At 72.7% G+C, this 54793-nt stretch carries 54 protein-coding genes and 2 pseudogenes (1 of these 56 cut by a window edge); 22 read left to right on the forward strand and 34 right to left on the reverse strand.

Going from position 1 to position 54793, the window contains the following annotated elements; genetic code table 11:
• The 4 genes and pseudogenes from ABZ471_RS04960 to ABZ471_RS04975 all read right to left on the reverse strand — a co-directional run.
• Positions 1 to 261: pseudogene (locus tag ABZ471_RS04960) on the reverse strand (Toxic cation resistance protein); the annotation flags it as partial.
• Positions 262 to 364: 103 nt separating this feature from the next.
• Positions 365 to 2305, reverse strand: a complete 1941-nt coding sequence (locus tag ABZ471_RS04965; RefSeq protein WP_359062493.1) for an FUSC family protein — start codon at positions 2303 to 2305, stop codon at positions 365 to 367.
• A 38-nt stretch (positions 2306 to 2343) separates the two neighbouring features.
• On the reverse strand, positions 2344 to 3300 hold the full coding sequence (locus ABZ471_RS04970; protein ID WP_359062495.1) for an endonuclease/exonuclease/phosphatase family protein: 957 nt from the start codon (positions 3298 to 3300) through the stop codon (positions 2344 to 2346).
• A 9-nt stretch (positions 3301 to 3309) separates the two neighbouring features.
• Positions 3310 to 4098: an alpha/beta hydrolase gene (locus tag ABZ471_RS04975; RefSeq protein WP_359062497.1), complete on the reverse strand. Its 789-nt coding sequence runs from the start codon at positions 4096 to 4098 to the stop codon at positions 3310 to 3312.
• A gap of 98 nt (positions 4099 to 4196) precedes the next feature.
• Between ABZ471_RS04975 and ABZ471_RS04980 the strand changes: the two genes are divergently transcribed.
• On the forward strand, positions 4197 to 5543 hold the full coding sequence (locus tag ABZ471_RS04980; protein WP_359062499.1) for a PLP-dependent aminotransferase family protein: 1347 nt from the start codon (positions 4197 to 4199) through the stop codon (positions 5541 to 5543).
• Here the strand turns inward: ABZ471_RS04980 and ABZ471_RS04985 are convergent.
• Entirely contained in the window at positions 5443 to 6384 is a 942-nt protein-coding gene (locus ABZ471_RS04985; RefSeq protein WP_359062501.1) for a hypothetical protein, read from the reverse strand. The two genes, ABZ471_RS04980 and ABZ471_RS04985, sit on opposite strands and share 101 nt — an antisense overlap.
• 235 nt (positions 6385 to 6619) lie before the next feature.
• Positions 6620 to 7084, reverse strand: a complete 465-nt coding sequence (locus ABZ471_RS04990) for a hypothetical protein (protein ID WP_359062503.1) — start codon at positions 7082 to 7084, stop codon at positions 6620 to 6622.
• Positions 7085 to 7229: 145 nt separating this feature from the next.
• Between ABZ471_RS04990 and ABZ471_RS04995 the strand changes: the two genes are divergently transcribed.
• Positions 7230 to 8384 carry a PP2C family protein-serine/threonine phosphatase gene (locus tag ABZ471_RS04995; protein WP_359062505.1) on the forward strand — a complete coding sequence of 385 codons (1155 nt, stop codon included), beginning with the start codon at positions 7230 to 7232 and terminating at the stop codon, positions 8382 to 8384.
• 567 nt (positions 8385 to 8951) lie between these two features.
• Entirely contained in the window at positions 8952 to 10010 is a 1059-nt protein-coding gene (locus tag ABZ471_RS05000; RefSeq protein ID WP_359062507.1) for a hypothetical protein, read from the forward strand.
• Between the two features lie 15 nt (positions 10011 to 10025).
• On the opposite strand, the gene ABZ471_RS05005 is transcribed toward ABZ471_RS05000, so the two are convergent.
• The 3 genes from ABZ471_RS05005 to ABZ471_RS05015 form a co-directional block, all read right to left on the reverse strand.
• Positions 10026 to 11996: an Ig-like domain repeat protein gene (locus tag ABZ471_RS05005; protein ID WP_359062509.1), complete on the reverse strand. Its 1971-nt coding sequence runs from the start codon at positions 11994 to 11996 to the stop codon at positions 10026 to 10028.
• Positions 11997 to 12123: 127 nt separating this feature from the next.
• Positions 12124 to 13365, reverse strand: coding sequence for an amidohydrolase (locus ABZ471_RS05010; protein WP_359062511.1), 1242 nt, complete (start codon positions 13363 to 13365; stop codon positions 12124 to 12126).
• A gap of 80 nt (positions 13366 to 13445) precedes the next feature.
• Entirely contained in the window at positions 13446 to 15017 is a 1572-nt protein-coding gene (locus tag ABZ471_RS05015; protein ID WP_359062512.1) for an LCP family protein, read from the reverse strand.
• A 486-nt stretch (positions 15018 to 15503) separates the two neighbouring features.
• Between ABZ471_RS05015 and ABZ471_RS05020 the strand changes: the two genes are divergently transcribed.
• Both ABZ471_RS05020 and ABZ471_RS05025 read left to right on the forward strand, forming a co-directional pair.
• Positions 15504 to 16154 carry a Uma2 family endonuclease gene (locus ABZ471_RS05020; protein WP_359062514.1) on the forward strand — a complete coding sequence of 217 codons (651 nt, stop codon included), beginning with the start codon at positions 15504 to 15506 and terminating at the stop codon, positions 16152 to 16154.
• A 291-nt stretch (positions 16155 to 16445) separates the two neighbouring features.
• Positions 16446 to 17789 carry a helix-turn-helix transcriptional regulator gene (locus ABZ471_RS05025; protein ID WP_359062516.1) on the forward strand — a complete coding sequence of 448 codons (1344 nt, stop codon included), beginning with the start codon at positions 16446 to 16448 and terminating at the stop codon, positions 17787 to 17789.
• A gap of 26 nt (positions 17790 to 17815) precedes the next feature.
• On the opposite strand, the gene ABZ471_RS05030 is transcribed toward ABZ471_RS05025, so the two are convergent.
• From ABZ471_RS05030 to ABZ471_RS05040, 3 genes are read right to left on the reverse strand one after another with little or no spacing between them, the layout of a single operon-like run.
• Positions 17816 to 19405, reverse strand: a complete 1590-nt coding sequence (locus ABZ471_RS05030; RefSeq protein ID WP_359062518.1) for a transglycosylase domain-containing protein — start codon at positions 19403 to 19405, stop codon at positions 17816 to 17818.
• Complete coding sequence (locus ABZ471_RS05035) at positions 19402 to 20076, reverse strand: hypothetical protein (protein ID WP_359062519.1); 675 nt, start codon at positions 20074 to 20076, stop codon at positions 19402 to 19404. The genes ABZ471_RS05030 and ABZ471_RS05035 overlap by 4 nt, the downstream gene beginning before the upstream one ends.
• Entirely contained in the window at positions 20066 to 20545 is a 480-nt protein-coding gene (locus ABZ471_RS05040; RefSeq protein ID WP_359062521.1) for a sigma factor-like helix-turn-helix DNA-binding protein, read from the reverse strand. Before ABZ471_RS05040 ends, ABZ471_RS05035 begins: the two co-directional genes overlap by 11 nt.
• 201 nt (positions 20546 to 20746) lie before the next feature.
• On the opposite strand from ABZ471_RS05040, the gene ABZ471_RS05045 reads away from it, so the two are divergent.
• Positions 20747 to 21250 (forward strand): SigE family RNA polymerase sigma factor, encoded by a 504-nt coding sequence (locus tag ABZ471_RS05045; RefSeq protein ID WP_359062523.1) that lies wholly within the window; start codon positions 20747 to 20749, stop codon positions 21248 to 21250.
• Positions 21240 to 22010, forward strand: a complete 771-nt coding sequence (locus ABZ471_RS05050; protein WP_359062525.1) for a L,D-transpeptidase — start codon at positions 21240 to 21242, stop codon at positions 22008 to 22010. The genes ABZ471_RS05045 and ABZ471_RS05050 overlap by 11 nt, the downstream gene beginning before the upstream one ends.
• Before the next feature lie 67 nt (positions 22011 to 22077).
• Here the strand turns inward: ABZ471_RS05050 and ABZ471_RS05055 are convergent, their stop codons facing one another.
• On the reverse strand, positions 22078 to 22860 hold the full coding sequence (locus ABZ471_RS05055) for a hypothetical protein (protein WP_359062527.1): 783 nt from the start codon (positions 22858 to 22860) through the stop codon (positions 22078 to 22080).
• Positions 22861 to 23251: 391 nt separating this feature from the next.
• On the opposite strand from ABZ471_RS05055, the gene thrS reads away from it, so the two are divergent.
• The 3 genes from thrS (at position 23252) to ABZ471_RS05070 (ending at position 27272) form a co-directional block, all read left to right on the forward strand.
• The gene (gene thrS / locus ABZ471_RS05060) at positions 23252 to 24487 is read left to right on the forward strand and encodes a threonine--tRNA ligase (protein WP_359062529.1); all 1236 of its coding nucleotides are present in this window, start codon (positions 23252 to 23254) and stop codon (positions 24485 to 24487) included.
• Between the two features lie 31 nt (positions 24488 to 24518).
• Positions 24519 to 25487 carry a nucleoside hydrolase gene (locus ABZ471_RS05065; RefSeq protein ID WP_359062531.1) on the forward strand — a complete coding sequence of 323 codons (969 nt, stop codon included), beginning with the start codon at positions 24519 to 24521 and terminating at the stop codon, positions 25485 to 25487.
• Between the two features lie 138 nt (positions 25488 to 25625).
• Entirely contained in the window at positions 25626 to 27272 is a 1647-nt protein-coding gene (locus ABZ471_RS05070; protein WP_359062533.1) for a glycoside hydrolase family 13 protein, read from the forward strand.
• Positions 27273 to 27275: 3 nt separating this feature from the next.
• On the opposite strand, the gene ABZ471_RS05075 is transcribed toward ABZ471_RS05070, so the two are convergent.
• Entirely contained in the window at positions 27276 to 28031 is a 756-nt protein-coding gene (locus ABZ471_RS05075; protein ID WP_359062699.1) for a DUF4142 domain-containing protein, read from the reverse strand.
• 279 nt (positions 28032 to 28310) lie between these two features.
• Between ABZ471_RS05075 and ABZ471_RS05080 the strand changes: the two genes are divergently transcribed.
• From ABZ471_RS05080 to ABZ471_RS05105, 6 genes are all read left to right on the forward strand, one after another.
• Positions 28311 to 28997, forward strand: a complete 687-nt coding sequence (locus ABZ471_RS05080) for a DUF6445 family protein (protein ID WP_359062535.1) — start codon at positions 28311 to 28313, stop codon at positions 28995 to 28997.
• Between the two features lie 219 nt (positions 28998 to 29216).
• Positions 29217 to 30158: an RNA polymerase sigma-70 factor gene (locus tag ABZ471_RS05085; protein ID WP_359062536.1), complete on the forward strand. Its 942-nt coding sequence runs from the start codon at positions 29217 to 29219 to the stop codon at positions 30156 to 30158.
• A gap of 308 nt (positions 30159 to 30466) precedes the next feature.
• Positions 30467 to 30826, forward strand: a complete 360-nt coding sequence (locus ABZ471_RS05090; RefSeq protein WP_359062538.1) for a hypothetical protein — start codon at positions 30467 to 30469, stop codon at positions 30824 to 30826.
• A gap of 138 nt (positions 30827 to 30964) precedes the next feature.
• A complete protein-coding gene (locus ABZ471_RS05095; RefSeq protein WP_359062702.1) occupies positions 30965 to 31633 on the forward strand; it encodes a DUF4328 domain-containing protein in 669 nt (222 codons plus the stop codon).
• Positions 31634 to 31716: 83 nt separating this feature from the next.
• Positions 31717 to 32382 carry an SDR family NAD(P)-dependent oxidoreductase gene (locus ABZ471_RS05100; protein ID WP_359062540.1) on the forward strand — a complete coding sequence of 222 codons (666 nt, stop codon included), beginning with the start codon at positions 31717 to 31719 and terminating at the stop codon, positions 32380 to 32382.
• A gap of 94 nt (positions 32383 to 32476) precedes the next feature.
• Entirely contained in the window at positions 32477 to 33430 is a 954-nt protein-coding gene (locus tag ABZ471_RS05105; protein ID WP_359062542.1) for an MIP/aquaporin family protein, read from the forward strand.
• 59 nt (positions 33431 to 33489) lie between these two features.
• On the opposite strand, the gene ABZ471_RS05110 is transcribed toward ABZ471_RS05105, so the two are convergent.
• From ABZ471_RS05110 to ABZ471_RS05125, 4 genes are all read right to left on the reverse strand, one after another.
• Positions 33490 to 34386 carry an IS982 family transposase gene (locus ABZ471_RS05110; RefSeq protein ID WP_359062544.1) on the reverse strand — a complete coding sequence of 299 codons (897 nt, stop codon included), beginning with the start codon at positions 34384 to 34386 and terminating at the stop codon, positions 33490 to 33492.
• 57 nt (positions 34387 to 34443) lie between these two features.
• Positions 34444 to 34794 (reverse strand): transcriptional regulator, encoded by a 351-nt coding sequence (locus ABZ471_RS05115; protein ID WP_359062546.1) that lies wholly within the window; start codon positions 34792 to 34794, stop codon positions 34444 to 34446.
• The gene (locus ABZ471_RS05120; protein ID WP_359062548.1) at positions 34791 to 35240 is read right to left on the reverse strand and encodes a hypothetical protein; all 450 of its coding nucleotides are present in this window, start codon (positions 35238 to 35240) and stop codon (positions 34791 to 34793) included. Before ABZ471_RS05120 ends, ABZ471_RS05115 begins: the two co-directional genes overlap by 4 nt.
• Positions 35241 to 35359: 119 nt before the next feature.
• Positions 35360 to 36685, reverse strand: coding sequence for a hypothetical protein (locus tag ABZ471_RS05125; protein ID WP_359062550.1), 1326 nt, complete (start codon positions 36683 to 36685; stop codon positions 35360 to 35362).
• A 113-nt stretch (positions 36686 to 36798) separates the two neighbouring features.
• Here ABZ471_RS05125 and ABZ471_RS05130 point away from each other — a divergent pair, with 113 nt between their 5' ends.
• Positions 36799 to 38034 carry a molybdopterin-dependent oxidoreductase gene (locus tag ABZ471_RS05130; protein WP_359062552.1) on the forward strand — a complete coding sequence of 412 codons (1236 nt, stop codon included), beginning with the start codon at positions 36799 to 36801 and terminating at the stop codon, positions 38032 to 38034.
• Positions 38034 to 38492 (forward strand): hypothetical protein, encoded by a 459-nt coding sequence (locus ABZ471_RS05135; RefSeq protein ID WP_359062554.1) that lies wholly within the window; start codon positions 38034 to 38036, stop codon positions 38490 to 38492. Before ABZ471_RS05130 ends, ABZ471_RS05135 begins: the two co-directional genes overlap by 1 nt.
• 49 nt (positions 38493 to 38541) lie before the next feature.
• On the opposite strand, the gene ABZ471_RS05140 is transcribed toward ABZ471_RS05135, so the two are convergent.
• Entirely contained in the window at positions 38542 to 38778 is a 237-nt protein-coding gene (locus tag ABZ471_RS05140) for a hypothetical protein (RefSeq protein ID WP_359062712.1), read from the reverse strand.
• 45 nt (positions 38779 to 38823) lie between these two features.
• Between ABZ471_RS05140 and ABZ471_RS05145 the strand changes: the two are divergent.
• Positions 38824 to 38982 (forward strand): annotated as a pseudogene (locus tag ABZ471_RS05145) (SAM-dependent methyltransferase); the annotation flags it as partial.
• A gap of 31 nt (positions 38983 to 39013) precedes the next feature.
• Here ABZ471_RS05145 and ABZ471_RS05150 read toward each other — a convergent pair.
• Genes ABZ471_RS05150 through ABZ471_RS05160 form a run of 3 tightly spaced genes read right to left on the reverse strand, consistent with a single transcriptional unit; the run spans position 39014 to position 41126 of the window.
• Positions 39014 to 39784, reverse strand: a complete 771-nt coding sequence (locus tag ABZ471_RS05150) for a methyltransferase domain-containing protein (protein WP_359062556.1) — start codon at positions 39782 to 39784, stop codon at positions 39014 to 39016.
• Between the two features lie 8 nt (positions 39785 to 39792).
• Positions 39793 to 40404, reverse strand: a complete 612-nt coding sequence (locus ABZ471_RS05155) for a DUF2064 domain-containing protein (protein WP_359062558.1) — start codon at positions 40402 to 40404, stop codon at positions 39793 to 39795.
• Positions 40401 to 41126 (reverse strand): glycosyltransferase family 2 protein, encoded by a 726-nt coding sequence (locus ABZ471_RS05160; protein WP_359062560.1) that lies wholly within the window; start codon positions 41124 to 41126, stop codon positions 40401 to 40403. The genes ABZ471_RS05155 and ABZ471_RS05160 overlap by 4 nt, the downstream gene beginning before the upstream one ends.
• 105 nt (positions 41127 to 41231) lie before the next feature.
• On the opposite strand from ABZ471_RS05160, the gene ABZ471_RS05165 reads away from it, so the two are divergent.
• Positions 41232 to 42005 carry a response regulator transcription factor gene (locus ABZ471_RS05165; RefSeq protein ID WP_359062562.1) on the forward strand — a complete coding sequence of 258 codons (774 nt, stop codon included), beginning with the start codon at positions 41232 to 41234 and terminating at the stop codon, positions 42003 to 42005.
• 1 nt (position 42006) lies between these two features.
• Positions 42007 to 43119 (forward strand): HAMP domain-containing sensor histidine kinase, encoded by a 1113-nt coding sequence (locus ABZ471_RS05170; RefSeq protein ID WP_359062564.1) that lies wholly within the window; start codon positions 42007 to 42009, stop codon positions 43117 to 43119.
• A 5-nt stretch (positions 43120 to 43124) separates the two neighbouring features.
• On the opposite strand, the gene ABZ471_RS05175 is transcribed toward ABZ471_RS05170, so the two are convergent.
• From ABZ471_RS05175 to ABZ471_RS05195, 5 genes are all read right to left on the reverse strand, one after another.
• Complete coding sequence (locus tag ABZ471_RS05175) at positions 43125 to 43421, reverse strand: hypothetical protein (RefSeq protein WP_359062566.1); 297 nt, start codon at positions 43419 to 43421, stop codon at positions 43125 to 43127.
• A gap of 78 nt (positions 43422 to 43499) precedes the next feature.
• Positions 43500 to 43913, reverse strand: coding sequence for a cytidine deaminase (locus ABZ471_RS05180; protein WP_359062568.1), 414 nt, complete (start codon positions 43911 to 43913; stop codon positions 43500 to 43502).
• A 21-nt stretch (positions 43914 to 43934) separates the two neighbouring features.
• Positions 43935 to 44933: an NAD-dependent epimerase/dehydratase family protein gene (locus ABZ471_RS05185; protein ID WP_359062570.1), complete on the reverse strand. Its 999-nt coding sequence runs from the start codon at positions 44931 to 44933 to the stop codon at positions 43935 to 43937.
• 74 nt (positions 44934 to 45007) lie between these two features.
• Positions 45008 to 46066, reverse strand: a complete 1059-nt coding sequence (locus ABZ471_RS05190; protein WP_359062572.1) for a helix-turn-helix domain-containing protein — start codon at positions 46064 to 46066, stop codon at positions 45008 to 45010.
• A gap of 396 nt (positions 46067 to 46462) precedes the next feature.
• Positions 46463 to 47242 (reverse strand): VOC family protein, encoded by a 780-nt coding sequence (locus tag ABZ471_RS05195; protein WP_359062574.1) that lies wholly within the window; start codon positions 47240 to 47242, stop codon positions 46463 to 46465.
• A gap of 252 nt (positions 47243 to 47494) precedes the next feature.
• On the opposite strand from ABZ471_RS05195, the gene ABZ471_RS05200 reads away from it, so the two are divergent.
• Entirely contained in the window at positions 47495 to 47839 is a 345-nt protein-coding gene (locus tag ABZ471_RS05200; RefSeq protein ID WP_359062576.1) for a MerR family transcriptional regulator, read from the forward strand.
• 33 nt (positions 47840 to 47872) lie between these two features.
• Here ABZ471_RS05200 and ABZ471_RS05205 read toward each other — a convergent pair whose 3' ends face one another.
• The 7 genes from ABZ471_RS05205 to ABZ471_RS05235 all read right to left on the reverse strand — a co-directional run.
• Positions 47873 to 48385, reverse strand: coding sequence for a DUF5994 family protein (locus tag ABZ471_RS05205; protein ID WP_359062578.1), 513 nt, complete (start codon positions 48383 to 48385; stop codon positions 47873 to 47875).
• Between the two features lie 147 nt (positions 48386 to 48532).
• On the reverse strand, positions 48533 to 48805 hold the full coding sequence (locus tag ABZ471_RS05210) for an SCO5918 family protein (protein WP_359062580.1): 273 nt from the start codon (positions 48803 to 48805) through the stop codon (positions 48533 to 48535).
• Between the two features lie 114 nt (positions 48806 to 48919).
• Positions 48920 to 50512: a DEAD/DEAH box helicase gene (locus ABZ471_RS05215; RefSeq protein WP_359062582.1), complete on the reverse strand. Its 1593-nt coding sequence runs from the start codon at positions 50510 to 50512 to the stop codon at positions 48920 to 48922.
• A gap of 186 nt (positions 50513 to 50698) precedes the next feature.
• Positions 50699 to 50902, reverse strand: a complete 204-nt coding sequence (locus ABZ471_RS05220) for a cold-shock protein (protein WP_030736617.1) — start codon at positions 50900 to 50902, stop codon at positions 50699 to 50701.
• A gap of 272 nt (positions 50903 to 51174) precedes the next feature.
• A complete protein-coding gene (locus ABZ471_RS05225; protein ID WP_359062584.1) occupies positions 51175 to 51813 on the reverse strand; it encodes a response regulator transcription factor in 639 nt (212 codons plus the stop codon).
• Positions 51810 to 53009, reverse strand: a complete 1200-nt coding sequence (locus ABZ471_RS05230; protein ID WP_359062587.1) for a sensor histidine kinase — start codon at positions 53007 to 53009, stop codon at positions 51810 to 51812. Before ABZ471_RS05230 ends, ABZ471_RS05225 begins: the two co-directional genes overlap by 4 nt.
• A gap of 5 nt (positions 53010 to 53014) precedes the next feature.
• On the reverse strand, positions 53015 to 54793 hold the 3' portion of the coding sequence (locus ABZ471_RS05235) for an MMPL family transporter (RefSeq protein WP_359062589.1). The gene runs 420 nt beyond the window's last position; 1779 of the gene's 2199 nt are visible here — the last part of the coding sequence; the start codon falls outside the window, past its right edge; the stop codon is at positions 53015 to 53017.

Genomic DNA, 54793 nt, shown 5'->3' on the forward strand with positions numbered 1-54793 from the left:
AGTCGCGACCTCGGTCGCTTCGGCGGGCGTGTTCGGCGTCGGCTCCGTTGCCTGCCTGGGTACCGATACCTGGTCGAAGGCTGCGGAGACCAGGTCGTGTGTCTCGGGGGAGGACGTGCGGGGCTCGGGGACCTGAGGGGATGCCTCGGGGGGAGCCGTGGGAGAAGAATCGGAAAGGCTGCGGTCTGCACCCTCTGCCTCGGCGGTTCGTCCCTTGCGGGAGCGGCCGAATGCGTTCCGCAGGAGAGTGAGAATGCCCATGTGCGCAACCCTTCGCGTGAGTTGGTGTCCGTTTAATCCCTGGCCAGGACGGACACGTAAGGTTAGCGGCCCAGGGTTGCGATTCGGTCGCTGGTGGATACCGTCAGTGCGGCGTCGCGATGGCGCGTGCTGCCGCCACTTCCTGGCGCAGGGGTTCCAGAACACTGCCCGAGGGTCCGGTGAGGTCGGTGCGGACCGCGGTGAGCGTTTCCGTCCCGCGTACGGCCTCCGACAGTTCGCGCAGTTGCAGGGCCACCTGGTGGATCTCGGCGGGTGACGGGGGCGGGGCGCCGTGGCGGACCCGGACCCGGGCCGCCGTCGTGGCGTCGACGATGCGTTCCACCGCGACCACCAGCGGCCACCAGGCCGCGGCGCGGCGGCCGGTGGGCGGTGGTTCGCTCAGCGCCCGCTGGAACTCCGTGCGGATGGCCGAAAGGTCGCGGTAGAGGCGGCGGCGCATGCGGGCGCGGGCGGCCGGTTCGGTGTCCGGGCCGAACGCCGCCTCCACGTACGCCGTCGTGTCGGCCACCGCGTCCGCCAGGCGGTCGCCGACCCGGGTGCGCCAGCTCTCCGGCCAGAGGAGGTACCCGGAGACCAGGGCGATCGCGCAGCCCATGAGGGAGTCCAGGAGGCGGGGCAGCAGGAGGGCCGTGCCCTGGTGGTTCAGGATGTCCGAGAGGAGCAGGATCACCGGGGTGATCGCCGCCGTCTGGTAGCCGTAGCCGCGCGGCGTCAGGGCTGGGATCAGCGGGGCGAGCAGGAGCATCACGGGGACGTCCCACCAGCCCCGGGGCACCTCCGCCAGTACCGCCGCCGCGGCCCCCAGGCCCACCACCGTGCCCAGCGCCCGCAGCAGGGCCCTTGAGAACACCGAGCCGAAGTCGGGCTTGAGGACGAAGGTGATCGTCAGGGCCACCCAGTAGGAGCGGGGGACGGGGACGAGAGAGACCAGGGCCTGTGCGAGGCCGATGCAGACGGCGAGGCGCAGGCCGTAGCGCCAGGAGTTGGCGGAGAGGACGAGGGTGCGGGCCGCTCGGGCCGTGCGGATGCCGAGCGCGGCCGGGCGGCCCAGGCGGTCGTCGATACCGCGTGGGTCGACGTCGGGGGAGGTGACGACCTCGGCGGTGTGGCGCAGGGCGTGGTCGACGGCCCGGGCCGTTTCGGTGGTGGGGGCGGGGAGGGGCGGCAGGGATATGGGGCCCGTGAAGCCGGTCTCGATGGCGTGGGCCAGGTGGCGGAGCGCTTCGGGGACCTCAGGCGGGAGTGGGCGGCCGGCCAGGTGGACGGCGGGTGCCGCCTCGACCACCGGGGTGATCGCGTTCAACTGGGCCAGGAGGCGGGTGAGTTCGCGGCTGTGGCCGTGGTGGCGGGCGCGGTGGGCGAGGACGAGGTCGTAGGCCTGGTTGAGGGACTGGGTGACCTCGTAGCGGGTGGTGACGTAGTGGTCCTGGTCGCCGCAGGCGGCCAGCAGGGCCGCCACCTCGCGGTACGCCGCCGCGACCGAGGCCCGCTCCGGTACCCCCGCCCGCAGCGGCCAGGCGAGCAGCGCCAGGGCGAGGACGAGGAGACCGCCGCCGGCCATCAGGGCCGGGGGCAGCCACCAGGGTCCGGGGAGCGGAAGCCCCGCGCCGATCACGGCGTTCAGGAGCAGCAGCAGTCCCGATACGGAGGCCACCGCGCCGATGGTGGAGATCATCCCGGACAGCAGGGCGACGCCGGTGACGGCCGCGACCGCGTACCACCCCTGGCCGTACACGAGGGAACCCAGGGTGACGCCGACGGCGCCGAAGAGCTGCGGGACCGCGATGTTGAGGATGCGCAGGCGGTAGGCGTCGGCGGTGTCGCTGATGACGCCGGACAGGGCGCCCATGGAGGCGAGCGCGCCGTAGGCCGGCTGTCCGGCCGCGAGCCCGATCGCCAGGGGGAGGGCCATCGCGAATGCGGCCCGGGCCATCGCGGCCCCGTTGAGGGGTGCCCGGTGGGGTTGGAGGTTCCGGACCAGCCAGTCGGGAGGGGTGAGGCCGATCGGGAACTCGCGGGACATGCGCCCATTATGACCGCTTCGCTCCGGCGGGCCCGGGGTCATCTGCGCTGGTGGAGCGTGATGTCGACGACTAGCGCGCGGTGGTCGGTGCCGGCCAGGCGCAGGAAGCGGGCGTCGGTCGCGGAGAAGTCCGGGGAGAGCAGGACGTGGTCGATCTGGGCGCCGATGACGGAGGCGGTGCGGGAGGGCCAGCTGGGGGTGCGGTCGTGGCCGGCGAGGCGGGCGGCGTCGGTCAGGCCGGTGTCGAGGATGCGGCGGAAGGCCGCGTGGTCCTGGGAGGCGTTGAAGTCGCCCGCGAGGATGGTGGGGGTGCGGGGGTCGGCCGCGGCGAAGGTGCGGAGCCGGCCGAGTTCCCGTTTCCAGAGGCCCACCTGCCCGGGGAGCGGGGGCATCGGGTGGGCGAGCTGGACGCGTACGGCGTGGCCGCGTACGTCGGCGACGGCTCCGGGCATGCCCATCGTGCCGGGGACGCCGGCCGTCGCCTTCAGCGGGAAGCGGCTCAGGACGAGGGAGCCCCGGGAGCCGCCCGCGGCCACGGCCTGCCGGTGCGGGTAGGTGGCGGAGAAGTCCCGTTCCAGCATGGCCTGGCAGGTGTACTCGCACTCCTCGACGAAGACGAGGTCCGGGTGGTGGCGGCGGATCTGCGGGACGAGGGCGGGGGTACCGCGCCCGAACTCGACGTTCGAGGTCAGCACGCGCAGGGAGGCGAGGGGCTGCCCGCCGGGCTCGCTCGTCTTCCCGTACGGCTCCAGGTACCAGGCCAGCAGGCCGAGTACGGCGACTCCCCACACCAGCCCCGGCCACCAGCGGGCGAGCAGGGCGCACAGCAGGGCGAGGCCGGTCGGCACGAGCAGCCAGGGCAGGAAGGCGAGCAGCTGCGGCACGGGCGTGATGCCGTCGGTCCCGGCCACCCGGCAGCCGACGATCACGCTGACCCCGGCGAGGAGGAGGGCGGCGGACCAGGAACCGAGTCTGCGTCCAGGGCCATGCGTCACGCCCCGAGATTACGAGCGCGAGTCGACCGCGGTCAGGAATTTCCCCAACACCCCGTTGAACTCCTCCGCCCGCTCCAGGTTCGGCATGTGGGCCGCTCCCCCGACCACGTGCAGCACGGAGTCGGGCAGTGCCGCGTGCATCGCCTCGGCGTCCGCCACCGGCGTGTACGTGTCGTCGGCGCCGACCACGACCAGCGCGGGCACGGTGACCCTGGTCAACAGGGGCCGGTAGTCGGGGCGTTCGGCGCGGCCGCGCAGGGCGGCCGCCGCGCCCTCGGGTGAGGTGGCCGTCATCATGCGGTGGACGTGGGCCTTGACCTCGGGGTCGGCGTACGGGGCGACCATCTTCTCCAGGACCTCGTCGGCGTAGCCGCGCAGGCCCTCGGCGAGCAGCCGGTCGGCCATGGCGCGCCGGCCGTGCCTGCCCTCGGGCGTCTCGGGGTCGGGGAAGGTGTCCGCGAGGACCAGGCCCCGGACGCGGTCGCCGAAGCGGTCGTAGCACTCCATGGCGATCTGGCCGCCCATCGAGAGCCCGGCCAGCACGAAGGAGTCGGCCTCCAGGAAGCCCAGCAGTTCCTCGATGTCCTGGGCGTGGCGGGAGAGCGGGACGGTGCCGGGGGTCACGGGGGAGGCGCCGTAGCCGCGCAGGTCGGGGGCGATCACCCGGCGGCCTGCGGAGAAGGCGGCCAGCTGCGGGGCCCACATCGTGCGGTCGAAGGGGTGTCCGTGGACGAGGACGAGGGGTACCCGGGAGGAGTCTCCGGGGTTTTTGTCCTCGTACGAGAGGAAGGGCGGCATGTGATCGACCCTAGGGGGCCTCAACTTCTCGGTGCAATAAAATCTTTGCTCTCGGTGCAATGCGACGGGCTCGACGTACCGGTACGACAGGGGGACTTGTGGACGACTATCGGCGTATCGCCGACCGGATAGCCGGCGACATCCGGGGCGGCCGGCTCAGGCCGGGGCAACGGCTGCCTCCGCAGCGGGCGTTCGCCCGGCGGCACGGGATCGCGCCCTCGACCGCGGGGCGGGTGTACACCGAACTGGGGCGCCGCGGACTGGTGGTGGGCGAGGTCGGGCGCGGCACGTTCGTCCGGGCCACCGAGCCGGACGCGCAGCCGGGGCGGGCGCTGACCGAGGCGGCGGGCGGGGCGCCCGTGAACCTGGAGCTCAACTACCCGTCCGCGCCGGGGCAGGCGGAGCTGCTGGCCCCCGCTCTGGCTCCGCTGCTGCGGCCGGACGTGCTCTCCGAGGCGCTGCGGCCCGCCCCGGCCGACGGCACCGCGGCGGCGCGGGAAGCGGTCGCCGGACTGCTGGCCGCCGGCGGCCTGCGGCCCGACCCCGAGGGGATCCTGTTCACCGGCAACGCCCGCCAGGCCATCGCGGCCACCCTCGCCTCCCTGGTACGGCCGGGTGGCCGTGTCGGCGTCGAACCACTGACGTATCCGCTGGTCAAGGAGATCGCGGCGCGGCTGGGCAGCACCCTCGTACCGCTCGCGGCCGACGCGCAGGGGGTGCTCCCCGAGGCGCTCGCGGCCGCCCACCGCACCGCTCCCCTGTCCGCGCTCTACCTCCAGCCGACGCTGCACAACCCGACCTCGCTGACCATGGGCACCGCGCGGCGGGCCGAACTGGCCGAGGTCGTCCACAGGCTGGGGACACCGGTCGTGGAGGACCGGATCTGGTCCTTCCTGCACGAGGGTGGCGAACCCCCGCTCGCCGCCCTCGCCCCGGGGCTCGTCCATGTCGTCGACGGGCTGTCCAAGCGGGTCGCGCCGGGACTCACGGTCGGGTTCGCCGCCGTACCGGCCGGGCGGGCCGAGGCAGTGGCCCGGGCCGTCCGGTCCGGGGGCTGGAGCGCGGGCTCCTTCGCGCTGGAGGCGGCTGTGCGGTGGATCGGCGACGGGACCGTGGCGCGGCTGGTGGAGGCCAAGCGGCGGGACGCGGCGCGGCGGCAGCGGCTGGTCGCCGAGGAGCTGGGCGGGTTCGCCGTGCGGTCCGATCCGGCCGCCTACTTCGCCTGGTGGCAGCTGCCCGCGCCCTGGCGGGCGGACACCTTCACCGCCGCCGCGCGGGCGCACGGGATCGCCGTCACACCGGGTACGGCCTTCTGCGTCGATCCGAGCCGCACCCCGGACGCCGTCAGACTCGGGCTCGCGTCGGCTCCGGAGCCGGAGCTGGCGCGGGCACTGCGGACCCTCGCCGGCGTCGCGCGGGCCGGGGCAGCCGCAGGTACCGGGTGAGCCAGGCCGTCAGGGCCACCGCGAGACCGAGGCCCAGCAGCAGCCAGGCGACGGTGCGCAGGGTGCCGGTCAGGGCGTCGTAGATCGCGCCCGCGGCCGGATGGGGCGCGTCGGCGGGCAGGCCCGCGAGGGTGAGGCTGCGGCCGACGGCCAGGGCGAGGCCGAGCAGGGCGCCGCCCAGGGCCGCGCCCAGCGCGGTGGCCACGATCGCGCGGCGGCGGTGGACGGCCAGGGCGATCCCGGCGACGGCGAAGACCATGGCCGCGACGGGGAGCCAGAAGCCGGCGACTTCGAGCACGTGGAATCCCTTCCTCAACTGGGCCACCTCGCGCGCCGGGAGCACGGGCACCGCGGTGTGCTCCACCGGGATGCGCGCGGCCAGCGGCACGTGGTCGTGGGCGAGCTGCTGTTTGACCTGGGCGGTGACGGGCGCGAAGTCGACGGTGACCGGGCGCTCGTACGCCTCCTCGGCGGGGTCCTCCTCGCGCAGGGCGCGCAGGACCGCGTCGTGCGTCACCCGGTTGCCGGTGTCCCAGGCCAGCCGGAAGGCGCGGGTCTGGGTGAAGGAGCGGACCGCGTCGTGCACGAACGGGGCGACCGAGCCGCGCATCGGGCGGACGTCCATCCGCTGGTCCACCTCGCGCAGGATGCCGTCCCCGACGGTCTCCGCGACGGCCTCCCGCACGTCCGGGTCGGAGGCGAGCGGGGCCATCGCGGTGACGTACCGGCCCGTGTCGGTGAGCCCGTACGACGCCCAGGCCGCCAGCGCGCCGAACGGCACGAGGAGACAGGACAGGGCGATCAGTACGGCCGACAGGACGCTCCTGAGGCGTGGGGGCACGTTTCCAGGCAAGGACCCCTGGGCCCGAACGGCGACCGGTACGACTGCGTTCGGGGGAAAGGTCAAGCCGAACGGCCGCGCCGACTGGCGGAGCAGGAGATTCCGCTCTCCGGTGGAGGGCTGACCCGAACGGGTGTTTCCTGGTGCTGGTGAGGTGGGATCACAGGGGAGTGCGTGGGCCCCCGGTCGTTCTCCGGCCGGGGGCCCACGCGCGTGCCGCACGCTCGGCCGATGCTCAGCGGACGCGATGTCCGGCCGCGTCCTCGCGCGTGTAGAACCGGTAGAACAACACCACGAAGGTGACCGCGGCGATCGCCAGCGACATGCCCACGGACCGCAGGATCGAGGCGCCGCTCTGGCTGTACAGGAACCCGAAGGCACAGCCCACGAACGCGGTCCAGGCCAGTGCGTGCACCTCCCGCCGCAGCCGCGGGGCCACCGTCAGCAGGGCGAAGAGCGCCACCGCGAACACGAGGGCCGTGACGAACCCGAACAGCACGTTCCAGCCGGTGATGGGACCACCGGAACGGTTGTTGGCCGCGGCCCAGTAGCCGTAGACCAGCCCCAGCAGGACCGGTACGGCCACCCTGGCGATCCGGTGGGTGCGCGCGTCGAAGATGTCGGGCGTCCGGCCGCGGGTCACGGCCGGACGGGTGGTGGGCCGGGACACTCCGCCGGCCGAGGGTGCCGCATGAGCCATGAGAGCGCTCCTCTCTCTCCTCGCCCCCGCCTTCCAGAGCACACCTGCGGGTACGCCCTGGCAAGTCGGCCGGAAGAGTGCAGCGGGCCCGGATGCGGCCGGTGTGTTCCCGTGCTTCGCTGAAGGACATGGAGGGCTGCCCGCCGTGACCGACCTGGAGTACCGGAAACGGCGGCAGTTGCTGCGGATCCGGGGGCGGAGCATCGCATGGGTGCCGCCCCTGCTGCTGTACCTCGGCATCACGCTGGTGGACCTCAACACCACCGAGCGGTTCCGGATCATCTCCTGGATCGTCCTGGTCCCCGGCATCGCCGCCGCCATCTGCGGGGTGTGGGCGACGGCCGCCTTCGCCGGGCTGTCGGTGGTGACGTACATCGTCGTGGACAGCGCCTGGCCCGACGAGTACCAGGCCGGACTCGCCGACTTCGTCCTGGTCGCCCTCGGCGGCGCCCTCGCCACGCTGGCCTCCGCCGTGCGGGTGCGCCGCGAGCGGCAGATGCTGCACATCCGGGACATCGCCGAGACCACCCGCCGTACCGTGCTGCGCCCGCTGCCGCCGGTCTGGGCGGGCCTGGAGCACGCGGGCGTGTATCTGGCCGCGGATGTGGACGCCCGGGTCGGCGGCGACTTCTACGACATCCAGCCCGGCCCGCACGGCACCCGCGTCCTCGTCGGGGACGTGCAGGGCAAGGGGCTGGGCGCGGTGGAGACGGCGGCCGTGCTGCTCGGCACCTTCCGGGAGGCGGGCTACCACGAGGCGGAGCTGGCGACCGTCGCCGAGCGTCTCGAGGTGCGCATGCGGCGCCACTGCCGGCACACCACCGCCCTCGGCCGGGACGACGGCGACCGCTTCGCCACCGCCGTCCTGCTCGGCTTCCCCGAGGACGACCCGGGCACGGTCGAGATGATCAACTTCGGTCACGAGCCCCCGCTCGCCGTCGGCCCGCACGGGGTCCGCGCCCTGCCGAGCGGCGACGGACTGCCGCTCGGGCTCGGCGACCTCGTGGCCGACGGCCCGACGCTGCACCGGGTGCCGTTCGGGCCCGCGGAGACCCTGCTGCTGGTGACCGACGGGGTGACCGAGGCGCGGGACGCGGCCGGCGGGTTCTACCCGCTGGCCGACGAGGTGACCCGGGCGGTCGCGGCCGACCCGGGCCGGGCCGAGCCGCGGCGGCTGGTACGCCGGGTCCGCGACGGCGTGCTGAGGCACAGCGGCGGCCACCTGGGCGACGACACCACGGTGTTCGCCGTGCGGCGGGCGGCGGGCGAAGGCCCCGTACGGGGACGTCTGCGGTCCTGAGACACGCCTTCGCAGCAGCGGTTACGGTGCTGACGGTAGGGCGATCTACCTCTGATCTTGCGCAGTGCGCCGCTCTTAGGGCGGTGGTGAAGCGCATCTCAAGCCTGCTCAGAACTCGGCCGCGGCCACGGGGCCGCACTGTTCCCTTGCGTCACGGGGCGTTGCTGCCGCTCGATGTACTGCTTCACGACGGTGAGGTTGTGGATGACATGACGACCGGTGCGTACCTCGGGATTCGGATTCCAACGACTCCCGGACGGCACGGCCGACCGGGACACGTGGCTCACCCCGAAGGAGAAAGCCAAGCTGCTGCGCCTGGAACGGGCAGCCGGGAGGACCCGGCCACGTTCGCATGCAAGAAGCCTGACTGCGGCTTCGATGCGAACGCCGACTGGAACGCAGCCAGGAACATCTTGCACCTGTACCGGATCGGCCTCGTGGCGATCCCGGCTGCTGGATGGTGCAGTCGGCAGGCGCGGAAACGCGTCAAGCCCGCCGCCGTAAGGTAGGTGGGAATCTCCTTCCTGAGCTTGCGAAGAAAGGAGAGCACTTCAAAGGGGAGGGACGATGCCCGGAACCGTGCTGCTGCTCGCGGCCTCGCCGGTGGGCAGGGGGCGGCTGGTGGACGCGGCCGGGGTGCTGCCCGTGCTGGCCGCGGTCGCCCCTGCCGTGCTGTCCGGCACCGACACCGCGAACGTCGTCGAACTCGCCGACCCGCTGGAGCCGCAGGCCGTCCTCACCCGGCTGCGCGCCGCCGCGGCCGCGCCCGGACCGCTCACCGTGTACATCACCGGGCAACTCCACCTGGACCGCCGCCAGCACCAGCCCCACCTGGCCCTGGCCCGCACGGCCCCGGCCACCGTCCGCTACACGGCCCTGCCCTGGCACTGGATCCGGGAGGAACTGCGGTTGCGCTCCGCGGGGGCCACGGCCCTCTTCGTCGACCTGCACGCGGACGCGGAGACCTGGCAGTACCTTGCCCGGCAGCCGCTCGACTCGGGCCGCACCAGCGCGGTCTACGGTCGTATCGCACCCCCCTCCGGCCGGCGGGGTCTGGCCGAGCCGTCGTACATGAAGGCGGTGGCGACGCTGTTGCGCAGTGGACACCGGCCGCCGCTGGAGCAGTTGCACCAACAGGCGTTGGCCCGGATCGCGGACGAAGCGGCGACGAACATCCTGCTCACCGCGCGGCCTCCGCAGAGCGGTGATCCCCACGCCGCCCTCAGTGCCGCCGTCCAGGCAGGCCGGCACGGTGAGGCCGACGGGCTGGCCGCCGGGCACGAGCAGGCCGCCGTACGCGCCTGCGGGCCGGCCTCCGACGAGGCGCTGCACTGGGCCGAAGTGCGGGCCGATCTCGCGATGTTCGCGGGGGACGCGGCGCGCAGCTGCCGGGCCTGGCTGAGGGTCGCCGGGGTGCGGCTGGCCGCCGGGCAGGCGCCGGACGCGCCCGCGGTGGAGGCGGCCGTCGACCGGGCCCACCACCAGTGGAGCTGTATCAGGGACACGGCGCGGGCCCGTGAACTCGGGCCCGCGCTCGCGGAGTTGAGGCTACGGGTGCCGGGCCGCCGGCAGGGCGCGCTGGAGAACGTCCAGCGGCACCTGCGGCAGCTCCAGGCAGCTCAGTAGCGGATCAGCAGCGGCTCACCTGGTGAAGGTGAAGTACTTCCAGGCGCCGTGCGTCGTGGAGTTCACGGTGTCACCGGAGGAGCCGTCGATGTACGACGAGCGGACCCGGAACCGCCAGCCGACGTCCTGGCCGTGGTCGCCGGTGATGTTCACCCTGGACACGCCGTCGGTGCCCAGCGCGAAGTACGCGGGGTCGCCGGGGTACCACCTGCCCTGGTAGTACACCTCGAACTCGAACTTCTGCTTGCGGTCCTTGTAGTACGACATCTTCGTCGTGATCAGCGGGTTCTTGGTCTTGTGGAAGAAGTAGTAGGTGTGACCCCACGTGCTCCTCGCCTTGTAGTGGCCGCTGACCGACGTGGAGATGCTCGCCTGGGCGCCGGTCCAGCTGGAGACCGAGCGGGGCTGCCAGCGGGCGTCGCCCGCGAACTTCGCGGTGACCGTGGTGTCCCGCTTCAGGTCGAGGGTGACCGACAGGTTGCCGTGGGAGTCGACCCTGCCGGACTTCACCCGCTTCTTCGGCTGGTCGGAACCGGACGGGTCGGCCCAGATCTCCACCGTGCGGTTCTTGTACGTCGTCCCCAGGTGGGCCGTGAACTTCACGTCCTTGCCGTAGGAGTACACCTTGCCGTTGTTGTTGATCGACAGCGTCGGCTTGGCGCGGGAGACGTCCACGGTGTCGGTGCCAGAGCCCGCCGCGTGGCCGGTGTCGCCCGCGTAGGCCACCTTGTACTTCACCTTGCCGCCGGCCGGCGGGGTGTCGGTGAAGGAGTAGGTGCCGTCGGCCCTGGTGGTCACCGAGGGCAGCGTCTTGCCGTTCGGGGAGTCCAGGTCGGTGCGGGTGACGGTCAGCCTGGTGCCGGCGGGTAGGGCCACCTTGGAGGAGACCTTGCCCTTGACGGTGAGCTTCTTGGCGCGGGCGGCGGTGGCCGGGGCGTCCACGGTGATGGCGGTGGTCGCCCTGGTGGGCCCGTCGAGGACGCGCAGGGTGTAGACGCCGTCGCTGTTGTACGACACCGCGAACAGACGGGAGGCGTCCGGCGCCCAGGCGAGCCCGGAGTCGGCCAGCTCGTCGGCGCCGCTGGTGTGGCCGGTGTTCGGGAAGTCGTACTCCCGCACCGACGTGGTGGCGCCCGGCTTGTAGACGAAGACGTCCGGGTTGTACCAGCCGTCGACGCCGGCCGCGACCGTGCCGTCCCCGGCGACGGCCACCGCGTTCGGGTAGGTGGCGCTGGCGTAGCTGCCGTCCGGCGTCAGGTCGGCGGTCTTGAACACCGGGTGGCTGTACGGGTATCCGCTGGCCACGACGACGTCCTTGCCGTCCGGCGTGACTGCGAGATCCTTCATGTACTCGCCCGCGCCTACGGAGGCGAGCCGGTTCGGCGTGCCGGACGCGACGTCGTACGAGACGACCGTCGCGGAGCTGCTGCCGGTCTGACCGGCCACCAGGACCGCCGAGTTCGGGGCCGCGTCGAGGATCGGCGCGTCGTACCAGCTGCCCTTGGCCTGCTCCAGGGTGATCACGGGCTGTTCGCCCGACAGGTCCACGGAGCCGAGGTCGCCGGAGCCCGACGGGCCGTAGCCGAACCAGATCCGGCCGCCGGCCACCGCGACGCTCTGCGGCTGGTCCCCGACGGCGTAGCGGGCGGACTCGGTGTCGGTCGCGGTGTCGACCGCCACGATCGCGTCGGCGTCACGGACCGCCGCGTACAGCGTGCCCGAGTCGGCCGAGAGCTCCAGGCCGGTGACGCCGGGCAGGCTGGTGATCTGCTTGACGACCGTCCCGCCGAAGTCGGTGACGACGATCTTTCCGTTGCTCGGGTCGCTGACGAAGACCCGCTGGTGGACGGCGTCCACCACGATGTCGCCCGTCTTCTTGACGGGCAGGATCCTGCTGGAGTCGGCGGATGCCGGAGTGGCGGCGAGGGCCGCCGAGCTGAAGAGGACCGCCAGGGTGGTGGCAGCCGTGAGAGTGCGCATACGCACGCTGATTCGAACCCCCCGGAACGAATGAAGGCATGGGCGCCACGTGGCACGGCTGTTGTATGTGTCCCCTGTGAGCCGTGCGTGGCGGACGAGTGAATATGGTGAAGACTAGGTCGCGAAGACTAGGTCATGCCACTGACAAAAAGGCGAGCGCCCCCGACACCAGCGTCCGGACACCCGGGACGACTGTGGACAGGTCGGGAGCAAAGTGGGGGCTGTGGTTGCTCGGCACGGCCGCGAACCTCTCCTCGAAGTCCGTTCCGGGCGCCTTCTCCCACACCTCGGCCGGGGTGGTCGTCACGAACCAGTACGAGTACGGGATCGAGCCGAGCGCCAGCTCCGGGAAGTCCTCGCTGCCCATCGCCGGGCCCGGGTCGAACACCGTGCCCGCGCCGAAGACCTCGCCGTGCACGGCGGCCACCGTGGCATCGGTGTCGGCGTCGTTGACCGTCGCCGGGAAGCTGTCGCCGAGGGTGATCTCGGGCGGGCGCGGGCAGCCGGCGGCCAGGCACTCGCCCTCGGCGACACGGCGGATCGCGGCCAGCATCCGCTCGCGCACCTGGGCGGACTGGGTGCGCAGGTTCAGCGCGATGCGCGCCTCGGACGGGATGATGTTGTGCCGGGTGCCCGCCTCGATACGGCCCACGGTCAGCACCGCCGCCTCGCGCGCGGCCAGTTCCCGGGAGACGACCGTCTGGAGCCGGGTGACCAGATAGGCGGCGGTCACCACGGGGTCCACGGTCGACTCCGGGCGCGAACCGTGGCCGCCCCGGCCGTACACCACGATGTCCACGTCCGTCGACGCCGACATGATCAGGCCCGGCGCGTGCGCGTACAGGCCAGCCGGGCCCGGGGCCGCGTGCTGCCCGAGCAGCACGTCCGGGCGCCCGAAACGCTCGTACAGCCCGTCCGCGACCATCCGGGCCGCGCCCGCCCCGGTCTCCTCGGCCGGCTGGCCCACGACCAGCAGGGTGCCGTGCCAGGTCTCCCGGCCGGCGGCCAGCGCCTCGGCCGCGCCCGTGAGCCAGGTGACGTGCAGGTCGTGCCCGCAGGCGTGCATCACCCCGTCCGTCCCGGAGGCGTACGGCAGTTCGGTCTCCTCCTGCACCGGCAGTGCGTCCATGTCGGCGCGCAGCAGCACCGTCGGTCCGTCGCCGTTGCGCAGTACCCCCGCGACCCCGGTGCCGCCGATCCCCTCGGCCGTCTCGAACCCGGCTTCACCCAGCCGGCCGGCGAGTCTGCCCGCGGTGCGGTGCTCGTGCAGGGACAGCTCGGGGTGACGGTGCAGGTCGCGGTAGAAGTCCTCCAGGTCCGCCTCCGGGAGCCCGGCGGTGAGGTCCAGGGCGGTGCGCGCTGCGGCAGAGGTCACGGGCGCAAGCCTAGGCCTCCGGCGGGGTAGGAGGGAGAGTGCGCCGTGCGCCGGGAGCGCTCTGCCAGGGGTGCCGGGGTCTACCAGGTGAACCCCTTCTGCACCTCCATGCACGCGTCCTCCTTGTTCCCGGGCAGCACAGCGGCCGTGTCGGGTGCCTTGGTCGGGCTCTTCGACTTCGGGTAGGTGTCGCCGGTGCGCCAGTCCGCGCCGACGATCAGGGTGACGCCCGAGACGTCGGTCGACCTGCGCACCTGGCTCAGCGGGATGCCGAGCGCCTCGGCCACCGCCTGGGCGTCGCCTTCCAGGTCGGCGCTGGGAAAGAGGAGTTGGGTCTTCGCCTCGGCGGCCGCCGTGAGGTCCGACGCGGCGCGCGTGAACCCCTTGCCCTGGAGGACCTGGGCGACCGTGCGGGCCCGCTGGGGCGTCGGGGCCTGTCCGTCGGTGCCGGTGCCGTTGCGGACCTGCACGGCGAGGGAGCCGTCGGGGGCGGCGGGGTCCTTGGACTTCTGCTCGGTCCGGTGCTTCGCGGCGCGGCCGTCCAGCGGGGTGTCGTCGCGGACCATCGACAGGAGCTGGTCGGCGTCCTCGGCGGCGGGCACCAGCCGGTTGCGGTTCTGCGACCACTGCACGGTGGGCAGCGTCGTCATCGTGATGCGCTTGGTCGGGACCTTCTGCAGCTGCCCGGTCAGGTCGTACAGCTTCTTGACCGTGCCGAGGCCCTCGTCCACGGTGAGCGCCTTCGTCGCGCTCTCCGCGAGCCTGCGCATCTCGGTGGGATTGCCCAGCGTCGCGTTCTCGCGCAGCTGGCGGACCATCGAGTTCATGTACATGTGCTGGGCGTGGGTGCGCCCGATGTCGGTGCCGTCCTCGAAGCCGTAGCGGGTGCGCAGCCACTGGAGGGCCTGCTTTCCCTTGACGGGCGTGGTGCCCGCCTTCAGCTTCAGGCCCGAGCCGTGCCCGTCGGAGGTGTGCGAGTAGACGTTCTGCTTGACGCACACCGGGACGCCGCCGATGGCGTCCGCCATGTCGACCACGCCGGAGAAGTCGACCATCATGAAGTGGTCGATGTGGATGTCGGTGAGCTTCTCCCAGGTGGCGACGGTGCAGCCCGGGCCGCCGCGGCCCAGCGACTCGTTCGCCATGGACAGCGAGAGCGCGTCGTACACCTTGTTCTTGTCCGGGTCGGTGCACTTGGGGATCGGGATCATCGTGTCGCGGGGGAGGCTGACCACGGACATGTTGCTGCGGTCGGCCGAGACGTGCAGCAGCATCTGCACGTCGGCGAGCGGCGGCCGGCCCACGTCGCCCTTGGACCCGCCGAGCTTCAGGTCCTCCGCGGTGTTCCGGCTGTCCGAGCCGATCAGCAGGATGTTCAGCGGTGTCTGGCCGTCGGCGTTCGGGGTCGCCTCGGGCACGGCGGAGTCGCCGAGGTTCAGCCTGGCCTTCTTGATGTTGGCGTTGAGGTGCTCGTAGTAGAGGTAGCCCGCGCCCGCGGTGCCGCATATGACGACGGCCAGCGTGAGAGCCGTCCAGCGCAGTATCCGGCGCTTGGGGCGCGGTGCGTCCGGTTCGGTGCCGTGGCGTCTGCGTCCGCCGCCCCCGCCGTGCCGCCCCCGGTTCTTCGGCCGCGCCTGCGCGTCCAGCGTCATTCCCCTGCCCTTCCCCCCCGGACGAAGCGCATCTGACCTCGTCGCGGCTGCACCGGATCGCACACATTAACGGCGTGGCCACCCATGCAGGGGTGAGTGGTGAGATATGCCACTCGCGTACAACCTTCTCCGGGGTTGACGAACTGCCCTGATTTCTTTGGCAGTTCCCCTCTGGGCGGCCGGGAACTGCTGACGCCGGTTGTGTGATGGCTGGCACCCCCATGCAGTCGCTCGGTCACACTCGGCGATGAACCGCGTCAGCATGGGGGGCCTCACGGCATGGTCCACATCCGCGCACTCGACCCCGGTGGGCACCTCGCCGTGGCTCCCCGTGCGTGGACTGCCTTCATCCGCGCCTGCAAGTGACTGTGGGCGACGGACGGCGCGGAAACGTAACAGCACGCTCGTTCGAGTGATCGCTCCGGATTCGCCGGGCAGGCTTGCCGTCTACGCTGGGAGAGTCGCGCTGAGCGAGGGAGGTCTGTCATGGCGACGGCGGAGCCGATCATCATGCCGGGGTACCAGGGCGAGGCCATTCATGGTCCTTACGACGACCCTGACGGCGACAGCGACGCGGACAACGGCGCGCCCGACCACACGGGTGCGAGTGTGCAGCAGGTCTTCGAGCTCTTCAGTGCGACGGCCCCGAGGGGCTGGCGCGTGGAGTTGATCGAAGGGGAGATCTGCGCGACGCCACCGACGAACGGGGAGCACGAGGAGATCGTGTCGGAACTCAGTGGGCAGGTCAGGGATCACGGCAAGGGGCTGGGCCGTTACACGGGCATCGGCCTGAACGTGCCTGGCGCCTGCGAGACCGGACACGTCGTCCCCGACCTGGTCATCGCCCCCAAAGGCAGTTTCGACGACCAGGAGGAGTGGCACGAGCCGTCGGGTGTGGTCCTCGTCAGTGAGGTCACCTCGACGAGCACCGCCGACCGCGACCGCGACAGGAAGATCCACGGCTACGCCCGCGCCGGCATCCCGGTCTACCTCCTCATCGATCGAGAGGAAGGCGAAGTCACCGTCCACTCCGAGCCCTCCGGTGACGACTACGGCAAGAGCCCCAAGTACAAGCTGGGCCTCAGCGTCCCCCTCCCCGCCCCCCTGAGCTTCGAGTTGGAAACCGCCGAGTTCTGAAAGGCCCCGCTCGGCCCTAGCCGTGCTGTAGGGGTGCCGTCTGTTGTGTCGGGACCGCCGCCCGCGCCGGGCCGGCGTTCGCTGCCGTGATCAGGGCCGCTACGGCGAGGACGGCCGCGGCCATCCCCCTCAAGTACCGTGCGGTGGGGCGTTCGTAAGGGGGGAAAGTACGACCGAGCACGACGACCTCGCAACAACAGCGACGTGTTAAGCATGCTTAATCCGCCGCTTAACCTAGAGGCTGTCGGAGTCGAACGGCAAGGGGTCACAGGGGAGTTGGGGGTGCCGCGGATGCGGGAACGGGACGAGCCGGAGGTCGTAGGCCGGCGCGTACAGCAGTTGCGCACCGAACAGGGCCTGACCCAGCGCCAGTTGGCGGAGCCGGCGTACACACCCGCCTACATCTCCACCCTGGAGGCGGGCCGGGTCCGCGCCTCCGACGAGGCGCTCCAGCACATCGCGGACCGGCTCGGCGTCGCCTACGAGGAGCTGGCCGTCGGCCGGCCCGCCCGCCTCGCCACCGACCTCCGGCTGCGGCTCACCGAGGCCCAGCGCACCCTCGCCGACGGCAAGGCGGAGGAGGCGGCCGAGCAGTACATCGCGCTGCTCGCGGAGGCCGAGACCCACTCACTCGCCTGCGAGCAGGCCACGGCACTCCTCGGCCTCGGCGAATGCGCCCTGGAGACGGGCGAGCTGACCCAGGCCCGCGACCACTTCGAACGGGCCGAGGAGCGTCTCTCCGGCGAATCCCTGCCCGCCCGCGTCCCGGCCGTCCGCGGCCGCGCGATCGCCCACTACCTCGCCGGCGAACTCCGCTACGCCGTCTACCTCCTGGAATCCACCCTCGACGAACTCAACCGCGGCGGCCTGCACGACCCCGACGCCCTGCTGCTCCTCTACGCCAGCGCCATCGGCCCCTACATGGACATGGGCGCCCACGCCCGCGCCGCCCAGGCCGCCGAGTTCGCCCTGGCCCTGGCCCCGCAGGCCGCCGACCCCGCGCTGATCGCCCGGATGCACCGCTCGGTCGCCCGCACCCTGCTCGCCGAGGGCCGGGTCGCCGAGGCCGACGCCTCCCTCGCCAAGGCGGCCGAGCTGTACCGCCAGCTCCAGCTGCGCACCGAACTCGCCAACTGCCACTGGATGCGCGGCTACGTCTGCGCCCAGAACGGCGACCTGGACCGGGCAGAGGCCGAGCTGCGCCAGGCCCTCACCATGCTCGCCCAGACCCGGGCCGCCCTCTACCGCAGCCAGGCCGCCGTGGAACTCGCCGACGTCCTGCACCGGCGCGGCAAGTCGGCCGAGGCCGCCGACCTCCTCAACGGAGTCCTCGGCGACCTCTCCTCCGAACGCGGCGCCGTCCACGCCGCCGCCGCACACCGCCTCCTCGGCATCATCGCCGAGGACGCCCGCGACACCGAGGCCGCCGAGGAGCACTACGTCCGCGCCCTCAGCCTCCTGGAACGGGCCGGCGCGGCCGGCGACCTGGCCGACCTGTGCCGCCTCCTCGGCGACCTGCTGCGCCGCACCGGCCGCGTGGAAGCGGCTCTGGACGCCTACCGCACGGGCCTCGGCCACCGCACGGCGCCCGGCACCACGACCCTGGGCCCGGCTCCGGCGCAGCCGCCGCTGTGACCTGGAGGAACGTCACCTTTCACCCCTCACCCCTCACCCCGCGTCGGGGTCGCCGACGCGGGCGAGAAGACGTCCGACCGGACCCCTGCCGCCAGATCCGCGGCCGCATCGGGCAGGTGGGCCGACCTGGCCGGGTGGCCCTTGGTGGCCGGATGCTCGGCGAACAGGGCGGTGGTCAGGGCGAGCCGGGGGCTGTACGCCGACTGCCACAGGGTCCGGGCGCCGGGGCCCGTGCCCGCGCCGCCGGTGAACATCTGCAGCGGGCTCGCGGCGGCGTACTTCGCCGCGGTCGCGGCCTCGCCGGGGCTCATGACCCGGTGCCGGTCCGGGTGGGCCGTGTAGACGGTGTGGCCGCCCCGGGTGATCCGCTCCACCATGTAGGGCGTCGCGTACCTGCCCGCCGCCGCCGCCGTCGCGTACGCCGAGGCCACGGTCAGCGGCGTCGGTGCCGCGGTGCCCGGCAGCCCGGTCAGCGGGGCACCGAGCCGCATCCCGGTGAACGGCCGCAGTGCCGTACCGGCCTCCACCGCGCCGGACAGGGCGTCGTTGAAGGGCTGGTGGGCGTAGTCCCTGCCGCCGTACAGGACGCGGACCGCGCCGTCGCCGGGGACCATGGCGATCACGGCCGCGTGCAGTCGGGTTTCCTTCGGCAGGCTCATCGCGCGCTCGCGTACGCGCTCCGAGACCGCGTACTGCGTGCTCAGGTCGAAGGTCGTACGGACCGTGTAGCCGCCGCGCGCCAGCTGGTCCTGCGAGATGCCCAGGTGGCGGGCGGCCTCCACGGCGGCCGCGTCGATCAGGTACTGGCGCTGGCCGTCCGTGTTGCCGGGCGGGTAGAAGCGGAAGGCCGGGAAGGCGGCCGACGCGCGCTGCGCGGACGTGATGCTGCCCGAGGAGCGCATCGCGTCCAGGACCCAGCGCCAGCGCTTCTCCAGTGTCGCGGTGACCTTCGCGTCCGCGCCCGCTCGTTCGTAGTACGTCGGCCGGTTGATGATGGCCGCGAGCGCCGCGCCCTGCGACACCGTGAGGTCCTTGGCGTCCACGCCGAAGTAGTTGCGTGCCGCCGACTGGATGCCCGCCGCGCCCCGGCCGAAGTACACGGTGTTGAGGTAGCCCTCCAGGATCGTGTCCTTGGTGCGGGTGCGGTCCAGCTTGACGGCGATCAGCGCCTCGCGGGCCTTGCGGGTCAGGGACTGCTCGGGGCTCAGCAGGGCGTTCTTCACATACTGCTGGGTGATCGTCGAACCGCCCTGGCGCTCCCCGCCGGACAGCGTGGACACGGCTGCGCGGACGAGCGCGCTGGGCGAGACGCCCGAGTCCGTGCGGAAGGAACGGTTCTCGGCGGCGATCACCGCGTCCTGGACGTGCCGCGGTACCTCGGCGAGGGCCACGTCCTGCCGGTCCACCGGCCCGCGCCGGCCCAGGTACTCCCCCTCCGCGTCCAAAAAGACCGTGCTCTGGCTCACCGTCTCCGGGTGCGGGGCGGGAACGGTCGTCAGCAGGTACGCCACCCACACCGTGCCGACGAGCGCGAGGAACAGCGCGAGCAGCCCCACAAGGACCCGCCTGACCCAGCGGCCCCGGCGGCGGCGCAGATGCACGAGAAGACGCTTCACGAGCCCACCCCGCCCCGCGCCAGGACCTTGCCGTCCGCGTCGTACACCGTGACCCGGGTGTCCAGCAGCATCCGCTTGTCGCGGGTGACGGTGAACCGGGCGGTCGCGTACCAGACGTCCCAGCCGGGGTCGCCCGCCAGCGTGAGCACGGTCCCGGGGAGGCGGCCCGACGGTGTCTCCACCTCGACGCGGGCGGCCGGTCCGCCGCCGTGGTGGACGCCGGACAGCAGCAGCCGCCCGTCCACCCCCTCCAGCCGGAGGGTGACGGCAGGGGTGTCCGAGGAGAGCCCCGCGACCGGCAGGAACTCGCCCCCGCCCTTCGGCGCCGACCAGTGCGCCCCGTCCTTCGTCAGCCACAGCTCCGTCCCGGACAGCGGCCGTACGCGCTCACCGGCCGCCACCACCCGCACGGACCCGGCAGCCACGGACTTTCCGGGTGTCACGGGCCCGGGTCCGGACCGGGCCACCAGCTGCCGGCCGACGTAGCCGAGCGGGCCGAGCACCAGCAGACAGCAGGTGAGCAGCGCCGTGATCCGGCGCCGGCGCCGCCGCGTCCGCCCCTCGCGCTCGATGGCGGCGAGCGGGACGGGCGTGCGGGGCGCGTCGCCGACGGCCGAGGCGAAGGCCTCGTTCAACTCGCCCGTTATCGGCTTCGGTTGGCTACGCCTCATCGGCCACCTGCCCCAGGGCCTTCAACCCCCGTCGCTCGTACGACTTCACCGCGCCGACCGACCAGCCGAGCATCTCGGCGATCTCCAGCCGGCCCAGCTTCTCGCCCAGGCGCAGGACCAGTACCACCCGCTGGCGGGCGGGGAGGGCGGCGAGGGCGCCGGTGAGCGGGGCCTGTGGGGCGGGCACCGCGTGGCGTGGACGCGGTCGGCGGCCGAGGCGGTGGCCGAGGTGGCGGCGTACCAGCAGGCGTCGTACGTAGAAGTCGGTGTCGTTGTCCGGGATGCGCCGCCAGCGGGCGTACGCGTCGGACAGGGCGGTGCGCGCGAGGGCGTCGGCCTCGGCCGGGTCGCCGGTCAGCAGGTGGGCCGTGCGCAGCAGACGTGGCCAGGCGAGGGCGGCGTAGCTGCCGAACTCGGTGGGTCGGCAGGGGCGTTGGACGCGATGACGGGTTCGATGTCGGTGGTTCACGTCGGTGCGCTGCCCGCCTTGGTGCCGGCCACCCCGTGGAGGAGGGCACGGGTGGCGGGACGGCGGCGGCCGGCTCTGGTCGTCATGGGGTTTCCTCTGCGATGTGTTTCGATGTGCGGCGTACGGGATCTGTACGCACCGCGAAGCTGTCCGGGTTGCACGGAGGTTCGGGGAAGTTGGGGTACCGATGGCAGGGGCGGCATGACCGAGGACGAGTTCGACGCGTTCTACGCCGCCGCGTTTCCCCGGCTGACCGGCCAGCTCTACGCCTTCACCGGAGATCACGGTGAGGCGCAGGACGTCGTGCAGGAGGCGTTCGTACGGGCGTGGGACCGGCGGCGCGACTTCCTCGCGGACGGGGCGCCCGAGGCGTGGATCAGGACCGTCGCGATGCGACTGGCCGTCAGCCGGTGGCGCCGCGCCCGGCGGTGGCTGGAACTCGTGCGGCGCAACCCGCCGCCGGAGTTCGTGCCCGGACCCGACCCCGAGCACGCCGCGCTCGTCACCGCGCTGCGCACCCTGCCCGAGGCCCAGCGGATGGCCGTCGTCCTGCACCATCTGTGCGACCTGAGCGTGGAGCAAGTAGCCTCGGAAACCGGGGCCCCGGTGGGGACGGTCAAGGCCCGCCTGTCCCGTGGCCGCACGGCACTGGCCCGGGTGCTGGCCCCCCGCGAGGGGGAGAGGGAGGGCGACCGTGTCCGATGACCGCGGCTACGACGCCGGCCCCGACGGCACCGGACATCCTGCCGAACTGTCCGGTGCGCTGCATACGTTGGCCGAGGATCACCAGGTGGCCCCGCCCGTCCCCGGCGCCGAGATCCGCCGCCTCGCCCTACGGCGAGGCCGCCGCCGGCGTACGGCCGTCGTGATCGCCGGGGTCGCCGCCGCGGCGGCCGTCGCCGTCACGTCGGCCGTCGGCCCTGGCCACGACTCCGACTCCGGCCGCCGCACCACGCCGGCCACCGGCAACAGCCTGCGCCCCGGGCCGGCCACCACCGCGCCCCCCGCCACCGCCGCGCCCCCGGCTCCCACCGCGTCCCCGGCCACCGCCGACGCCGTCGTCGACCTCACCAAGATGACGATGACCGTCGACGGGCGGGCCCTGCCCGTCTCCCCCGGTGTGCCGAAACAGCCCACGCCCACCGGCCGGTTCACTGTCACCGGCAAGTACCAGGTGCGGCCGCTGAAGACCGGGACCGACGTCGGCGGAAGCGGCAGCGGCGGCGTGAAGGAGGTGACGGTTCCGTGGGTGATCGAACTGCTCTCCGTGGACACGCGCCGGGCCAACTTCGTCATCGCCCTCACCTACGCCCCGAAGGCTCCTGGCAACTACGCCACCACCAGCGGCTGGATCGGCCTGCGCGAGGCCGACGCGAAGTGGCTGTACACGCGGTTGGACAAAGGCTCGGTGGTGCTGGTGACGGGGAGGACGCCGATGGTGGGGACCTCCATGACGCGGCCCTAGACGGCGGGCCGTGGACCGGCCGGTCCGGGGCGGGCGGGAACAGGAAGCGGGCGCACGGGCGGGGTGGTCAGACCAGGGCCCGGCCCTGCTTGCGTACGTCCGCCAGGCGCAGCGCGCCGATCTGGACGGCCAGCTGCGTCGCGTCGTTCGGCACGTCGCCGAGGCCGGCGTTGGTGAGGGCGAAGGCGTCCTCGCCGACGCGGACGGCGGCCACGTCCATCGTCAGCACGAACTGCTCGTCGTCGGACGTCGTGGTGGCGAAGGCGAGGCGCAGGCCCTGGCGCACGTCCCCGACCTCCGGCAGCGGGGCCTCGACTACCCGCACGTCCTCGACCAGGCCGTTCTCCGTGGTGGCCGTGAACTCGGCGCACTGGGCCGGCATCGTCCGCAGCCACGCCAGCGCGGCGTCGACGTCCGACGGGCGGCGGGCACCGATCTGGTAGCGGAGCTGGGCGTCGGTGTCGGCGTCGTCGAGGCCGACGGCGACCCGGGCGGGGGCGCCGAGGAGTTCGTCGGCGTAGAGGGCGTCGAGCAGGCGCTGGCACTCCCCGGCCGTGGTGGTCGCCTTCAGCAGGCCGTCCCGCCAGGTGGCCGCCCCGCGCGTCGCTGACCAGGGGGTGCCGAGGTCGGTCTCCGTGATGAGCGCGGCGCGGGCCTGGTCGTCGGTGAGCGTGGACCCGTCGCTCCGGGCCGACGCCTTCGCCGTGGGGGAGGGCGAGTCGATGGTGGGCAGGGGCTGGTGCGCGGTCGGCGGGCGCTCCAGGCCGAGGGCCGCGCAGCCGGTGACGGTGAGGAGGCCGACGGCGAGAGCAGCGAGGGGGCGGACGCGGGGGCGTATCGCAGCGGTCATCGGGGTGCCTCCTGGGCAGGCCGGTGAGGGTGGGCCGGTGAGCGGGCCGGTGGGGGTGCCTGCTCTCACGGCACCATCGGCCGGACCCGCCCACCAGCGCTCCGGGCCGTCCGGGTGAGGGCGGGGGAAGCGTCCGGGTGAGGGGCGGGGAGAGCGTCCGGGTGGGGGCCGGCAGCGTGTCCGGACGGGGGGAAGGGAAACCTGTGGTCCGCCGGGCGCTGCCGCTGTTACGGTCGTCCCATGCAGCGCGCCCAGCAGTGCCCGCAGAGCACGACGACGCCGGAGACCGTCCCGGCGCGCTGACACCTGAGCAGCCGAAAGCCCCGGGGCGAAAGCCCCGGGGTTTCGTCGTGCGCCGGGGTGTTTCGCCTCCCTCACCGAGGAGACCCCGATGAACGAGAAGCTGCCCGACCACCGCCGCCTCGGCCGCGAGCTGGACCTGTTCGACACCGACCCGCTGATGGGCGCGGGCCTGCCCTACTGGCTCCCGGACGGGGCCGTCGTACGGCACACCCTGGAGGAGTACATCCGGGAGGCGGAACGCGCGGCCGGCTACCGGCACGTGTACTCGCCCGTGCTCGGCAAGCGCGAGCTGTACGAGATCTCCGGGCACTGGGACCACTACAGCGAGGACATGTACCCGCCGATGAGGCTGGGCCCCGAGGAGTCCGAGGAGGTCGTGCTGCGCCCCAGCCTCTGCCCCCACCACGCCCTGATCTACCGCTCCCGCTCCCACAGCTATCGCGAACTACCGCTGCGCATCGCCGAGTTGGGCACCATGTACCGTGCCGAACTGTCCGGCGTCCTCGGCGGCCTGACCCGCGTCCGCGCCATCCAGCTCAACGACGCCCACATCTTCTGCACCCTGGAGCAGGCCGTGGACGAGGCCCGGGCGGCGCTGGAGCTGATCGCCCGCGCCTATGCCGACCTGGGCATCGAGGCCGTACGCCACCGTCTCTCGCTGCCCGGCGAGGGCGGAAAGTACGTCGCCGACCCCGGGCTGTGGCAGCGGGCCACCGCGTTGCTGAAGGAGGTCCTCGCCGAGAGCGGCGTGGCCTACGAGGAGGCGGAGGGCGAGGCCGCCTTCTACGGCCCCAAGATCGATGTGCAGATCGCGGACCCGGCCGGCCGCGAGTCCACCCTGTCCACCGTCCAGATCGACTTCCACCAGCCCGCCCGCTTCGACCTGCACTACATCGGCGCCGACGGCGCCAGGCACCGGCCGGTGATGGTGCACCGCAGCATCATCGGCAGTGTGGAGCGGGCCGTGGCGCACCTCATCGAGGCGCACGGCGGGGCCTTCCCGGCCTGGCTGGCCCCCGTGCAGCTGGCCGTGCTGCCGGTCGCGGAGGAGCAGGTGGAGCGGGCGGCGGCGGTGGTCCGGGAGGCGTCCGCGCTGGGCCTGCGCGCCGAACTCGCCGCCCCCGGACAGGGCACCCTGGGCGCCCGCATCCGCGCGGCCCGTCTGGTCCCCTACCAGGCGGTGATCGGCGAGCGGGAGGCCGACGCGGGCCTGGCGGCCGTACGCCTGCGCGACGGCCACCGCCCGGGCCCCCTCCCGGTACCCGAACTGCTGCACCGCATCACCGACCGGGTGGCGGCGCGAGGCGCTGCACTGTGGTCGTGATCTAGGGTCGGTACGACGGAAGGAGTGTGCTGTGACCGATCAGCCCGCCGTGCCCGTGATCATCGACTGTGACACCGGCGTCGACGACGCCCTGGCCCTGCTGTTCGCCGTACGCCACCCGGGCCTGGATCTCAGGGCGGTGACCTGCGTGGCCGGGAACACCGACGTCGACGGGGTGGTCCGCAACACGCTGACCGTGCTGGAGCAGGCGGGCGCCCCGGACATCCCGGTGGCGCGGGGCGCCGCGCGCCCGCTGATCGAGCCGGCCCGCTCGGCCCGGCACGTGCACGGCGCGGACGGCATGGGCGACCTCGGTCTGCCGGCGCCGACCCGCGCCCCCGCCCCCGTGGACGCCGTGACCCTCCTGCACCGGGAGATCCTGGCCTCCCCGCGCCCGGTCACCCTGATCCCGACCGCACCGCTCACCAACATCGCGCTCCTCCTGCGCATCCACCCGGAGGTGACCCGGAACATCGAGCGGATCGTGTTCATGGGCGGCGCGGTCGCCACCGGGAACGCCACGCCGGTCGCGGAGTTCAACGTCTGGCACGACCCGGAGGCGGCGGCGGTCCTGCTCACGGCCGGGGTGCCGATCACCATGTACGGGCTCGACGTGTTCACCCGGGTCGCCGTGCCGGGCGCGGACGTACGACGGCTGCGGGCGAGCACGGAACCGGGCACCCGGCTGGCCGGCGAGCTGCTGGGCCACCGCCCGTCCGCGCCCGAGCCCGACGGCGACGACCCGGCCGGCGGCCTCGGGGACGCCGGTGCCGTGTGCGCGGTCGCGGACCCGGCCGGCCTCACCACCCGCCACCTCCCGGTCGAGGTCTCCCTCGCCCCGGGCCCGACCCGCGGCCAGACGGTCGTCGACCGCCGCCCCCGCCCCGGCGAGTCGGAGATCCACGAGGGCACCCGCGAACAGGCCCTGGTGGACGTGGCGCTGGACGTGGACGTGGACCGCTACGTGAAGCTGTACCTGGAGACGGTGGAACGGTCCTAGGGTCTGTCAGGCGGATCAGGCCGGCTTCAGCCCTCGTGCGCCCACCGTACGGCCGTGCGCCGGGCGAGGGAGGTTCCCTTTCCGGGCAAGGTGGACAGAGTCTGTACGTCGGCGTCGTCGTGTCCGAACGGAGTCCGTATGGCAGACCTCTCCTCCAGGAACCCCGACTGGTGGCGCCAGGCCGTCATCTACCAGGTGTATCCCCGCAGCTTCGCCGACGCCGACGGAGACGGTCTGGGCGACCTGAGGGGGGTCACCGAGCGCCTGAACCACCTCGCCACGCTCGGTGTGGACGCCCTGTGGCTCAGCCCCTTCTACCCCTCCGAACTCGCCGACGGCGGCTACGACGTCGCCGACCACCGGGACGTCGACCCGCGCCTGGGCACCCTGGACGACTTCGACACGATGGTCGCCGAGGCCCACCGGCTCGGTCTGAAGGTCGTCGTCGACATCGTCCCCAACCACACCTCGCACCAGCACCCCTGGTTCCAGGAGGCCCTGCGGGCCGGTCCGGGGTCCGCCGCCCGCGAGCGGTACGTCTTCCGCCCCGGCCGCGGCGGCCACGGCGAACTCCCGCCCACCGACTGGCCGTCGGTCTTCGGCGGCAGCGCCTGGCGCCGCGTCCCCGACGGCGACTGGTACCTGCACCTCTTCGCCCCCGAACAGCCCGACCTGAACTGGGACAACGAGGAGGTCCGCGCCGACTTCCGCACCACCCTGCGCTTCTGGTCCGACCGGGGCGTCGACGGCTTCCGCATCGACGTCGCCCACGCCCTGGCCAAGGACCTGACCGATCCGCTGCGGGACGTCGGCGACCTGGGCGCGACGGGAGAGGAGGCCCTGCAGCGGCTGGAGCCCGGCACGCACCCCTACTGGGACCGCGACGAGGTCCACGAGATCTACCGCGACTGGCGCAAGATCTTCGACGCCTACACCCCGCCCCGCACCGCGGTCGCCGAGGCCTGGGTCCCGGACGCCCGCCGCGCCCTGTACGCCCGCCCGGACGAACTCGGTCAGGCCTTCAACTTCGAGTATCTGCAGGCGGGTTGGGCCGCGGGCGAACTCCGGCAGGTCATCACGGGCTCGCTCGGCACGGCCCGGGCCGCCGGTGCCTCGGCCACCTGGGTGCTCTCCAACCACGACGTCGTCCGCCACGCCTCGCGCCTCGTGCTCCCGCCCGGCACCGACGACAACGCCTGGCTGCTGTCCGGCGGCCGGACCCCGGCGATCGACCGGGCGGCCGGCCTGCGCCGAGCCCGGGCCGCGACCCTGCTGATGCTGGCGCTGCCCGGATCGTCGTACGTCTACCAGGGCGAGGAACTCGGTCTGCCCGAGGTCGCCGACCTGCCCGCCGAGGTGTTGCAGGACCCGATCTGGGAGCAGACCGGCCAGGTCCGCAAGGGCCGTGACGGGTGCCGGGTGCCGCTGCCGTGGACGACGACCGGAGCGTCGTACGGCTTCGGGCCCGGGGCGTCCTGGCTGCCGCAGCCGGCGTCCTTCGCGGCGTACGCCGTCGAGGCCCAGGCCGGTACCGAGGGCTCCACCCTGGAGCTGTACCGCACCGCCCTCAGGCTGCGCCGCAAGCTGCTGGAGGGCGAGACGCTCAGCTGGACGCCGGGCGCACCGGCCGGGGTGCTGGACTTCGTCCGCACCGAGGCCTGGCGGTGCGTCACCAACCTGACCGCGGTGCCGGTGCCGTTGCCGCCGGGCGAGGTGCTGCTCGCCAGCACCCCGCTCCCGGAGGCAAGGGTTCTCCCGCCGGACACCACCGTGTGGCTCGCCTAGGACTTAGCCCACGGTCGGGCTCGGGCTGGGGCTGGTGTTCCCGGTGCCGCCCCCGCTCCCGCCGCCGCCGAGGCCGCTGAGGTCCAGTGGCGTGGAGGTGGCGTTCGGCGGCGGTGTGAGCACCACCTCCGGCTGGCCCGCGGGCGGGGGCGGCGGGGTCACGTCGGAGTCGGGCAGCTTCGGCGGGGTGGTCTGGTTGAAGATGGTCTGGTCGAAGTCGACCAGACCCGTCTTCTCCATCACCGTGATGTGGTCGAGCACGGTGTCGTTGGCCTGGTCGGCCAGGGCCCGCACCAGCGAGTTCTTGGTGGTGGAGCGGATCTTCGCGATCGTGTTGAAGATCGAGCCGTGGGTCATCCGCAGGATGTTGGCGAAGTCGGTGTCGAACTGCTTGCCGCTCTCCGCCTTCAACTGAGTGACGAAGCCCTCCTGCTGCGGGCTCGCCACGTTGGGCAGGGTGACGTTCAGCATGGGTGCGATCTTGCGGCAGCTGGCGTCCAGCGCGGCGTGCCCGTCGACCAGGTGCTTGCTCGCCTCGAGGACCCCCTTCGTGGTCCCCTTCTGCAGCCCGATCTGACCGAGCGGGTACTCCCACAGGCCGGCCGCGCGTACCTTGACCACGAAGTCCCGGTCGCCCTCGGTGAGCGGCCCCCACTGTGTCTGGGCGATGATCCGGGTCGGCGAACTGGAGACGGTGTTCAGCCCGAGCATGCTCGGGTAGGCGAGTGCGCCGAGGGTCAGGGCCATTGCACCGCCCACGAAGAGAGTTCCCGTCGCGTTCCGCGAAAAGCGCACCGTGCCTCCTGCCCGGCCATGGATCCCGCCCGGAGGCGGATCGGACGCACAGCAGTACGGATGCGGACGCGATTTGTGTCGGTGGTTTCGGGTAAAGAATCGGCGACGGTCCGGCCGCGCGGGGTTTCCGGGGTTCCACGGGGCGGCGTCTTGACCGTGGTTGGTCAAAAGATGACTGTTCCACGGAAGAAGTTGACTCTTCGCCGGGAGAAGGCAGAGGAAACGCAGGCCTAGATTCGCCGCATGCCCCCACAGCCACCTCCCCGGGTGCCCGCCGCGCTCCCCGTCCTTCCCTACCGCAAGCCCACCAAGGGCCGCGACTACTGGGTGCTGGACGACGTTCTGCCGGACGTCGACGCCGTACGGGAGCGCTGCCTGGCCAAGGACGACTGGGTCAAGGGCTATCCGTACACCTCGGAGACCTGGCCCGGACTGCGCGCGATGCCCGGCCTGGAACCGGCTGAACTCGGCCGTATCGAGCGGTTGGTGAAGAAGTCGACCGGGGCCGGGGAACTGTGGGTGCAGCAGGCGCCCGGCGGCGGCACCCTCAACCACAACTGCGTACAGGTGGTCGGCGAGGGCGAGAGTGAGCCCCGCCCGCACACCGACTCCCGCGCGCTGTGCCGGTACGCGGCGGTGCTGTACCTCAACCCGCACGTGCCCAAGGACTGCGGCACCAGCTTCTTCCGGCAGTCCCTGCCCGGCGGCCGGCTCGGCGGCAACGTCGTCCAGGCCCCGCACAACAACCTCGTCGAGGCCCTCGGCACCCGCTTCGTCGCTCCCGACGCCTTCGAGGAGGACGTGCGCGTCCCGCACCGGTACAACCGCCTCCTCCTCTACAACGCCAACCTCGTGCACAGTGCGACCGGCTACTTCGGCCGGACACTGGAGGAGAAGCGGATGACGGCGGTCTTCTTCTGGATGGCCTGAAGGTGACGTAGGTCACGTCGGCAGCCTGTCACGTCCACCGGGCCCGTCCTGTCCCATCGACGTCACCGGCACACAGACGCACGACGGCACGAGTGCGCACCGGTGGCCCGACCCCGGGAGTGGACATGTCGCAGCAGCCGAAGGCCGGACGGCGGACGGAGGACGGCCGCGCCGCCGCTGCCGAGGGCAGGGCCGGGCGGGTTCTGGCAGGTTGATCCCATGGAGAGCACGGAGAGGAAGAACGACCGGACCCCCGACCCGGACCCGGAGCCGTACGACCCGGACGCGGAGCCCTGCGACCCGGCCCTGGACCCCTACTTCGAGCACCGGCGTCTGCTGTTCGCGACGGCGTACCGGATGCTGGGCAGTGTGTCGGACGCGGAGGACGTCCTCCAGGACGCCTGGCTCAACTGGAACGCGGCCGACCGCTCGGCGGTCCGCAACCCCCGCGCCTACCTGGTCCGCACGGTCACCAACCTCTCCCTCAGCCGCCTGACGTCGGCCCGCGCGAAACGCGAGCAGTACGTCGGCCCCTGGCTCCCGGAGCCCCTGCTCACCTCCCCCGACGCCGCCGAGGACACGGAGCTGGCGGACAGTGTGTCCACGGCGATGCTGGTGGTCCTGGAGACGCTGGCCCCGGTGGAGCGGGCGGTGTTCGTCCTGCGTGAGGTCTTCGGCTACGCCCACGCGGAGATCGCCGAGATCCTGGACCGCCCCGAACCCACCGTCCGCCAGATCGCCCGCCGCGCCCGCGACCACGTCCAGTCCCGCCGCCCCCGCTACGACACGGACCCGGAGCGGCGGGCGCGGATCACCGCCCAGTTCATCGAGGCGTGCGCGGGCGGCGACCTGAACGCGGTCATGGAACTCCTCGCCCCCGACGTCACCTGCTGGTCGGACGGCGGCGGCAAGGTCACCGCGGCCCGCCGCCCGCTGCACGGCGCCGACCACGTGGCCCGGTGGATCATCGGCGTCCTGAACAAGCCGCAGACGGCCGGCGTCGCCTTCCGGCCGGCCGTCGTCAACGGTGAGTCGGCCGTCCTGTGGACCTTCGCCGGGACCCCGGTGGCCGCCCTGACCTACGACCTGGCGCAGGACGGCATCAAGAACCTGCGCCTGCAGGTGAATCCCGAGAAGCTGAAGGGCCTTTCAGCCAGCTGATCCTCACCGACGCGGTCAAGCAGAAGTTCCGGGTGCGCTCCCGGTACGTGCACAGCACGAAGGACACCACGAACCTGAGCACGTGGGGCGGCTGGCTGTACCTGACGGTCAGAACCTGACCCGCCTCGTCACCGACGGCCCGGACACCTCCAGCGGTGTCCGGGCCGTTCGCATGCAGCGCGCACAGCCGCCCGCCGGACTCCAGCCGCCTGTCAAGCCACGAAATGCAGTGTCATGACGCAAGGCGCCGGCCGCGGCCTACTGGAGGCACCAATCCGTTGCCGCTCTGCCGCTGGAGGAGATGTCCCATGCCTCGCACCTACCGGGACCGCTGGATCGCATGCACGCCCGAGGGTCTTCGGATCCGCGGCTACTACTTCCCCTGGGGGACGAAGCACATCCCCTACGCGAGGATCCGCTCGGTCCGCCGCATCACGATGAGCGTCCTCACGGGAAGGGGGCGCATCTGGGGGACCGCGAACCCGCTGTACTGGGCGCACCTGGATCCGCGACGGCCGGGAAAGAGCATCGGGCTCGTCCTCGACGTCGGCCGGGGCGTGCGTCCGTTCATCACCCCGGACGATCCCGACGCCGTGGAGAGCGTGATCCGTGAGCACACGGGCCTCGGCGCGGCCCGCGAGGCCGACGGGCACGGCCCGATCCTGTGAGACCGGCGCCCGAGCCGGCTCCTTCCCCGCCTCGGGCGCCGGCTGGCGTGTCCCTGGCGAGTGCGGGGCGGGGTGCGTCAGGATGATGCGGTGAACGAACAGATAGCCGAGCCCGCGGCCGGCTCCCGCCCTCTCGCCCTGCGGCCCCTCACGCTGACCGGGCAGTCGGCCGCCGGGGCGCTGTGGCTCGCGGGGCTCGCATGGGTCGTGCGGGCTGTGTGGGACATCAGGCTGGCCGTGGCGGGGGAGCCCGCCTCGGGGCCGCCGGACCGGGGGAACGGGGTGCACCGGCCGCTCAACGGGCTGGAGAACTCGTACCACATCGTCACCTCCCTCGGTGGCGGCGTGGCCTTCCTGTGCGCGCTCCTCTTCCTCTCCTGGCTGTGGCGGGTGCGGGACAACGCACGGGCGTTGTCGGGGCAGGTGCCGAAGTACGCCGGGATCTGGGTCTACCTCGGATGGATCGTGCCCATCGCCAACCTGTGGTTCCCGCGGGGCATCGTCGCCGACGCCTATCGGACCACCGTCCCGGGGCGGAAGCTGCCCGTCTGCGTGAACGTGTGGTGGGGGCTCTGGCTGGTCGGGATGGCCGGCGGCGTGGGCATCGTCTACCGCGACTCCACCGACGAGATCATCGCCCGGGCGTACCACGGGGTGTGGCCGCTGCTCTTCTCCGACGCCGTCGTCATCGGGGCCGCCGTGGCCGGCGCGTTCGTCGTACGGGCCGTCACCGCGGCCCAGGTGGAGCGGATCCGGCAGGGGCAGGGCGTGAGCGCCGGGTTGGTCGGCGCGGGTACGGAGGGCTGAGGCGGCGCCACGGCACCGGCCCGGTCGAGGGTGCGCGGGCGGTGCCGTGTGGGTCCTGGAGTTTCGCGGTAAGGATCCCTCCCATGAGCACCTTTGCCATCGTCGGTGCCGGGCCCGGACTGGGGGCCGCCGTTGCTCGTCGGTTCGGGCGGGAGGGGTACGGTGTCGCCCTCGTCGCGCGGGACAGGGAGCGGCTGCGGATCCTGGTGAGCGAGCTGGTGGACGCGGGTGTCGCCGCGCGCGGGTTCGTCGCCGACGTGCGCCATCCGGAGGAGCTGGTCCGGGCGTTGGACGCGGCGGCCGACACGCTGGGGACCGTCGAGGTGTTGCAGTACAGCCCCGTGCCGCACCGGGACTTCATGCGGCCCGTGCTGGAGACCCGGCACGGGGATCTGCTCGGGCCGATCGAGTTCTCGGTGTACGGGCCGGTCGCGGCGGTGCAGCAGGTGCTGCCGGGCATGCGGGCGCTGGGGCGCGGGACCATTCTGCTCGTCAACGGCGGCACGGCCGCCGTGCCGCACCCGGAGCGGGCCGGGACGTCGATCGCCTTCGCGGCGGAGAGCGCGTACGGGCATCTGCTGCACGACCGGCTTGCGGACGAGGGGATTCATGTCGGGCAGCTGGTGATCCCGGGGGCCATCACGCCCGGGCATGTGCGGAAGGACCCCGCCGTGCTCGCGGACCTGCTGTGGAGGATGCACCGGGACCGGCACGGGTTCCGGCACTACGCCGACGACCTGGACGCCTGACCGGGCGCCCTGGAGATCGGGTCGCCCTGCGTGAAGAGCATTTGTGGGCCAATATGGTGATGTTGGCCGCATTGCTCTCTTCGAGGGGGCCTCAATGGCTGTCGAAATACCTCCGCTCGTCAAGCCGTCCCGGCTGCGGAGCCGGGGCGGTCTGTTGGGCGAATGCCTGGCGGAGTTCCTCGGGACCTTCGTCCTCGTCTCCTTCGGCGCCGGTGTGGTCGCGATGGCGGTCGCGGCGCTGCCCGGCTCGGGCCGTGCCGCCACCCCCACGACGATCTTCCTGGCGGCCGGCGACTGGCTGCTGATCACATGGGGCTGGGGTCTCGCCGTCGTGTTCGGCATCTACGTGGCCGGCGGCGTCAGCGGTGCCCACCTGAATCCGGCGGTGACAGTGGCGATGGCCGTGCGCCGCGGGTTCTCCTGGGCGAAGGTCCTGCCGTACGTGTTCTCGCAGGTGGTCGGCGCGTTCGCGGGAGCGGCGCTGGTCTACCTCGTCTACCACGACGCCATCCACGCCTACGACCAGGCCGCGACGGGACCGAAGGTGAACGGGCGCACGAACGCCACGTTCTCCATCTTCGCCACGTTCCCGGCCGCGTACTTCCACGGCGGCATCTGGGGGCCGCTGATCGACCAGATCGTCGGCACCGCCTTCCTGGTCATGTTCGTCGTCGCCATCGTCGACCTGCGCAACCAGGCGGTGAAGGCCAACCTGGGCCCGCTGATGGTCGGATTCGCGGTCGCCGCCATCGGCATGTCCTACGGCGCCAACGCGGGGTACGCCATCAACCCGGCCCGTGACTTCGGACCGCGGCTGTTCACCTGGGTGGCGGGATGGAAGAGCCTGGCCCTCCCGGGCAGCGTGTCCGGCGTGTACAGCGGCTATTGGTGGATCCCGATCGTCGGGCCGCTGGTCGGCGGTGTGATCGGGGTCCTGGTGTACGACCTGTTCATCGGCGACGTCCTGCTCGTCCGCTCCGAGATGGCCGAGCTGCCCGAGCCCGGCCGCACCCGGCCGGTGAAGTCCGTCGACGAGGACGAGGAGTAGAGCAGCGGAGGAGCAGAGGCGCAGAGGACGGAGTGCTAGACGAGTAGTTCCGATGTGGCTCAGTGGTCGTAGGCGATCAGTGACCTGGTGATGGGTGCGCCGATGTTGCGGTTGTGCCAGATCGCGCAGGTCATCGCCAGGATCCGCTGGGCCACCCGGACGCCGACACCTTCGATGGTGCGGCCTCCGTGCTGTTCGAGGTCGAGCTGGCCTTTGAGGGTGTCGTTGACCGACTCGATCAGCTGCCGCAGGGTCTTGAGGAGGGCTTCTGCGTGCTGTGGGGTGCCGCGGTTGCGGTAGGAGGGCCGCAGGAGGCTGATGCCGCGGGCGGCGAGGAAGCGGTCGAGTTCGGCGGCGATGTAGCCCTTGTCGGCCAGGATCAGCAGGCCCGGCCGGGCGGCCGCCAGATGCGGCTCGTCGTCGATCAGGGCGGCCAGAATCTGCCGTTCGTCGACCTTGGGGTCGGCCAGAGCCCAGGTGACGGGCAGCCCGGCCGGGGTGCACACCAGATGCAGCTTCAGGCCCCAGTAGAAACGGGAGTGGGAGCGGCAGTAGCCGTAGTTGGCCCAACCGGCCAGGTCGGAGCGTTTGACGGTCTCGCGGGAGCGGGCGCATTCGACCGGGGTGGAATCCACGATCCACATATTGTCCAGCCACAGGTCGCAGTCGGTGGCCAGGGATCGGATGGCCTGTTTGACCAGGCCGAGCGCGGCCCGCAGGCGCTTGTTGTAGGCCGGGCGCTGGGGCAGGTAGGGGAACAGGCCGTGCAGGTGGGCGTGGGCGAAACGCAGCCATCGGGCCTCGCAGTGGAAGCCCAGCATCGCCTGGGCCACGGCCAGGGTGACCAGTTCCGCATCGGTCAGCCGGGGCGGCCGGCCGCGCCAGCGCGAGGTCTTCAGATGGTCATCGACGTGCACGTACAGTGCGGTCAAGAGGGTGTCTAACTCGGTCGTCACAACCCGATGTTGGACACCCTCCCTGCGTCCGTGAACCCCGCAATCGGAACTACTCGTCTAGCCCCCTTCGGTCTCCGCATCTGCTCCCGCTCTGCGGGCCGCCGACGCGATCTCCTCCAGTGCCGCCAGGTGGCCCGCCAGCGCCCGGCGGCCGGTGAGCGTGAGGGCGGCCCAGGTGCGCGGGCGCTTGCCGAGGTAGCCCTTGCGGATGCTGACGTAGCCCGTCCTCTCCAGGGCGGAGAGGGTCTTGCTCAGCGTCGAGTCGGACACCTGGCAGTAGTCCCGCAGGACCGCGAACTCCGCCTCCCCGCAGGCGGAGAGGTAGGCGGCGAGGGCGAGCCGGGTGGGGTGGTGCAGCTCGCGGTCGAGGGCCGGCGGCCCCGGTGGCGGGGGCGTTCCGGTGGTCATGCGGTGTCCCTCCGGGCCGCGCGCAGCAGGTACTCCGCGCCGGTCGCGAGGCCGAAGCCGATGGCCCCGCCCGGGGCGCCGTACGGCACGGCGGCCACGAGGCCCACGGCGACGGGGGCGAGGGGGACCAGCCAGACCCGCCAGCCGGTCGCGCTGCGCCGGTTGAACCAGGGGGTCGTGCCGCCGTGGTGCGCTCCGAGCCAGACCAGGACGAGGAAGGCGGTCAGGCTCAGGACGCCGACGCCGAGGAGCCAGTCGGTCCACCGCGGTTGTGCTGCGGAGAGGCCCAGTGCGGTGAAGCCGGTGGCGTAGGTCAGGCCCTGGGCGACGGCGTAGCCGCGGGGGCGGGCGCTGCCTGCCGCCTGCGCCGCGGCCCGGGCCGCCTGTGCGGTGCCCAGCGCCTGCTCGGCCTGCCGTGCGTCGATGGGGTCCCCCGTGGTGGCCATGCGTGTACCTCCGATGCCGGAAGGGCGGCTGGTCGGACCGCCCGCTGATCATCTTCAGCATGGACAGTACTTTCCATAAATGCAAGTACTTTCCGATGTCTGGGTCTGTCCGGTGGGCCTCACCAGCCGGTCAGCAGCAGGTGGTTGAGGAGCAGGGCGAGGACCGCCTGGGCGGTGAGCCAGGCCCGCGGATGGGACAGATACGCGCAGGCCGGGAGCAGCCACATCGCGAACGGGAGCCAGATGCGCTCGGTCTCGGCCTTGCTCATCCCGGACAGGTCGGCGATCAGCAGGGCGAGGAGGGCGGCACAGACGAGGACCGCCAGGCGGACGCGGGCGGGGTCGGCGCGGTGGGCGAGGGTGGTGGCGGTGCGGCGCAGGCCCGCTGCCGTTGCCAGGCCCGTGATCAGGACCGTGCAGGCCAGGTTGGCCCACACCCAGTAGTCGTAGGGGCGGATGCCGCCGACGCCCTGGTAGTAGCGGGTCACCAACAGGTGGTACGCCGTCCACCAGTTGAAGCCGGCGAGCGTGAACGCCAGGGGTACGACGGCCAGTCCGGCGAGGAGGGCCAGGAGGAGCGCCGGGCGCTCGCGCACCCCGTCCCGGCCCAGGAGCAGGACCGCCGCCGCGACGAGGGCGACGAGCGTGAGGCCGTACGACAGGTAGCAGGTCAGGCCGAACAGCAGGCCGGAGGCGGCCGCCCACAGCAGGGAGCGGCGCGTGACCGCGAGGGCGAGCAGTGCCACGGCCCAGGCGGCCACCGCGGCGAAGTAGGCGTCGGCGGAGGCGCCGAGCCAGACGGCCGCCGGGGCGAGGACCAGGAAGGGGGCCGCGCGGCGGGCCAGGGTCTCGTCCGCGAGCGCGCGGACCGCGACCAGGACGGCCGCGCAGGCCGTCGCGCCGACGACGATGCACCACATACCGGCCCAGCCGCCGCCGCGCAGCCCGATCCGGTCGAGGAGGACGAAGGTGAGCGTGGATGCCGGCGGGTGGCCGGCGACATGGGCCGGCCAGGGGGCCGGGGTGCCGCTGACGATGTGGTGGGTGAAGTCGCGCAGAGTGGCCGGGATGTCGTGGAAGCGGTCGATGACCCGCAGATACTCCTCGCGCCGGGTGAGGCGGTCCGCGATGCCCCGGTCCCATCCGTCGACGAGGGCGAGGGAGAGGATCCAGGCGGTCGCCGTCGCCCAGGCCGCGGGAAGCAGGGCGCGCCAGGGCAGGCGGGCGGCCGCGGACGGCCCGTACGCCACGGTGGCCGCCGCGAGGAGGACGGCGGCCGGGGTGCCCGGGCCGACGTGCGGGTCCCAGTCGGCGAACACCGGCGGCCAGTGCACGAAGAGGGTGTGGCGGGTGAACTGGATGTGGCGGCCGACCAGCACGGCCGCGGTCACGAGCAGGGCGGCGGCGCCGGCGGCGTACAGGTCTCGGCGGAGGGAGCGGGTCACGTCGGCACGTTAGGCCGCACGGCCCTGCGCAGGCCGCCGTACGGGCCGGACGTCAGCGTTTCGTCATGGGTCGCGCACCCTTTCATGGGCGTCCGGCGGCCTACGGTCGGGACATGCGCGACCTTCCCCGGCTTCCCACCTCCCCCGGTTTCTGGCGCAGCCCGCTGCGCGGCACCTGGTTCACCTCGGTGCTGGGCCTCGTGCTGCTCGTCGGCATCACCGTGCTGTTCGTGACCGGCCTGGTGTCGTACGCGGCCTACAACCCGGACCTGTCCCCGGTGAACGACACCACCCCGGACAAAGGGATCCTCGGCTTCTACCTGTTCGCGTGGCCGACCGGCCCGGTGTGGCTGTACCGGTTCACGCAGGGTCTCCACGTCACCCTCGGCATCACCCTGATCCCGGTGCTGCTGGCCAAGCTGTGGTCGGTGGTGCCGAAGCTGTTCACGCTGCCGCCGGTCCGCTCCCTGGCGCACGCGCTGGAGCGGATCTCGCTGCTGCTGCTGGTCGGCGGCGGCCTGTTCGAGTTCACGACCGGCGTCCTCAACGTCCAGCTGGACTACGTCTTCCCCGGCTCCTTCTACCCGCTGCACTTCTACGGGGCGTGGGTGTTCTTCTCCGCGTTCGTGGCGCACGCGGCGCTGAAGACGCCGACCGCGCTGCGGGCGGTGCGGCGGCGGCTGCGGGAGGAGGACGACGACCTGGTCGCGCCGGACCCCGATCCGCCCACCGTCTCCCGGCGCGGGGCGCTGTGGCTGGTCGGCGGCGGCTCGCTGCTGCTGTTCGTGACGACGGTCGGGCAGAGCCTGGGCGGCCCCTTCCGGCGTACCGCCCTGCTCGCACCGCACGGCGGGGCCGACCCGGCCGGCGGCCCGAACGGCTTCCAGATCAACAAGACGGCCGCGTACGCCGGGATCGACGCGGTGGAGACGGGGGCGGAGGCGTGGCGGCTCGTCGTCACCGGACGCACCGGAACCGTCCGCCTCAGCCGCGCGCAGCTGCTGGAGATGCCCCTGCACAGCTCCTCGTTGCCCATCGCCTGTGTGGAGGGCTGGTCCACCGCCGACCAGTGGTGGCGCGGGGTGCGGCTGCGCGACCTCGCGGCGCTCGTCGGATACGACGGCGACCCGCCGGACGTGTTCGTGGAGTCCCTGCAACGGCACGGCGCCTTCCGCCGCGCCGCCCTGCGCGCCAACCAGGTGGCCGACCCGCGCTCCCTGCTCGCCCTGTACGTCAACGGCGAGGACCTGTCCCCCGACCACGGCCACCCGGCCCGCATCATCGTGCCCGCCGCGCCCGGGGTGCTCAACACCAAGTGGGTGGCCAAGCTGACCTTCGGAGACCTCTGATGCCGCGCCGCGTTCCTCTGGGCAGTCCGCTCCAAATCCTCCTGCTCGCCTGCTCGTTCGCGCTCGCCGCGTACGCCGGTGTACGGCTGCTCGCCGGTGACTGGTTCGGCGTGGCCCTGTGGATCGTGGCGGCCGCCCTGCTGCACGACCTGGTCCTGGTGCCGCTGTACGCGGTGGCGGACCGGGCGGTCGTACACGGTCTCGACGCGGCCGGGCGGCGCGAGTGGGTGATGTACGTGCGGGTGCCGGCCGCGCTGTCGGGGCTGCTGCTCCTCGTGTGGTTCCCGCTGGTCTTCAACCTGGTCGACGGGCGCTACCGCCTGGCCACCGGCCTGTCCCCGGACGTCTACCTGGGCCGCTGGCTGCTGATCACCGCCGTACTCTTCGGCGCCTCGGCGCTGCTGCTGGCGGCGCGGGCACGCGGTGCGAGGAAGCGGCGGTCGCCGGCTGTCCACTGAGCGGCCGCGCGCCACCGGGACCGGTCCGCGCTTACTTACTGCGGCTCTTCTACTGCGGCTCTTCGGCCGTCAGGTGTCGTCCGGCCGTGATCAGCCGGGCCACCCTCAGGGGCGCGCAGAGAGCGGCGGACATCGGGACGGACCAGTACGAGACGCAAGCCCACGGGTCGAAGTCCACCTCGGTCACGCGTGGAACTCCCAGGTAGGTGCCACAGCCGAGGAGTTCCACGGCGACCGTCGCCCGCCACTCGTCCGCCGCCAGGCGCCAGGTGTTCGGCATGCTCACCGGAACCAGCGCGTAGTACCGGAGGCCGCAAGGGTCACAGATGACTGGTCGCTCCTCGCCGCGACCGAACGGCACACGGGCGAGTCGCTCGTCGGCTCACCCATGTTCGAGTCGGCGCTGACAGCGGCACGCCTGGCCGAGCCCTACCCGGAGTTGCTCGCGGCCAGTTCCCACCTACTGGCAGTGGGCCGACGGCCGACGTGACGGGTGCGGCCGCCGGTCGGTCTGCGGACGTCTACCCAGGCCGCCGGCTGCTGATCACCGCCGTGCTCTGCGGCAGCTCGGCGCTGCTGCCGGCGATGGGGAGGGTGCGCAGGGCGACGAAGCGGCGGTCGTCGGCCGTCCACTGAGCTTCCGTCCGCCACCGGGACCGGTCCGCGAGCCGGAGCAGGGCCGGGGTGCCGATCCGCGCCCACGGGAACGGGTCGCCCATGACGGCCCGCCCGTGGGCGACGTCGACGACCTGGACCCGGGTACGTTCGTCGAGGTCCAGTGGGGCGGTCTCGGCGATCAACAGGCCCTCGGGGGCGAGGAGTTGGGCCATCCGGTGCAGCAGGGCGCGCGGGTCGCCGCCGATGCCGATGTTGCCGTCCATGAGCAGGACGGTGCCCCAGCGGCCCTCGCCGGGCAGCGGGTCGAAGACCGAGCGGCGCAGTGCCTGGCCGCCGACGGTGATGGTGCGGGTGACGGCGGCCTCGCTGACATCGACCCCGAGGGCGGTACGGCCCTGGGCGGCGAGTTCTGCCACCAGTCGGCCGGGGCCGCAGCCGACGTCCAGGACGGCGCCCTCGCAGCGGTCCAGCACCGCCCGGTCCACGTCGTCCGCGTCCGCGCACCAGCGCTCCACCTCCAGCGGCAGCAGCCAGCCGTCGGCGCGGCGCAGGTACAGCGGGCCGCGGCCGGTGCGCAGGGCGGCGGCGTACGGGTCGGAGGCGGCCCAGGCGGGCGGGGCGGCGGTCGTGGCGCTCACCGGGTGTCTCACGGTGTGGCTCGTGGCGTGGCTCATGGTGCGGCTCATCGGCCGGCCGTGCAGTCGGCCAGCCGGGCGGCGAAGGCGCCGTGCGGGGCGAGGGCGGCGACGGCATGGGCGTCGGCGGCGGTGTCGACGTCCCGCAGGAGGGGCAGGTCCCGTACCCGCAGCCCGGCGGCGACCAGCCGCTCCCGCTGGACGGCCCCGGTCACCGGCGAGGACATCGGCACGCCCCGCAGCAGCGCGGGCTCGGGGCGGGCCAGGCCCAGCGCCCAGAAGCCGCCGTCCTCGGCCGGGCCGAAGTACGCGTCGCAGTCCGCGAAGTCCACGGTGAGCAGGTCCGGGGTGACCTGCGGGGTGTCCATGCCGATGAGCAGGGCCGGGCCGGAGCAGCGGGCGAAGGCGTCGGCGAGGCGGGCGTCGAGACCGCCCGAGCACTGCGGTACGACGTCGAAGCCGGGCGGCAGCCAGGGGCCCGGCAGGCCGTCGAGCACGAGCACCCGGCGCGCGGCCGGGGTTTCGGCCACCGCCCGCAGGGTGTCGGCGAGCGAGGCCGCGGCGAGGGTGGCGGCCTGCTCGGGGGTGAAGGGCGGGGTGAGCCGCGTCTTGACCCGGCCGGGGCGGGGCTCTTTGGCGATGACGAGAAGGGTGGTCATCGGGACCTCGCGCTCTCCGGTGCTCCGGCCGCAGGCTCGTTCAGGACGTGGGACATGTCGCGTACCGCCTGCCAGGTGCCGCGCCAGGTGCCGGTGACCTTGGACGTGCCCGTGCGGGGCAGGTACGGGACGTCGTGTTCGGTGATGCGCCAGCCCGCGTCGGCGGCGCGGACGACCATCTGCAGGGGGTAGCCGCTACGGCGGTCGGTGAGGCCGAGGGCGAGGAGGGGTTCGCGGCGGGCGGCGCGCAGGGGGCCGAGGTCGTGCAGGCGCAGCCCGGTGCGGCGGCGCAGCAGACGGGCGAGCGCGAGGTTGCCGGCGCGGGCGTGGGCCGGCCAGGCGCCCCGGGTCTGTGGGCGGCGCCGGCCGAGCACCAGGTCGGCCCCGCCGTCCCGGACCTCGCGGACGAACGGGACCAGCTGCGCGGGATCGAGGGAGGCGTCGCAGTCGCAGAAGCACACCACGTCGCCGGTGGCGGCCAGCAGTCCGGCGTGGCAGGCGGCGCCGAAGCCGCGCCGGTCCTCGTGTACGACGTGCGCGCCGAGAGCGCGGGCGACGTCGGCGGAGCCGTCGGTGGAGCCGTTGTCGACGACGAGCGCGCGCCAGCCGGCCGGGATGCGCGCGAGGACCCAGGGCAGCGCCTCGGCCTCGTTCAGGCAGGGCAGCACGACATCCACGTCGGGAAGGGGAGGGTCGGGAGGGGAGGTGGTCACAGCCTTCACCCTACGAACATGAACCATGACAAACCGGGCTTCGGCTCCTTACGAAACGCGGACGTCGGGCCCGCGGCCGGGCCCCCGGGGCGGCATGGTGACAGGGTGGATGACATGCAGCAGCCGTACGCATCACCGGGCGCCGAGCCGCGGCCCGGTTCCCTGGGCCGGATCCTCGTCGTGGACGACGACCCGACCGTCGCCGAGGTCGTCGCGGGGTACCTGGACCGCGCCGGATACACCGTGGACCGTGCCGCCGACGGCCCGGCCGCCCTGGCGCGCGCCGCCGCGCACCGGCCGGACCTGGTGGTGCTGGACCTGATGCTGCCCGGGATGGACGGTCTGGAGGTGTGCCGCCGGCTGCGTGAGCACGGACCCGTCCCGGTCGTCATGCTCACCGCGCGCGGCGACGAGGACGACCGCATCCTCGGCCTGGAGGTCGGCGCCGACGACTACGTCACCAAGCCGTTCAGCCCGCGCGAGCTGGTGCTGCGGGTGGAGTCGGTGCTGCGCCGCGCCCGGCCCGCCGCGCCGCGCGGACCGCTCGGCGCGGCCGGTCTGACCGTCGACCCGGCCGCCCGCCGCGCCACCAAGAACGGCACCGAACTGGCCCTCACCGTCCGCGAGTTCGATCTGCTCGCGTTCTTCCTGCGGTGTCCGGGACGGGCGTTCGGCCGGGAGGAGCTGATGCGGGAGGTGTGGGGCTGGGACTTCGGCGACCTGTCGACCGTCACCGTCCACGTCCGCCGGCTGCGCGGCAAGGTCGAGGACGACCCGGCACGGCCCCGCCTCATCCAGACCGTGTGGGGCGTCGGCTACCGCTTCGACGTCACCGGGAGCTTCGACGTCACCGGCAGCTCCGACGCCACCAAGACAGAGGCGGACTGACGTGCGCGACACCCTCCTCATCGCCCTCTACGCGTTCCTCGGCGCCGCCGCCACCGGCCTCGCCGGAGCCGGCGTGCTGCGCCTGATTCGCCGGCGTTCCCTGACCGCCTCGCTGGCCGTGGTGGCAGCCGTCGGCGTGGTGGCGATGCTCGCCGGGACCATGGCCGTGGCCCAGGCGATGTTCCTGTCCTCCCACGACCTCAGGGTCGTCACCACCGTGGTCGCCATGGCGGCCGTCGTCTCCCTGGTCACCGCGCTGCTGCTGGGCCGCTGGGTGGTCGCCCGCAGTCGCGAACTCGCCGACGCCGCACGGCACTTCGGCGACGGCGGTGCCTTCGCCGCGCCCGCCGTCCCGGCCACCGCCGAACTGGACGCGCTCAGCCGCGAGCTGGCCGCCACCAGCGCCCGGCTCGCCGCCTCCCGGGAGCGCGAGCGGGCCCTGGAGACCTCCCGCCGGGAACTCGTCGCCTGGATCTCGCACGACCTGCGCACCCCGCTCGCCGGGCTGCGCGCCATGTCGGAGGCGCTGGAGGACGGGGTGGCCGCCGACCCCGACCGCTACCTCAAGCAGATGCGCACCGAGGTGGAGCGCCTCAACGACATGGTCGGCGACCTCTTCGAACTCTCCCGCATCCACGCCGGGACGCTGCCCCTGAGCCCCGCTCGCATCTCCCTGTACGACCTGGTCGGCGACGCCCTCGCGGGGGTCGGCCCGCTCGCCCGCGAGCACGGCGTACGGCTCGTGGGCGACGGGGTGGAGCCGGTGCCGGTGGAGGTCGACGGCAAGGAGATGAGCCGGGTCCTCGCCAACCTGCTGGTGAACGCCATCCGCCGCACCCCCGCCGACGGCACGGTGGCGATCGCCGCCGAGCGGGCCCCGGAGGGTGTGGTGCTGTCGGTGACGGACAGCTGCGGCGGCATTCCCGAGGAGGACCTGCCCCGCGTCTTCGACACCGGCTGGCGCGGCACGGACGCCCGGACCCCGCCCGCGGGGGCGGGGCTCGGCCTGGCGATCGTCCGCGGGATCGTGGAGGCCCACCAGGGCCGCACGACCGTCCGCAACATCCCGGGCGGCTGCCGCTTCGAGGTGACCCTGCCGGCGGCGAAGGCCTGACCCGGTTACTTGTCCGGGCGGCAGGAGATGGCGGTCGGGGACTGGCTCACACAGCTGATCCCGGGGCCGAGGACGCGGGAGACCATCGGTGCGATGTCCCTTTCGCAGGACAGGGCCGGGCCCTCCTCGTCTTCGCTCGCGTGCCGGCAGATCCTGTCGAGGACTTCGCTGTTGGTGAGCTTCTGGCCGGGCGGCGGCGTGTCTGCGGAGGCCGACGGGACGAGGAGGCAGATGCCGAGCAGCGGGGCGGTGAGCAGCGCTGCGATCTGGGCGCGGGTCGGCGTGAGGGGCCGTAGCGACATGGCGGTCCTTTCGACTGATTTGTCCGGAACGACGCCAAGATCAACGATGCCGCGCAGACGCAGACACGCTTGCCCGGTTCACTCGCTGTCGAGCTGGTGGTCGGCCCAGACGTAGCTCTCGGGGAGCAGGTCGGTGATGAGGACCGTGCGGGTGTGGTCGTCCTTGCCGACGATGACCTTGAGGGCGGGGAAGTAGTCGAGGAGGACCTGACGGCAGCGGCCGCACGGGGGAACGACGCCCCGGTCGCGGTCGCCGACGGCGACGATCGTGTCCAGCTCGTAGGCGCCCTGGGCGGCTGCCGTGCCGATGAGGACCAGCTCGGCGCAGGGGCCTCCGGTGAAGTGGTAGGCGTTCACCGCGGTGACGATCCGGCCGTCCCGGGTGCGGGCCGCGGCCGCCATGGTGTGGTTGTCGCCCCGGCACCGGGTGCGCGCGAGGTGGGCCGCGGCCCGGATGAGTTCGTGATCGACATGCTGGGCCTGCGTGGTCATCTTCCCCGCCTTCGTGAGGTGTCAGACGACATTGTCCGCCCGCGCGAACTCCCCCATCCCCTCCGTGAAGCCGACCCGCGGCTTCCAGCCCAGGTCCGCTCGGAGGCGGGACGAGTCCGCCGTGATGTGGCGGACGTCGCCCAGGCGGTACTCGCCGGTGGTCACGGGGGCCGGGCCCGCGCACGCGGCGGACAGGGCGTGGGCCAGGTCGCCGACCGTGTGGGGCTCGCCGCTGCCGGTGTTGTAGGCCGTGAGCGCCCCGGGGCGCGGTTCGGACTCCAGCGCGGTGACGTTGGCGGCGGCCACGTCCCGGACGTGGACGAAGTCGCGGCGCTGGCGGCCGTCCTCGAAGACGCGCGGGGGCTCGCCACGTTCCAGGGCCGAGCGGAAGAAGGAGGCCACGCCGGCGTAGGGGGTGTTGCGGGGCATCCGGGGGCCGTACACGTTGTGGTAGCGCAGGGAGATCGCCGTGCCGTCCGTGCAGCGGGCCCAGGCGGCCGACAGGTGCTCCTGGGCGAGCTTGGTGGTGGCGTACACGTTGCGGGGGTCTGCCGGGGCGTCCTCGGTGACCAGGCCGGGCGACAACCGGGCGCCGCACAGCGGGCAGTTCGGGTCGAAGCGGCCCGCCGCCAGGTCCGTGACCGTGCGGGGGCCGGGGCGTACGGCGCCGTGCGTCGGGCAGTCGTAGCGGCCCTCTCCGTACACCACCATCGACCCCGCCAGCACCAGCCGCCGTACGCCCGCCTCGGCCATCGCCGCGAGCAGCACGGCGGTGCCCAGGTCGTTGCGGGAGACGTACTCGGCCGCGTCCGCGACCCCGTTGCCGAGGCCCACCATGGCCGCCTGGTGGCAGACCGCGTCCACGCCGGACAGGGCCGCGGCCACCGCCGACGGGTTGCGCACATCGGCGCCGGGATCGTCCCGGACGTCGTACACGACCGGCTCGTGACCGCGTGCCCGGAGCGCGTCGACGACATGGGACCCGATGAAACCGGCGCCGCCGGTGACCAGTACACGCATACGGCCACGCTAGGGCCGCGACCGGCCCGGAACGGTGCATGACGGGCGGTACGTCACCGCTCCGTAAGGACTGTTCACAGCGGCTTCGCCGGCCAGTCCAGCAGGCGGGCGCCGATCACCGCCGTCTGGAGGGGGTAGCGGTGCGCCGGGTCGGACGGGTCGGCGCCGGTGAGTTTGTGGATGCGCTCCAGACGGTAGGTCAGGGCGCGCACGCTGAGCGCGAGCCGGCGGGCGGCCTCGGCGGCCACGCACCCCGAGTCGAAGTACGCGGTGAGCGTGTCCAGCAGGGGCTGCGGCCCGCCCCGGGCCGCGGTGAGCGGGCCGAGGGTGTGGGAGACCAGGTCGGCCATCGCCTGCCGGTCCCGGGCCAGCACCGGGTACACGAGCAGGTCGGCGGCGCGCAGCAGCGGTCCGTCCAGGTCGAGCCGCGCGGCCATCTCCAGCGTGGCCAGGGCCTCTTCGTACGACTGCACGACCCCGCCGGGGCCGTGCTGCGGGCGGCCGACCGCGACCCGGCAGCCGTCGGACGCCGCGGACGCCTGCTGGGCGAAGTGGGTGAGGATCTCGTCCTCGTCGCCGGGCGCGATGCACAGCAGCCGGCCGTTCTTGGTGGTGAGCAGGATGCTGCGGGTGTCGAAGCGGGCGAGGACCGCCCGTTCCACCTGCCGGGTCACCGGGTCGCCCTCGGCGAAGGCGGCCGGGCCCTCGGCGACGGCGACCGCGTGCGCCCGGGAGAGTCTGAGGCCGAAGCGTTCGGCGCGCTGGGCGAGCCGGCCCAGGTCGCTGCGGCCGTAGAGCAGGTCGTCGATGAACTCCCGGCGCGCGGCCTCCTCCCGGCGCACCGCGAGCCGCTGGGCGCGCTCGTAGCCCTCGGCGAAGGCGTCGACCGCCTGCTGTACGGCGGCCAGTGTGCTGTCGGCGGAACCGGGCGTGCCGGGCCAGGCGGCGCGGGCGGCGGCCAGGTGGGCGGCGACCAGGGCCCGCAGCCCGTGCCCGGCGTCGGCTGCCTGCTCGCCCAGGGAGCGGCGGACGGCCAGCTCCTCCCGGGTCAGCCGGCGGCCGGTGGCCGCGACCTCGGCCAAAGCGTCGGCATAGCCGTCCAGATAGTGCTCGGGTATCGCCTGCTCCGGCACGTCGTCCCCGTTCCCCCGTGATCTTGACGCGCCGGTGACGCTTCCTTGGCGCGTCTCCGGCATCGAGACCTTAATGAACGTTGCCGGAGACCGGCAATGCGCGGGCGTGCGCCTCTCGTGCACCATCAGCGACGGGGAGCACTACGGATGGTTCCGGTGCCGGACACCGGCAGGTGTCCGGCACCGGAACCGGAGGGCGCTTCCGTCTTCGTCGTCTGACGCACAAGGACGTATGCCATGGAAGCCCTGGGCGGCCACTGATGCTGTACTTCCTCGCCCCCTTGGCGACCGCCTTCGCGCTCGTCGCGTCGAGCACGTACGCCCTGATCCGCCGCGACCGGCGGCTGGGGCATCCCTACCGGGACTGGAGACCGTGCGAGAGCGCGGACGCCGTGCTCAGCCCTGGCGGGGGTTCGGCCTGAGGATCGCGAACACCGCCTGGCCGGGGTCCGTCAGCCAGGCGATGCGGCCGACGTCCGGGACGTCCGCGGCCGGCATGAGGACCGTGCCGCCGTTGTCCCGCACGGACGTGACGACGGCATCCGCGTCGGCCACGGCGAAGTACGGGACCCAGCGCGCCGTCTCCTGGTCCGACTGGAGCGGCGCCACGCCGCCGAAGGAGCCCTCCTCCTGGTCGCCCGCCCCGATGCTGAGGACCCGGTACGTCATGCCGGGTGCCTGCATGTCCTGGGAGCGCCAGCCGAACAGCCTCTGGTAGAAGCGGATCGCGGCCTCCGGGTCGGCGGTGTGCAGTTCCACCCACACCAGCGTGTCGTCCTCGGACGCCTTCTCCAGGCCCGCCCCGGACTCCAGGACGGCGAACTCCGCGCCCTGTGCGTCCGTGAACTGGGCCAGTCGCCCCTCGCCCTCGCCCACGCTCATCGGCTCGACGCGCACCCGGCCGCCGCCGGCGACGACGTCCCGCGCGGTGGCCAGGATGTCGTCGCTGCGGAAGTACGTCGTCCAGGCCGGTACGGCCCCCTCCTCGGTCAGCCGTCCGAGGGCGGCGACGGTCCTGCCGTCCTTCTGGAAGAGCCCGTACCCGCCCGCTTCGGGCCCGAGCGACAGGTGCTGCCAGCCGAAGACGGCGCCGTAGAAGGCGGCGGCCGCGTCCGTGTCGGGGCTGCCGAGGTCGATCCAGACGGGCGACCCCGCGCGGAAGTCGGTGCCGAGCATGCGGTTCCTCCTGGGGCGTCCGGTACGAAGACCCCGTCACTATGCCGCCCCCGCGGAAGGCCCTCGGCGCGGCGGCCCGGATGCCCCGGATGTTTCACCCGAGTTGAGTCACGGGAGTCAGGTCCCCAGCGCCCCCGGTCGGACATCTCCCAGCGCCGCGGCAGAGTTCCCGCGCGGGCCGACTAGAGTTTTCGCCAAGGGAAGACCTCCCTGTGGCGAGCCGTCTCCTGGGCGGTCCGCGGGAAGGAGCACATGCCCGAGGAAGACCGGCCGGAAGCGGCCGACCGGCTCGACGACGACCACTTCCCGGCGTACACCATGGGCCGCGCCGCCGAGCTGATCGGCGCGACGCCCGGTTTCCTCCGGGCGCTCGGTGAGGCACGGCTCATCACCCCGAAGCGGTCGGAGGGCGGTCACCGCCGTTACTCGCGTCATCAGCTGCGGCTCGCGGCACGGGCCCGTGAGCTGGTCGACCAGGGGACGCCGGTCGATGCGGCCTGCCGCATCATCAGCCTCGAGGACCGGCTGCAGGACGCCCTGCGAGCCAACGAGGTACTGCGCCGCGCGGCCGAGGGGCCGGGCGCCGGCGCGGAGTGAGCATCCGATACCGGTGAAACGGGCCTCGTGCGCTCAGCGGGCGGTGGGCCCTCCTTCCGACTCCCAGACCGCTTCCTCGGCAAGGTCGTTCTCCGCGAGCGCCAGCATGTGCGCGGCGGACAGCGGATTGTGGGGGTCGGCGGCGGCGATCAGGAGCTGTCCGGCTGCTCCGGCGGGCTCGTCGGGCGGGATGACCAGCAGGTCCCAGCGCCCCACGGTGCCGCAGTCCAGCGTGATCACGTGCGTGTGGGCATCGGGGGCCGTCGGCGCCACTTCGATGACATGGCCGGGAGCCATGACGGTGAGCGGGGCGTCGGGCCAGTCGGCGGCGTCCACGGTGACGCGGGTGACGGTGCCGGAGCCCGGATCGAGCGAACCGACCAGGGCTGGCAGCTCCAGTTCCAGGGCGCCGCAGCGGGGCCACCAGGCACCGTCCAGCGGACCGTGACTGACGTCCGCGGTGAGGGACAGCCGGGGCAGAGGCATCCGGTAGGTGTGTGCCGCGTCCGGTGAGGTGTCGTCGCCCGCTGTGCCCCTGACGTCCATCGTGCGATTCCGTTCCGGGCGGCTGTTCCGGCTGCCCGTCTCGTCACTCGCCGGGAACGGCACCGCCCGGTCGCGCTGCGCGGGATGCTCTCGGTACGGCCAGCGTACTGCGGGCCGTGCGGCACGGCGAGGCGCTGCCTCCGGGCCTCACTCCCACATCGGGCGCGCTTCCGCTTGTACGGCGGCGGGGGCGTCGTGGCAGACGAAGCCGAGCCGGGTGAGCGCTCTGCGCACCTCGCCGGAGGTGAAGTCGCGGCGGTCCTGCTTGGTGATCACTTCCCCGACCTGCATGACGGGGAAGGTGCGGCGGCCGATGGTCACGGACACCCCGGTGACGGGTTCGGGCTTGACGCCCTCCATCGACTGCTCCACCTCGCTCTTGGTCAGGTCGAAGGGGAATCGGGCGATGACGCAGCGCATGATGCCTCGCAGTGTGGTGAAGGGAGCGCCTGACGGGGTCGGCCCCAGCGGGGCGGTCGGGGAGTGAGGGCGAGAACGGCCCGCAGGAGGCCGTTCTCGAAACCCGAGCCGGGGCTACGGGTTCGGATTCGGCTTCTTTCTCGCGTTCGTCTTCGGGTTCGCGGCGTTCGTCTTCGCGTTGGAGGCGTTCGTCTTCGAGCCGGCGGCGTTCGTCCTGGAACCGGCGGAGGAGCGGCGGCCCCGGCCGGGCCGGCGCCCGCGACCGCCGGCGGAGGATCCGCTGCGCTCGGGGCGTTCGGTGACCGGGACGGTCAGGGTGACAGGCACCCCGGAGGGAGCCTGGGCGCCGGTGATGCGGTTCAGTTCCGCCTCGCCCGGCTTGACCCGGGTGGTCTGCGGGGTGATCCCGGCGTCGCTCATCAGGCGGGTCATGGCGCCACGTTGGTGGGGCAGGACCAGGGTGACGACGGTGCCGGACTCGCCGGCCCGCGCGGTACGGCCGCCGCGGTGCAGGTAGTCCTTGTGGTCGCCGGGCGGATCGACGTTGACGACGAGGTCGAGGGCGTCGACGTGGATGCCGCGGGCGGCGACGTTGGTGGCGACCAGGACCGTGACCTGGCCGTCCTTGAACTGGGCGAGGGTCCGGTTCCGCTGGGACTGGGACCTGCCGCCGTGCAGACCCGAGGCGCGCACCCCGACGGCCAGGAGCTTCTTGACCAGCTTGTCCACCGCGTGCTTGGTGTCCAGGAACATGATCACGCGTCCGTCGCGGGCGGCGATCTCCGTCGTGGTGGCGTGCTTGTCGTCGTCGCTCACGTGCAGCAGGTGATGTTCCATCGTGGTGACGGAACCCGCGGTCGGGTCGACCGAGTGGACGACCGGGTCGTGCAGATAGCGGCGGACCAGGAGGTCGATGTTGCGGTCCAGGGTGGCCGAGAACAGCATGCGCTGGCCGTCCGGACGCACTTGGTCGAGCAGGACGGTCACCTGCGGCATGAAGCCCATGTCGGCCATCTGGTCGGCCTCGTCCAGCACGGTGACGGCGACCCGGCTCAGGTCGCAGTCGCCGCGGTCGACGAGGTCCCGGAGCCGGCCGGGTGTCGCGACGACGACCTCGGCCCCGCCGCGCAACGCGCTGGCCTGGCGGCCGATCGACAGGCCGCCCACCACCGTGGCGAGGCGCAGGCGCAGCGCACGGGCGTAGGGGGTGAGCGCATCGGTGACCTGCTGGGCCAGTTCCCGGGTGGGTACGAGGACGAGCGCCAGCGGCTGCCGGGGCTCGGCCCGCTGTCCTGCCGTGCGGGCCAGCAGGGCGAGGCCGAAGGCGAGGGTCTTGCCCGAGCCCGTGCGGCCGCGGCCCAGAACGTCACGTCCGGCCAGCGAGTTCGGCAGCGTCGCTCCCTGGATGGGGAACGGCACGGTCACACCCTCGGCGCGCAGCGCGGTCAGCAGACGCTCGGGCAGGTCCAGCTCGTCGAACGCCTCGACGGCCGGCAGCGCCGGGGAGACGGTGGCAGGCAGCGCGAACTCCTCACGGAGCGCGGTGCGGCCCTTGGGCCCTCGTCGCCCGCCCGTGGCCGAGCGGCTGGGAGCGCTGCGGCGCCCCGTCTCGGGCGACCGGAACCGGGAGCGCCCGCCGGACCCGGCGGAGCGTCCGCCCGTCCGGGACCGGGACGTGCCGTCGGTCGTGCGAGAAGTGCGGTCCAAGTGGAACCTTCCTCGATGCGGCACGTATCGAGGAATTCCCATAGGCGGTGAAAAAGCTATACCGGGATTCGCAAGAATGGGCCGAAGAAAAAAAGCGAAGCGAAAGTCGGCAGTTCGCGGAGAAACGCATGGGCCGGGGCCCGCACCCCAGGAGTGCGGGCCCCGGCCGGGTGCGACGCGTCGACGTCAGGCGGGAACGATGTTCTCGGCCTGCGGGCCCTTCTGGCCCTGGGTGACGTCGAAGGTGACCTTCTGGCCTTCCTGAAGCTCACGGAAGCCGGTCGTGGCGATGTTCGAGTAGTGGGCGAACACGTCAGCGCCGCCACCGTCCTGCTCGATGAAGCCGAAACCCTTTTCCGCGTTGAACCACTTCACGGTGCCAGATGCCATATTGAATCTCCTTCGGGGCAGTGCCCGGGCTTCACACCTTGTGGGCCCGGAGTCGCCGCGATGATCATCCCTCCGGAGATGCCCGAACGAATTCGCGAAGTCTCTGGTTGACCAAAACTGCAACTCTTATCAAGGTAGCACAAGGCCAGGTGGACTGCCCCGCGTTTCCCTGAATTCCAGGCCGCGCGAGCAGTAAACCTTCAGTCACCGCGCACACATTTCTGTGTCCGCTGTGGTAGATATCCGACGGCCAGGGCACGGCCAGGACATGGCTAGGGCCGCCGCAGGAGTCCCCTCTCCATGGCCACCACCACCGCCCTCGTCCGGTCGTTCACGTCGAGCTTGGCGAACAGGCGCAGCAGATGCGTCTTCACCGTGGCCTCGGCGATCAGGAGGCGTCTGCCGATCTCGGCGTTGGTGAGGCCGTCCGCCACAGCGCTCAGGACGTCGGTCTCGCGGTCGGTCAGCGGGTCCTGGACGGGGCGCCGCATCCGCGCGACCAGCTTCTCGGCGACCCGGGGAGCCAGGACCGTCTCGCCGCGTGCCGCCGCATGGACGGCGTCGACGAGCTGCTCGCGGGTGGTGTCCTTGAGCAGATAGCCGATGGCGCCGGCCTCCACCCCGCGCTCGATGTCCGAGTCGGTGTCGTACGTCGTCAGGATCAGCACCCGGGTACGCGGATACCGGGCGACGATCTCCGTCGTCGTCGCCACCCCGTCGAGCACGGGCATCCGCAGATCGACCAGGGCCACGTCGGGGTCGTACCGCTCGACGAGTTCGAGCGCCGAGCGCCCGTCGCCCGCCTCGCCGACGATCTCGATGGTGTCCTCGCCGGCGAGCAGGGCGAGCACTCCCGCTCGCATCACGGTGTGATCGTCCACCACGACGATGCGCAGCCCTCCCTCGCTCATGCCTCCACCTCGCTCGCCATGGGGATCATCGCCAGGATCCGCGTCCCGTCGCCCACCGAACTCGTCACCGTGAGCCTCCCGCCCAGCTCCGCCAGTCGCTTGCGCATGCCGTCGAGCCCGAAGCCCGTCGACTCCCCGACCACGAACCCGGTTCCGTCGTCGGTGATCTCCAGCTCCACCCCGTACGGACGCCGGACCAGCACCACGCCGACCGTGGACGCGCGCGCGTGTTTGCGCACGTTGGCCAGGGACTCCTGGGTGCAGCGCAGCAGCGCGATCCGGGTCTGCTGGTCGCACTCGAGGTCTGCCAGGTCGGCCTGCACGGCGAGCCCGGTGTCCTCCGCGAAGCGGCGCAGCGTACGGCGCAGCGTCTGCGACACCGAGCCGGACGCCACCCGGCCCGGGCCCGGCCGGCTCGCCGAGCCGACCAGCTCCCGGGCCTCGGCGAGGTTCTCCCGAGCAGTGGACTCGATCGACCGCAGCTGCTGGGCACTGCGCGCCGGATCGTCGGACATCCCCTCCCGTGCCGCCTCCGCGAGCACGATGATCGACGCGAAGCCCTGCGCGAGCGTGTCGTGGATGTCCCGTGCGATGCGTTCGCGTTCGTCCGCCGCGCCCTGCCGCTGGTGAGCCTCGGACAACTGCGCCTGCGTCCGCTCCAGTTCCTCGATCAGCCGTGCCCGCTCGCTGCTCTGCGCGACGACCGAGTGCGCCCACAGGCCGATCAGTACGCCCACCGCGACCACGATCAGGGTGGACACCAGCGTCTCGCCGAAGAACTCCGCCGACCAGCCCTGCCGGACCAGGCTGCCGGTCAGCGTGGCACCGGTGGCCAGTCCGAGGAACCCCATCGAGGCCTTCGGCGTGCGCCCGAACATCCAGTAGTGCGGCAGCGTCACCATGAACAGCGCCGCATAACTGCTGCCCAGATACGCCAGCCCGCCGAGTCCGAGCACGAGCACCGAGAGGTAGACGTGCGGGCGTACGACGGGATTGCCCGGGAAGCGGTCGAGAACCGCGTAGCACAGCACCACGCAGCTGAGCAGCACGAGCGCCCGGTACTTGCTCCCGCCGGGCGGAGCCGCCGTCACCAGCCCGACGGCCATCGCACCGAACAGCGCCCAGCACACCGTGTTCCACCGGCGCAGCGACGTGGCCCAGAAGGCGTCGGACAAGGGGTCGGCGAGAGCGGTCATACCGATCAACGTACGTCGGCCACCGTTCGCCCGTCGGCCACTTGAGCCGGGACGTCCGCCGCCCGCCCCGCCGCCCGCGAGGGCCACCAGCTCGTCTCACCGAGCAGCAGCATCGCCGAGGGCAGGACCAGGATCCGGACGATGAAGGCGTCGAGCAGCACGGCCACCGCGAGGACGAAGCCGATCTGCTTCATCTCGATGATGTGCAGGAAGACGAAACTCGCGAAGACGGTCGTCATCACCACCGCCGCGCTGGTCACGACACTCGCCGACCTGCGGATTCCCCCGAGCACGGCCTGCCTCGTGGACTCGCCCGCGAGCACGGCCTCCCTGATCCGGCTGACCACGAACACCTGGTAGTCCATCGAGAGCCCGAAGAGGATCACGAAGAGGAACAGCGGTACGCGCGACCCGATCGAGCCGGTGGAGTGGAAGTCCAACAGCCCCTCGGCCCAGGTTCCCTGGAACACCAGGACGAGCAGCCCGAGCGCGGCCGCCGCGGACAGCAGGTTCAGTACGACACCGATCAGAGCCAGCACCACGGAGCGGAACGCGTACGCGGTCATCGCGAAGGTGACGAGCAGCAACGCCCCGAGGACCAGGGGGAGTTTGCCGTTCTGATGAGCGGGATAGTCGGTGTACCGGGCGACGTCACCGCTCACTCCGAACTCCGCCCCGCCGATCCGGCCGACGGTCGCGGGCAGGTAGTCCTTCCGCAGGTGGTCGAGGGAGTCGTACGCCTGGTCGGAGTTGCCCAGGTACGGCACCTTCAGTTCGAGCACGCTGATCCGGTGGTCGGCGGACGTCCGGACGGGCGAGGCGCCGGCGAACAGCGGGTCGGCGTCGGCGCGTCGGGCCAGCTCGCGCAGCGCCCCGACGACCTCGCCGGAGCGCGCGGCGTCGGCACGTACGACGACCTGGTGCGTGACCCGCTGGTCCGGGAACGCCCGGTTGAGCCGGTCGTAGACCCGCATGGCGGGGATGTCGCGGGAGTGCGTGTCCCGGCTCATCTCCGTGATCTTCAGCCCGGTGAGCGGGGTGACGAGCGCGAGCAGGGCGAGAACAGAGACGCACAGGGTGGCCAGGGGGTGCCTGCTCGCCGGCCGCAGCAGGGCGGTCCACACGCGGCCGCCGCTGTCGTCACGCGTCCGGCGCGGCGGCTTCCCGCGCTCGGCACGACGCCGCGCCTTGCGCTCGGCCCGGTGTCCGAGCTTGACCAGCAGCGCCGGCAGTGCCGTCAGGGAGCTGGCCACCGCGACCAGGACGACCACGATCGTGCCGGTGGCCAGCGAGGAGAAGATGACGTCGGAGGCGAGGTACAGCGTCGCGGTGGAGGCCACGACCGCGAGTCCGGAGATCACGACCGCCCGGCCCGAGGTGGCCGCGGCCAGCTCCACCAGCGCCTCGGGGCTCAGCCGGCCGGCCGATCGGGTGCGCTCCTCACGCTCCCGTTTGAGGTAGAAGAGCGTGTAGTCGACGCCGACCGCGAGGCCGATCATCAGGATGACGTTCGTGCCGACCCCGGCGTCGGGGGAAAGGTGTGAGGCCACCATCGACAGCCCTACGGCCGCTGCGATCGACGACAGCGCGAGCAGCAGCGGCACCCCCGCCATGGTCACGGACCCGAAGACGACGAACAGGGTGACCAGGGTGACGGGGAGGGTGATCCTCTCGGAGAGTGCCAGGTCGTGGCTGCGCTGCTGGTCGACTCCCTTGCTGATGGAGGGGCTCCCGGTCTCCTCCAGCAGCAGCCGCGGATACGCCTTTCCCACGGCCTCGGTCTG

It is taken from the genome of Streptomyces sp. NPDC005728 (assembly GCF_040630895.1).
Classification (GTDB): Bacteria; Actinomycetota; Actinomycetes; order Streptomycetales; family Streptomycetaceae; genus Streptomyces.

What these genes read in the sequence shown, in the direction of transcription:
- ABZ471_RS04965 (WP_359062493.1), bottom strand. Translation starts at nt 2,305, where the DNA reads ATGTCCCGCGAGTTCCCGATCGGCCTCACCCCTCCCGACTGGCTGGTC.
- ABZ471_RS04975 (WP_359062497.1), bottom strand. Translation starts at nt 4,098, where the DNA reads ATGCCGCCCTTCCTCTCGTACGAGGACAAAAACCCCGGAGACTCCTCC.
- ABZ471_RS04990 (WP_359062503.1), bottom strand. Translation starts at nt 7,084, where the DNA reads ATGGCTCATGCGGCACCCTCGGCCGGCGGAGTGTCCCGGCCCACCACC.
- ABZ471_RS05000 (WP_359062507.1), top strand. Translation starts at nt 8,952, where the DNA reads ATGCCCGGAACCGTGCTGCTGCTCGCGGCCTCGCCGGTGGGCAGGGGG.
- ABZ471_RS05015 (WP_359062512.1), bottom strand. Translation starts at nt 15,017, where the DNA reads ATGACGCTGGACGCGCAGGCGCGGCCGAAGAACCGGGGGCGGCACGGC.
- ABZ471_RS05020 (WP_359062514.1), top strand. Translation starts at nt 15,504, where the DNA reads ATGGCGACGGCGGAGCCGATCATCATGCCGGGGTACCAGGGCGAGGCC.
- ABZ471_RS05025 (WP_359062516.1), top strand. Translation starts at nt 16,446, where the DNA reads ATGCGGGAACGGGACGAGCCGGAGGTCGTAGGCCGGCGCGTACAGCAG.
- ABZ471_RS05035 (WP_359062519.1), bottom strand. Translation starts at nt 20,076, where the DNA reads ATGAGGCGTAGCCAACCGAAGCCGATAACGGGCGAGTTGAACGAGGCC.
- ABZ471_RS05045 (WP_359062523.1), top strand. Translation starts at nt 20,747, where the DNA reads ATGACCGAGGACGAGTTCGACGCGTTCTACGCCGCCGCGTTTCCCCGG.
- ABZ471_RS05055 (WP_359062527.1), bottom strand. Translation starts at nt 22,860, where the DNA reads ATGACCGCTGCGATACGCCCCCGCGTCCGCCCCCTCGCTGCTCTCGCC.
- thrS (WP_359062529.1), top strand. Translation starts at nt 23,252, where the DNA reads ATGAACGAGAAGCTGCCCGACCACCGCCGCCTCGGCCGCGAGCTGGAC.
- ABZ471_RS05070 (WP_359062533.1), top strand. Translation starts at nt 25,626, where the DNA reads ATGGCAGACCTCTCCTCCAGGAACCCCGACTGGTGGCGCCAGGCCGTC.
- ABZ471_RS05080 (WP_359062535.1), top strand. Translation starts at nt 28,311, where the DNA reads ATGCCCCCACAGCCACCTCCCCGGGTGCCCGCCGCGCTCCCCGTCCTT.
- ABZ471_RS05085 (WP_359062536.1), top strand. Translation starts at nt 29,217, where the DNA reads ATGGAGAGCACGGAGAGGAAGAACGACCGGACCCCCGACCCGGACCCG.
- ABZ471_RS05090 (WP_359062538.1), top strand. Translation starts at nt 30,467, where the DNA reads ATGCCTCGCACCTACCGGGACCGCTGGATCGCATGCACGCCCGAGGGT.
- ABZ471_RS05100 (WP_359062540.1), top strand. Translation starts at nt 31,717, where the DNA reads ATGAGCACCTTTGCCATCGTCGGTGCCGGGCCCGGACTGGGGGCCGCC.
- ABZ471_RS05105 (WP_359062542.1), top strand. Translation starts at nt 32,477, where the DNA reads ATGGCTGTCGAAATACCTCCGCTCGTCAAGCCGTCCCGGCTGCGGAGC.
- ABZ471_RS05115 (WP_359062546.1), bottom strand. Translation starts at nt 34,794, where the DNA reads ATGACCACCGGAACGCCCCCGCCACCGGGGCCGCCGGCCCTCGACCGC.
- ABZ471_RS05120 (WP_359062548.1), bottom strand. Translation starts at nt 35,240, where the DNA reads ATGGCCACCACGGGGGACCCCATCGACGCACGGCAGGCCGAGCAGGCG.
- ABZ471_RS05130 (WP_359062552.1), top strand. Translation starts at nt 36,799, where the DNA reads ATGCGCGACCTTCCCCGGCTTCCCACCTCCCCCGGTTTCTGGCGCAGC.
- ABZ471_RS05135 (WP_359062554.1), top strand. Translation starts at nt 38,034, where the DNA reads ATGCCGCGCCGCGTTCCTCTGGGCAGTCCGCTCCAAATCCTCCTGCTC.
- ABZ471_RS05150 (WP_359062556.1), bottom strand. Translation starts at nt 39,784, where the DNA reads ATGAGCCACGCCACGAGCCACACCGTGAGACACCCGGTGAGCGCCACG.
- ABZ471_RS05155 (WP_359062558.1), bottom strand. Translation starts at nt 40,404, where the DNA reads ATGACCACCCTTCTCGTCATCGCCAAAGAGCCCCGCCCCGGCCGGGTC.
- ABZ471_RS05165 (WP_359062562.1), top strand. Translation starts at nt 41,232, where the DNA reads ATGCAGCAGCCGTACGCATCACCGGGCGCCGAGCCGCGGCCCGGTTCC.
- ABZ471_RS05175 (WP_359062566.1), bottom strand. Translation starts at nt 43,421, where the DNA reads ATGTCGCTACGGCCCCTCACGCCGACCCGCGCCCAGATCGCAGCGCTG.
- ABZ471_RS05180 (WP_359062568.1), bottom strand. Translation starts at nt 43,913, where the DNA reads ATGACCACGCAGGCCCAGCATGTCGATCACGAACTCATCCGGGCCGCG.
- ABZ471_RS05185 (WP_359062570.1), bottom strand. Translation starts at nt 44,933, where the DNA reads ATGCGTGTACTGGTCACCGGCGGCGCCGGTTTCATCGGGTCCCATGTC.
- ABZ471_RS05195 (WP_359062574.1), bottom strand. Translation starts at nt 47,242, where the DNA reads ATGCTCGGCACCGACTTCCGCGCGGGGTCGCCCGTCTGGATCGACCTC.
- ABZ471_RS05200 (WP_359062576.1), top strand. Translation starts at nt 47,495, where the DNA reads ATGCCCGAGGAAGACCGGCCGGAAGCGGCCGACCGGCTCGACGACGAC.
- ABZ471_RS05205 (WP_359062578.1), bottom strand. Translation starts at nt 48,385, where the DNA reads ATGGACGTCAGGGGCACAGCGGGCGACGACACCTCACCGGACGCGGCA.
- ABZ471_RS05210 (WP_359062580.1), bottom strand. Translation starts at nt 48,805, where the DNA reads ATGCGCTGCGTCATCGCCCGATTCCCCTTCGACCTGACCAAGAGCGAG.
- ABZ471_RS05220 (WP_030736617.1), bottom strand. Translation starts at nt 50,902, where the DNA reads ATGGCATCTGGCACCGTGAAGTGGTTCAACGCGGAAAAGGGTTTCGGC.
- ABZ471_RS05225 (WP_359062584.1), bottom strand. Translation starts at nt 51,813, where the DNA reads ATGAGCGAGGGAGGGCTGCGCATCGTCGTGGTGGACGATCACACCGTG.
- ABZ471_RS05230 (WP_359062587.1), bottom strand. Translation starts at nt 53,009, where the DNA reads ATGACCGCTCTCGCCGACCCCTTGTCCGACGCCTTCTGGGCCACGTCG.